Source organism: Citrobacter sp. Cpo100 (assembly GCF_030332595.1).
GTDB lineage: Bacteria > Pseudomonadota > Gammaproteobacteria > Enterobacterales > Enterobacteriaceae > Citrobacter > Citrobacter portucalensis.
The window spans coordinates 1,277,209-1,333,961 of record NZ_JAOWHM010000037.1 but is presented as its reverse complement, the minus strand read 5'-3'; the positions used below and the strand labels follow the sequence as shown (position 1 = coordinate 1,333,961).

The following is a 56,753-nucleotide window of genomic DNA, read 5'->3' as shown; positions in this document are numbered from 1 at the left end:
TTATCGTGAAAAAATCAAGCGCCTGCTGAAAGAGCGTGATGCCGTTATGGTCGCGCACTATTACACCGATCCTGAAATTCAGCAGTTGGCCGAAGAGACCGGTGGTTGTATTTCTGATTCTCTGGAGATGGCGCGTTTCGGCTCAAAACATTCTGCCTCTACGCTGTTAGTTGCAGGCGTGAGGTTTATGGGGGAAACCGCCAAAATCCTCAGCCCGGAAAAGACCATCCTGATGCCGACCCTACAGGCGGAATGCTCATTAGATCTGGGTTGTCCGATTGATGCGTTCAGCGCGTTTTGCGATGCGCACCCCGATCGTACCGTGGTGGTTTACGCCAATACCTCAGCCGCCGTTAAAGCACGTGCGGACTGGGTCGTCACATCCAGTATCGCGGTAGAACTTATTGAGCATCTTGATAGTTTAGGTGAAAAAATCATCTGGGCTCCGGACAGACATCTGGGCAACTACGTCAAAAAACAGACCGGTGCAGACGTTCTTTGTTGGCAGGGGGCCTGTATCGTCCACGACGAATTTAAAACTCAGGCTTTAACACGTATGAAGGGGCTTTACCCTGATGCCGCGGTGTTGGTGCACCCGGAGTCCCCTCAGTCTATCGTTGATATGGCCGATGCGGTTGGCTCAACCAGCCAGTTAATCAACGCAGCTAAATCGTTACCGCATCAACAGCTGATTGTGGCAACTGACCGGGGCATATTTTACAAAATGCAGCAGGCCGTTCCGGATAAAGAATTGCTTGAAGCGCCGACGGCTGGTGAGGGGGCAACCTGCCGCAGCTGTGCGCATTGTCCGTGGATGGCGATGAACGGCCTTAAGGCGATTGCTGAGGGCCTGGAACAAGGCGGAGCGGCTCATGAGATACATGTTGATGCTGCGCTGCGAGAAGGGGCGTTGTTGCCGTTAAACCGCATGTTGGAATTTGCGGCTACACTTCGAGCTTAATTAATTTTTTGGCTCTGGGGGAAAAGATGGACTTTTTTAGCACGCAGAACATTCTGGTACATATTCCGATTGGCGCTGGCGGTTACGATCTGTCGTGGATCGAAGCTGTGGGGACGATCGCCGGGTTGCTGTGTATTGGCCTGGCAAGCCTTGAGAAAATCAGCAATTACTTCTTCGGCCTGATAAACGTCACGCTGTTTGCGATTATCTTCTTTCAGATCCAGCTCTATGCAAGCCTGTTGCTGCAAGTTTTCTTCTTTGCCGCCAACATCTACGGCTGGTATGCCTGGTCCAGGCAAACCAACCAGCATGAAGCGGAACTGAAAATTCGCTGGTTGCCGTTACCAAAAGCGATCGGCTGGCTGGCGGCTTGCGTGGTGGCGATCGGCCTGATGTCGGTCTATATCGATCCGGTCTTTGCGTTCCTGACCCGCATTGCGGTGAACATTATGCAGGCATTAGGATTGCAGGTTGTTGTGCCTGAGTTGCAACCCGATGCATTCCCGTTCTGGGACTCCTGCATGATGGTGTTGTCGATTGCGGCAATGATCCTGATGACGCGTAAGTACGTTGAAAACTGGCTGCTGTGGGTGATCATTAACGTAATAAGCGTAGTGATTTTCGCCCTGCAAGGCGTATATGCCATGTCGCTGGAATATGTGATCCTGACGGTTATCGCACTGAACGGTAGCAGGATGTGGATTAACAGCGCGCGCGAGCGGGGTTCCCACGCGCTGTCCCATTAATGGTGATGGTGTGAATGGCCGGATACCCCCTGATACAGGTGGCAGTCCGGCCCATTACACGGCTGATACTCCATCTGGATCGTGGCGTGTTCAATCTGGTAGTGATGGATAAGGAAATGCTGAATACGCTCCAGCAGCGCGTCGTGATCGTGCGGCGGGACCACCTGCACATGCAGCGTCATTACCGGTTTTTCACCCACCATCCAGACATGGACATGGTGCACATTGCGGACTTCGGGGATATCCCGGCTGAGATGGCGCTGTAGTGCGGCGATATCCAGCGTCAGCGGGGCGCCTTCCAGTAATTCATTAACGCTATCCTTTAACAGTCGCCAGGCGCTACGCAGTACCAGCACGGAAACCAGAATCGAGAGAATCGGGTCCGCAGGCGTCCAGCCCGTCCAGATAATAATCAGCGCAGCGATGATCGCCCCGACCGAGCCGAGTAAATCGCCCATCACATGTAGTGCCGCGGCGCGGACGTTCAGGTTTTTCTCCTCACTGCCGCGGTGTAGAACCCAAAAAGCCAGCACGTTAGCCAGTAAACCCGCGACAGCTATAACCATCATCATGCCGCCAGCCACGGGGCGGGGCGTATGGAAGCGCTCAATGGCTTCCCAAACGATTAAAATGGTGATCACGACCAATGCGATGGCATTAACAAACGCGGCCAGTGTCGTGAGCCTCAGCCAGCCGAAGGTGTGTCGTATTGTGGGCGGGCGATGGGAAAACCGGACGGCCAACAGCGCAAAAAGGAGCGCTGCGGCATCAGTGAGCATATGCCCGGCATCGGCCAACAAGGCCAGTGAACCTGAAAGTATTCCACCCACCACTTCAACCAACATAAATCCGGCTGTAATGCAGAATGCAAACATCAAGCGGCGGGCATTATTGTCCTTGGGTTGCTCAGAAGAAGTATGAGTATGCGAGTGCGCCATTATGCCATCCCTTTGTTATTCTCATCTTTACTGTATGCCATGATACCGTTTTTGGGATGATAAAATTAAAAAGGAGAGCTATTGCTCTCCCATTATTAGCTTTATTTCCAGCGTTACTGCGTAGTGCCATCAGTTTTTGTCTCAGCATCATTGTTAATGCCGTTTCCGGTCTCAACTTTCTTATTCACATCAGGGCAGCGACCGTCCTTACACATGGTGTTTTTGTGCATCTCGTCTTTGGTCATCCCTTCATGGTTCATTGATGAACCGTTCGGGTGCAGCATTGTGCCACCCGAATTCACGTTACTGTTGTCGACATTATTTGGTGCCACGTTTTCGCGTGCGTCTGGGGCGACCTGACCGGCATCCGCCGAGGAATTTGCCTGGCCGTTATTGGACTGTGTATTGGTTTCAGCAGCCAGCGCCGCGCCGCTGGCGAGGCTGAGTGTAGCGGTAAGAAAGAGTGAAGCCAGCTTTGTCATATGCATAATATGCTCCTGTTATGGTCGATATGTCGGATAACGTCTTCCAACAGTGCATGTGCCAGTTACATCATCAATATGTGGTTAATAGTTTTGCCAGAGAAATTAAACCCAGCATAGAATCTTGAAATTTATGAAAATTAAAGCTGTTACAGTTATAAATTGTAGGTTGGATCTCGTTTTTCGCTACTTTATTGCGTTTTTTTGGCCAATTCCAGGATTAATCCGTCCAAAGTGTAAAACCCCGTTTACACTTTATGACTGAAGATATAGATTGGAGGGATTGCATTCATTTATATAAGTATGGCAACGCTGGAATAATCATGAATTATCAGAACGACGATTTACGCATTAAAGAGATCAACGAGTTATTACCGCCAGTCGCATTGTTGGAAAAATTCCCCGCTACTGAAAATGCCGCAAACACGGTGGCTCATGCCCGCAAGGCGATTCATAAAATCCTGAAAGGGAGTGACGATCGCCTGCTGGTAGTGATTGGGCCTTGCTCTATTCATGATCCGGCAGCCGCCAAAGAGTATGCCGCTCGCCTGCTGGCACTGCGTGAAGAGTTAAAAGGCGAGCTTGAAATCGTTATGCGCGTCTATTTTGAAAAACCGCGAACTACCGTCGGCTGGAAAGGGCTTATCAACGATCCGCACATGGACAACAGCTTCCAGATCAACGATGGGCTGCGCATTGCGCGTAAACTGCTGCTGGATATCAATGACAGCGGATTGCCTGCTGCGGGGGAATTCCTCGATATGATTACGCCGCAATACCTCGCCGACCTGATGAGCTGGGGCGCGATTGGGGCACGTACCACAGAATCTCAGGTGCACCGCGAATTGGCGTCTGGTCTGTCCTGCCCAGTTGGCTTTAAAAACGGTACTGATGGCACGATAAAAGTAGCGATTGATGCGATTAACGCCGCAGGAGCGCCGCACTGCTTCCTGTCTGTGACCAAATGGGGTCATTCGGCGATCGTAAATACCAGTGGTAATGGCGATTGCCATATTATTTTGCGCGGCGGCAAAGAGCCGAACTACAGCGCTCAGCACGTTGCCGACGTGAAAGAAGGTCTGATCAAAGCAGGGCTTTCAGCGCAGGTGATGATCGACTTTAGCCATGCCAACTCCAGCAAGCAGTTCAAAAAGCAGATGGATGTCGCGAAAGATGTTTGCGGACAAGTTGCTGGGGGCGAAAAAGCAATTATTGGCGTGATGATCGAAAGCCATCTGGTAGAAGGCAATCAAAACCCGGATAGCGGTGAGCCGCTGACCTACGGTAAGAGCATCACCGACGCCTGCATTGGCTGGGAAGATACCGATGCAGTATTGCGCCAGCTGGCGGATGCTGTAAAAGCGCGCCGCGGTTAAAAAATTCATCCGGGCTACGCTCGGTAGGCCGGATAAGGCAACGCCGTCATCCGGCAATAAAAAAGCGTGGAGCATTCCACGCTTTTCTCGTTTGATCCGGGATGAAAATTACTTCGCTTTACCCTGGTTCGCAACGGCTGCCGCTTTTGCTGCGATCTCGTCAGCATTACCCAGATAGTAATGTTTGATTGGTTTGAAGTTTTCGTCGAACTCATATACCAGCGGTACGCCGGTCGGGATGTTCAGTTCAAGGATCTCATCTTCGCCCATGTTATCCAGGTATTTAACCAGCGCACGCAGAGAGTTACCGTGAGCGGCGATAATTACGCGCTCACCGCTTTTCATGCGCGGCAGAATGGTTTCGTTCCAGTAGGGGATAACGCGATCGATGGTCAGCGCCAGGCTTTCGGTAACCGGTAACTCTTTGTCGGTCAATTTCGCATAACGCGGATCGTGACCCGGATAACGCTCGTCATCTTTGGTCAGTTCCGGTGGTGTTACCGCAAAGCCGCGACGCCATTGTTTAACCTGCTCGTCACCGTATTTTTCAGCGGTTTCAGCTTTGTTCAGACCCTGCAGCGCGCCGTAATGACGTTCGTTCAGTTTCCAGGATTTTTCAACCGGCAGCCAGGCCTGATCCAGTTCGTCCAGTACGTTCCACAGGGTGTGGATGGCACGTTTCAGCACAGAAGTATAAGCAAAATCGAAGCTGTAGCCTTCTTCTTTCAGCAGTTTACCTGCCGCTTTTGCTTCGCCCACGCCTTTCTCTGACAGATCAACGTCATACCAACCGGTAAAACGGTTTTCGTTGTTCCACTGACTTTCACCGTGACGTACCAGAACCAGCTTAGTTACAGCCATACACTCACTCCTATAAATCATATTGAATGATAATAATTCTCATTATATTGCCGTAAAGCGTCAGCGGCAATGCTTACGCATAACCATAGCGAAAATAGCGCCACAGTGTAAGGTTCTTGTGAATTCAAGGTTGCGATTTTGTCTTTGAGTGGTGGGGATTTGAGCGGTTCTACTGTGATAAACAAATAACAGGCCCGCTACGTTACGTCATCGGGCCTGTGAGGGGAAAGGATCAGACTGGAATAAACTGATATTCCGTCACGCTGGCATACTCTTCACCCGGGCGTAAGAAGCAGTCCGGCTGCTGCCACTCTGGATGGTTTGGGCTGTCCGGGAGAAACTCACTTTCCAGCGCCAGACCTTGCCAGTCTTCGTAGGCGTCTGGTCCGCGAGATGGTGTACCGCCGAGGAAGTTGCCGGAGTAAAACTGCAATGCCGGGGCGGAGGTGTATACCACCATCTGCAGTTTTTCATCCTGGGACCACAGTCGGGCGACCGGCGTACGCGCATTGCCCTGTGCCTGAAGCAGGAAGGCGTGATCGTAACCTTTCACCTTGCGCTGATCGTCATCGGCAAGAAATTCACTGCTGATGATTTTAGGCGTGCGGAAATCGAAAGTGCTACCAGCGACGGATTTCAGCCCGTCATGCGGGATGCCCATTTCATCAACCGGCAAGTACTCGTCCGCCATAATTTGCAGCTTATGCTGGCGCACATCCGTTTTGTCACCGTCGAGGTTAAAATAAACGTGATTCGTCAGATTCACCGGACAGGGCTTATCGACCGTGGCGCGGTAGGTTATCGAAATACGATTATCGTCAGTCAGGCGATACTGCGCGGTGGCGCATAGATGGCCAGGGAAACCCTGGTCGCCATCGTCAGATGTTAAGGCGAACAGCACCTGACGGTCATTCTGATTCACTATCTGCCAGCGACGTTTGTCGAAACCGTCTGGCCCGCCGTGCAGCTGGTTGTCGCCTTGACTTGGTACCAACTCAACGGTTTCGCCGGCAAAGGTATAGCGGCTGTTGGCGATACGGTTAGCGTAGCGACCAATTGAAGCGCCCAGAAACGCAGCCTGCTCCGGGTATTGTTCCGGACTGGCGCACCCGAGCAGGGCTTCGCGCACGCTACCATCGCTAAGCGGAATACGAGCAGAGAGCAGCGTCGCGCCCCAGTCCATGAGCGTGACGACCATCCCTGCGTCATTGCGCAGGGTGAGCAGGCGAAACGGCTGACCGTCCGGAGCCTGCACAGGGATTTCGCTTAACATTGTCCTGCTCCTTGTGAAGGTTTGCAGACGTAGAATGTTTCTTTGATACCGGTTTTTGCTTCGTATTGTTCCGCGACGGCCTGCTGTACGGCAGGTACCAAATCTTGCGGGATCAGCGCCACGATGCAGCCGCCGAAGCCGCCGCCGGTCATACGGACACCGCCTTTATCGCCGATGGTCGCTTTGACAATCTCGACCAGCGTATCAATTTGCGGCACGGTAATTTCAAAGTCATCGCGCATTGAGGCGTGAGATTCCGCCATCAGTTGGCCCATGCGCAGCAGGTCGCCTTTTTCCAGCGCCTGTGCGGCTTCAACGGTACGCGCATTTTCCGTGATCACGTGGCGAACGCGTTTGGCGACAATCGGATCCAGTTCGTGGGCGACGGCGTTAAACGCTTCAAGGCTGACATCACGCAGCGCTGGCTGCTGGAAGAAACGCGCGCCGGTTTCACACTGTTCGCGACGGGTATTGTATTCGCTACCGACCAATGTGCGTTTAAAGTTACTGTTGATGATCACCACCGCTACGCCCTCAGGCATGGAAACGGCTTTGGTGCCCAGCGTTCGGCAGTCGATCAGTAGCGCATGATCTTTCTTACCAAGTGCCGAGATCAGTTGATCCATAATGCCGCAGTTACAGCCGACAAACTGGTTTTCAGCTTCCTGGCCATTCAGGGCAATCTGCGCGCCGTCGAGCGGCAGATGATAGAGCTGCTGGAATACCGTACCCACAGCGACTTCCAGTGAGGCAGAAGAGCTTAAGCCCGCACCCTGCGGGACGTTACCGCTGATCACCAGATCAGCACCGCCAAAGGCGTTATTGCGCTTTTGCAGATGTTTCACTACGCCACGCACGTAGTTTGACCACTGCTGGCTGTCATGAGCGATAATTGGCGCATCAAGCGAGAACTCATCAACCTGATTGTCGTAATCAGCGGCGATCACACGGACTTTTCGATCGTCGCGTGCCGCACAGCTGATAACGGTTTGATAGTCGATAGCGCAGGGCAGAACGAAGCCGTCGTTATAATCGGTATGTTCACCGATCAGGTTCACACGACCCGGTGCCTGAATAGTATGGGTGGCAGGGTAGCCAAATGTTTCAGCAAACAGAGATTGTGTTTTTTCTTTCAGACTCATTATTTAAACTCCGGATTCGCGAAAATGGATGTCGCTGACCGCACGCAGTCGTTCAGCCGCTTGTTCTGCCGTCAGGTCGCGCTGGGTTTCTGCCAGCATTTCATAACCGACCATAAATTTACGCACAGTCGCGGAACGCAGCAGCGGCGGGTAAAAGTGTGCGTGCAACTGCCAGTGTTGGTTTTCTTCACCGTTAAATGGTGCGCCGTGCCAGCCCATAGAATAGGGGAATGAGCACTGGAACAGGTTGTCATAACGACTGGTCAGTTTTTTCAACGCCAGCGCCAGGTCAGCACGCTGTTCGTCGGTCAAATCGGTAATTCGCAACACGTGCGCTTTCGGCAGCAGCAGCGTTTCGAACGGCCACGCGGCCCAGTAAGGGACAACTGCCAGCCAGTGCTCGGTTTCAACGACCGTACGGCTGCCGTCCGCCAGCTCACGCTGGACGTAATCAACGAGCATCGGTGCGCCTTGTTCGGCGAAGTACGCTTTCTGCAGGCGATCTTCACGTTCGGCTTCGTTAGGCAAAAAGCTGTTGGCCCAAATTTGTCCGTGTGGATGCGGGTTCGAGCATCCCATCGCTGCGCCTTTATTCTCAAATACCTGCACCCAGGGATAGGTTTTGCTTAAGTCTTCAGTCTGTTCCTGCCACGTTTTCACAATTTCTGTTAGTGCAGGGACGCTGAGTTCCGGCAGCGTTTTGCTGTGATCGGGCGAGAAGCAAATTACACGGCTGGTACCGCGCGCGCTCTGGCATCGCATTAACGGATCGTGACTGTCCGGCGCGTCCGGGGTATCGGACATCAGCGCCGCAAAGTCATTGGTAAAGACATAGGTCCCGGTGTAATCCGGGTTTTTGTCGCCGGTAACGCGCGTATTGCCAGCGCACAGGAAGCAGTCCGGGTCATGTGCAGGCAGTACCTGCTTAGACGGAGTTTCCTGCGCCCCTTGCCACGGGCGTTTGGCGCGATGTGGTGATACGAGGATCCACTGCCCGGTGAGCGGGTTAAAACGGCGATGTGGATGATCGACAGGATTGAATTGCGTCATGATTGGTCCTTAATCCGAATATCCCTGCGGGTGGCGTGACTGCCAGTGCCAGGTATCTTGTGCCATTTCATCCAGTGTGCGGGTCACGCGCCAGTTGAGCTCGCGATCGGCTTTGCTGGCGTCAGCCCAGTAGGCCGGAAGATCGCCATCACGGCGCGGGGCGAAATGGTAATTCACCGGTTTACCGCAAGCTTTGCTGAAGGCGTTGACCACGTCCAGCACGCTGCTGCCGATGCCTGCACCGAGGTTGTAAATATGTACGCCCTGTTTGCCCGCCAGTTTTTCCATGGCAGCAACATGGCCGTCGGCGAGATCCATCACGTGGATGTAGTCGCGTACGCCGGTGCCATCTTCAGTAGGGTAGTCATTGCCAAATATGGCAAGAGATTCGCGACGGCCAACGGCAACCTGCGCGATGTAAGGCATCAGGTTGTTTGGAATACCTTGCGGATCTTCCCCCATATCTCCCGATGGATGAGCGCCAACCGGGTTAAAGTAGCGCAGCAGGGCAATGCTCCAGTCGGGCTGTGCTTTTTGCAGATCGGTCAGGATCTGTTCCACCATCAGCTTGCTTTTGCCGTACGGACTTTGCGGCGTGCCGGTGGGGAAGCTTTCAACGTAAGGAATTTGCGGCTGATCGCCATAGACGGTCGCGGAGGAGCTGAAAATGAAGTTTTTCACGTTGGCAGCGCGCATTGCATTCACCAGACGCAGAGTGCCGTTGACGTTGTTGTCATAGTACTCCAGCGGCTTGGCAACGGATTCTCCAACGGCTTTTAAACCGGCAAAATGGATGACCGTATCAATGGCATGATCGTGCAGAATTTCGGTTATCAGCGCTTCGTTACGGATGTCTCCTTCCACGAAGGTCGGATGCTTGCCGCCTAAACGCTCAATGACGGGCAGTACGCTACGCTTGCTGTTGCAGAGATTATCCAGGATCACCACTTCGTGACCGTTTTTCAGCAACTGCACGCAAGTGTGGCTTCCAATGTAACCGCTACCACCTGTAACCAATACTCTCATAATTCGCTCCGTTAAGCCTATGGTATGCAATAACCATAGCATAACAAAGATGCGAAAAGTGTGACACGGAATAAATTAGTGGAATCGTTTACACTCCGGTGTTTTCACTCGATGCTGCCAGTTACTTTATTATAAATCATTATGTTAGGTTGTTATTTCAGCACTTGTCTGAAAAAAAAGCAGAAAAAAGGGCGTGATAAACGCCCTGGCATGAAAATTAACGCAGAGAGGTTTGTCGATAGGCGTAGATATCACCCTCGGGTACAAACTCTAGCCGATGGGTAATGCAGGCCGGGGCATCTTCGGCGTGATGAGAGACAAACAAAAGCTGAGTTTCACCTTCACCGATCAGGACATCCACAAACCGACGGATCAGTTGACGGTTGAGCGGATCTAATCCTTGCAACGGTTCATCGAGGATCAGCAACGTAGGATGTTTCACCAGTGCACGAACAATCAATGCCAGCCGCTGCTGCCCCCAGGAAAGACTATGAAATGGCGCATCCGCGGTACGTTTATCGATGCCCAGAATATCCAGCCACTGTTGTACCAGCTTGTGCTGTCTGTCGGAGACGGCCTGATAAATGCCGATTGAATCGAAATAACCGGAGAGAATAACGTTGCGAACTGTCGTACTTACCCGGTAATCCAGATGCAGGCTGCTGCTGACATAGCCAATGTGTTTTTTGATATCCCAGATAGTTTCACCGCTGCCCCGGCGGCGGCCAAACAGGGTCAGGTCGTTGCTATATCCCTGGGGATGATCGCCAGTGATTAAACTGAGCAGGGTTGATTTCCCCGCACCGTTGGGGCCGATGATTTGCCAGTGTTCCCCCGGATTTACCCGCCAGCTCAGATGATGCAGGATAGGGCGATCGTTATACGAGACGGTGCCGTCGTTAAGCACAATGCGCGGCTCGTTATCTGACAACGTGTGGCGCACCGAAGGCTCATCCGGTTCGGGTAACTGGATGCCTTCCAGCCGTTCGCTATGTGCAAGCTGAGCGATTAATGCCTGTTGCAGAAGGTCGGGTTTTGCACCGGTTTCCGTCAGCGTGCAGTCGGCAAGTACGCCGGCAAACTGCACGAATTCGGGAATTTCATCAAAGCGATTAAGCACCAGTACCAACGTTAAACCGGCCTGGTGCAACTCAGCGAGCAACTCTGCTAACTGGTGACGGGACGCCACGTCCAGCCCGTCAAAGGGTTCATCAAGGATCAGCAAATCCGGTGTGGACATTAATGCCTGGCAGAGCAGAGTTTTGCGTGTTTCACCGGTGGAAAGGTATTTGAAACGCCTGTTAAGTAGGGATGAAATGCCAAACTGCTGCGCCAGTGCAGCGCAGCGGGCGGGGTCGTGAACTTCGTCCTGAATGATTTCTGCGGTAGTGCGCCCGGTGTCGTCTTCACCGGGACTAAGAAGATCGGTGTTGTTTCGCTGCCACTCGTCGCTGACCAGCTTTTGGAGCTGCTCAAAAGAGAGTCGGGTAATACGTGTGAACTGACAGTGACGTTCGCCTTTCAGAAGCGGTAACTCGCCCGCCAGCGTGCGGGCCAGCGCAGATTTCCCGCTGCCGTTAGAGCCAACAAACGCCCAGCTATCACCCGCGTTTAACGTCAACGCATCTAACTGGAGCGTTTTTGTGTCGCTAAGACGAAACGTGCCTTGCGAAATTTGCAACGATGACATTTTGTATCCCATTATTTGCAGCGATGAATAACAGGGATACGTGTTCTTCAGGCTGATGTCAATTAACTCAGCACAGTGTGGCGATAATCACCCTGTCCGCATTAAAATATGCTGTGACGTTAGCGCCTTCCGTTAATGTGTGGGTCTGCTCTATCGGCAAAGTCGCGCACAGCGTCTGGCCGTCTGGCAAGGTCATCAACACTTCGCACTGCTCCGCTCCGCGTTCGATATGGCTAATCGTGCCCTGCAACTGGTTATCGGCGGCCTGAGCGATGGCGTCGTCCTGAGTGATTCCTACCCAAGGCGCTTTCAACAGAATCAGTACTTCTTTGCCTTCCTCAAGCCCGAGACGCTCGCCGCTTTGTGCAGTGATTGCCACTTTCAGGCGCGTTTCGCCATCCGCCAGTAGCACGTCGACATGCTGTTGAACCTGATCGTGGTCGCGGGCGGTAATGGTGCCAAACCACTGGTTACGGGCGCTGGTTTGCAGCGAAAAGCGAGAGATCGCCGCCAGCAGGCTATTGAGCGGCAGTGCGTCGTCATCGCTCAAAACATCGAAGGCTTTCTGTTGGATTTGCGCTAATAAATCATACAGCTGGATTAAGCGTTGGCCGTAGCGCGTTAATACCGCGCCGCCACCGCCTTTGCCGCCAGTGGCGCGCTCAACCAGCGTCTGCTCGCTGAGCTGATTCATTTCGTTAATCGCATCCCAGGCGCTTTTATAGCTGATACCTGCATCCTTCGCGCCCTGACTGATGGAGCCGGAAAGCGCAATGTGCTTAAGCAGAGAAATGCGACGGGGATCGGCAAACAGTTTTTGCTGAAGTTTCAGCGTAAGAAGGATTTCGGCCTGCATCACAAGCTCCTGGCAAAAGGGGTATTGTGACGGAAAACCGCGCGCGCGCAAAGCCAACCGCACAAAAGGGGAGTGCTTTTCTGTGTTATGTGGTTAGAATACAACTAAGGACTATATCTGGAGTTGACCATGTTAGAGTTATTGAAAAGTCTGGTATTCGCCGTAATTATGGTTCCTGTGGTGATGGCTGTCATCCTGGGGCTGATTTACGGACTGGGTGAAGTGTTCAACATCTTCTCCTCTATCGGTCAGAAAGACCAGTCCAGACAGAATCATTGATTCCCCAAACGCCCGCTCAGTCGGGCGTTTATATTTTTTGCCTGCCAACTCGTTTTCTCAAGATCTTGCTTTCCCTGCCGATATTTTCTTTGTGTAACCTCTAATTGGTATCAATAACCACTGGGAAAATCCTGGTTTACTCGTTATATTTGCGCCTACATAACGAAACGCAAAGGAGTTACAGATGGCACGTACATGGTTACGCTTGTTTGCAGGGGCAACACTTTCTCTTACCGTTGCCGGGCATGCGCTGGCGGATGAAGGAAAGATTACCGTTTTTGCAGCGGCTTCGCTGACCAACGCGATGCAGGACATTGCAACGCAATATAAAAAAGAGAAGAACGTTGATGTTGTCTCCTCTTTTGCTTCTTCTTCCACGCTGGCGCGTCAGATTGAAGCAGGCGCACCGGCCGATCTGTTTATTTCTGCCGATCAGAAATGGATGGACTACGCGGTAGACAAGAAGTCGATTGATACCGCATCGCGTGAAACGCTGTTGGGTAACAGTCTGGTGGTGGTTGCGCCGAAAGCCAGCGCACAGAAAGACTTCACCATTGACAGTAAAACCAACTGGACCAGTCTGTTGAATGGTGGACGCCTGGCTGTTGGCGATCCAGAACATGTTCCGGCGGGCATTTATGCTAAAGAAGCGCTGCAAAAACTGGGTGCATGGGATACCCTGGCCCCGAAACTGGCTCCTGCTGAAGACGTGCGCGGTGCGCTGGCGCTGGTAGAGCGTAACGAAGCGCCGCTGGGGATCGTCTATGGTTCCGATGCTGTCGCCAGTAAGGGCGTAAAAGTTGTTGCGACTTTCCCGGAAGATTCGCACAAAAAAGTGGAATACCCTATCGCGATTGTTGATGGGCACAAAAACGCAACGGTTAGCGCGTTCTATGATTACCTGAAAGGACCGCAGGCTGCTGAAATCTTTAAACGTTATGGATTTACGACCAAGTAATGATACTGACCGATCCTGAATGGCAGGCCGTCATCCTGAGCCTGAAAGTTTCTTCCCTGGCTGTGTTGTTTAGTTTGCCGTTTGGGATCTTCTTTGCCTGGCTGCTTGTGCGATGCAAGTTCCCGGGCAAAGCGCTGCTCGACAGCGTTCTGCATTTGCCGCTGGTTCTGCCGCCGGTCGTGGTGGGCTATCTGCTGTTGGTCGCCATGGGGCGGCGCGGATTCATTGGCGAATGGTTGTACGACTGGTTTGGCATTACCTTTGCCTTTAGCTGGCGCGGTGCGGTACTGGCTGCGGCGGTGATGTCTTTTCCTCTGATGGTACGGGCAATTCGTCTGGCGCTGGAAGGTGTCGACGTCAAGCTGGAGCAGGCGGCCCGCACGCTGGGAGCCGGACGCTGGCGTGTATTCATGACCATTACGCTACCGCTGATGCTGCCCGGCATTATTGTCGGTACGGTGCTGGCGTTCGCGCGTTCCCTCGGGGAATTCGGCGCAACCATTACTTTTGTTTCCAACATTCCTGGCGAAACCCGCACCATTCCTTCGGCGATGTATACCCTGATCCAGACTCCCGGCGGCGAAAGCGCGGCGGCGAGGTTGTGTATCATTTCTATTGTTTTAGCGCTGATTTCGCTGCTGATTTCTGAATGGCTGGCGCGTATTAGCCGTGAGCGGACGGGGCGATAATTATGCTGGAACTCAATTTCTCCCAGACGCTGGGGACGCATTGCCTGACGCTCAACGAAACGCTGCCAGCCAGCGGCATCACTGCTATTTTTGGCGTTTCCGGCGCGGGCAAAACCTCACTGATTAACGCCATCAGCGGCCTGACGCAGCCGCAGTCCGGACGTATCGTGCTCAACGGTCGGGTCTTAAACGACGTCGAGAACGGTATCTGTTTAACGCCGGAAAAACGCCGGGTGGGCTATGTTTTCCAGGATGCGCGCCTGTTCCCGCACTATAAAGTGCGCGGCAACCTGCGTTACGGAATGGCGAAAAGCATGGCCGGACAATTTGATAAGCTGGTGGCGCTGTTGGGCATTGAACCGCTGCTTGACCGTCTGCCTGGCGGTCTTTCTGGCGGTGAAAAGCAGCGTGTTGCCATCGGTCGGGCGCTGCTGACCGCGCCTGAGTTATTGCTGCTTGATGAGCCGTTAGCCTCACTGGATATACCGCGTAAACGCGAACTGCTGCCTTACCTGCAACGCCTTGCACGTGAAATCAATATTCCGATGCTGTATGTCAGCCACTCGCTTGATGAGATTTTGCACCTGGCGGATAAAGTGATGGTGCTGGAGAACGGGCAGGTCAAAGCGTTTGGTTCGCTGGAAGATGTCTGGGGTAGCAGCGTGATGCACCCCTGGCTGCCTAAGGAACAGCAAAGCAGTATTCTGAAAGTCAGCGTGCTGGAACATCATCCACACTATGCGATGACCGCACTGGCGCTCGGCGATCAGCATCTGTGGGTCAATAAGCTGGAGCAACCGCTGCAAACCGCGCTGCGTATTCGTATTCAGGCATCTGATGTTTCACTGGTGCTCCAACCACCCCAGCAGACCAGTATTCGTAACGTTCTCCGGGCAAAAGTCGCGCAATGTTATGACGATAACGGTCAGGTGGAAGTTCAGCTTGAGGTGGGCGGTAAAACGCTGTGGGCAAGGATCAGCCCGTGGGCCAGGGATGAACTGGGTATCAAACCTGGCCTGTGGCTGTACGCGCAAATTAAGAGCGTATCGATTACCGCCTGATTACAGCAGGTGGGAGTAGATAAATTTCGCGATGCTGTCTGTAGTGTTGTCGCCAATCACGATGTTGGCGCGGGCTTTGACCGCGTCATCCGCGTTGCCCATCGCCACGCCGGTACCTGCGGCTTCCAGCATGCTGATGTCGTTAAAGTTATCGCCAAAGGCAATCACGTTTTCCATTGACCCGCCCTGTGCTTCAATCCACTGGGTAAGGCGTCGTCCTTTGCTGTTGCCTTTACGTGCAATGTCGACCTGATCATGCCAGGACCATTCACACTCCAGTCCCAGCTGTTGCTCAACGTACTGGCCAAACTGCTGCAGTTTCGGAATATCTTCGTCGGTCAGGGCAAATTTCCAGACGGCGTTGACGTCATGTGCGGCCTGCGCCAGCGAAGGAACCTGGGTGAAGGTCGGGCGCTGTTCCGGCGGCAGAGTTTGCGCCCAGTTAGCGGTACGCACCACATGCCCGGTTGGGCGCTCATACAGCATGGCCTCATCCACATACATCAGCCCGTGGATCTGATGTTCATCCAGCATTTCGATCAGCTGTAATGCCTGGTCTACCGGGAGGGGATCGGATTCCAGTACCTTTTTTGCCTGATAATCATACAAGTAGGTACCGTTACAGCAAATTGCAGGTGTATCCAGCGCCAGTGCCTGATAAAAAGGATGAATAGCAACGTGATGGCGACCTGTGACAATGATAAGTTGGTAGCCTGCTTCTCTGGCGCGCGAGAGCGCTTCAAGGGAGGATGGCAGCAAGGTTTTTTTCGGGGTCAACAGGGTACCGTCTAAATCCAGGGCAATCACGCGTGCGGTCATAGTTTTTTCCAGATTAAGGTTGAGAATTTTGTCTGCTGGAATGGTACACCGAGACGGGAGCCGGACAAAATTCTGAGCCTTAATTAAGCATTCACCGTTAAAAGCGTCTACCTTAGGCGTGTGTCAGGCAATTGCAGCCACCTGCCAAAAAGCAAAGGAGTATTCATGAAGCAAACCGTTTATACCGCCAGCCCTGAAAGTCAGCAAATCCACGTCTGGAGCCTGAATCACGATGGTTCTCTGACGCTGACGCAGGTGGTTGATGTACCGGGTCAGGTACAGCCGATGGTCGTCAGCCCGGATAAGCGTTACCTCTATGTTGGTGTGCGCCCGGAGTTTCGCGTGTTGGCTTATCGTATTGCGCCTGATGACGGAGCGCTGACCTTCGCGGCCGAGTCTGCGCTGCCGGGTAGCCCGACGCATATTTCTACCGATCATCAGGGACGTTTCGTGTTCGTTGGCTCTTATAACGCGGGTAGCGTGAGTGTCACGCGTCTGGAAGATGGCCTGCCGGTGGAACTGGTTGACGTGGTAGAAGGTCTGGATGGTTGCCACTCAGCCAACATCTCTCCGGATAACCGTACCCTGTGGGTTCCGGCGTTGAAACAGGATCGTATCTGCCTGTTTGACGTTAGCGATGATGGTCATCTGGTTGCGCAGGAACCGGCTGAAGTGACTACCGTTGAAGGCGCGGGCCCGCGTCATATGGCGTTCCATCCGAATAAGCAATATGCCTACTGCGTGAATGAGCTGAACAGCTCTGTTGATGTCTGGGAGCTGAAAGATCCGTACGGCAAGATTGAGTGTGTGCAGACACTGGATATGATGCCTGCTGATTTCGCGGATACCCGTTGGGCAGCAGATATTCACATCACACCGGATGGTCGTCATCTGTATGCCTGTGATCGCACCGCCAGCCTGATTACGGTCTTTAGCGTCTCTGAAGATGGCAGCGTGTTGAACAAAGAAGGTTTCCAACCTACCGAAACTCAGCCACGCGGTTTTAATATCGATAACAGAGGTAAATACCTGATTGCAGCCGGACAAAAATCGCACCATATCGCGGTATACGAGATTGCTGGCGAACAAGGACTGTTGACGGAGAAAGGTCGTTACGCGGTAGGACAAGGCCCGATGTGGGTGGTTGTTAACGCGTACTAATATTGCGTCTAATGCCGGATGAGTATCCGGCACATTGCCCGGCAGAGCATGAATCTGCCGGGTTTACATCAGAGAATGACGTTTACTGCTTAGGTTCAGCAACCACTTTGCTACCGATACCGCGGTTGTTGTATTCCCACATACGGTTGAAGTTGGTGTCGTTCAGGTTACGCTGGATTTCACCTTTGTCATCTTCCGCACCGGTATTACCGGCAAACGGGCGTTTTGCGATAACGCTGTCAGCCCATGGTTTTGCCATGTTAAAGCCTTCGTTAATCACGCTGTCACGAATCACGACCTGACCGTTAGTGTTGGAATCGACATCCAGCGAGCGGCCTAACTGCGCCACACCATCGCCACTTGCCGTGAAGCGGCTATTAATCGCCAGGAAACCGTAGTAGATGTTTGACAGGGTAGCCGGTGCGAACACATAGGCTTCCTGCTGGGTACGGGAGTTCACTACGCGGAAATCGGTGTTATCGAACACTACGGCACCGCGACCGGAAACGATATCCACATCGCCTTCAATGTAGCTGTTGGTAACCAGCGTACGCGGCTGACGATCGTTTTCCAGACGGTTTTGTACGCCGCTATTGGTCACGAAGAAGGTATTCTGGCGGCCCAGGATATTGACCTTGTTGATCTGCACTTTATCGCCATCGGTACGCAGTGCAACGGCCGGGTGGTTACCCGCATCAACGCTGTCACCCAGGTTGTTTTCGATGGTCAGGTTCTGCAATTGCAGACCGTTATTTTGCGACCAGACGACAGCAGAACACATCACGCCAATATTCGTGCCACGTTTGTTCTGGCAATTATCAAACATATACCACGCAGGTTTACCCGGCATGTATTTACCGGCTGGGTTCACCGTACGACGCCAGTCCGCGGTGCTCATGTCACCGTCAATGGCCTGGCCAATTTTCACATCAAGCGGTTTTTCGCCCATACCGTACAGCGTCAGGCTACCTGTTGCTGCCGGAATATATACCGTGCCCTGGTACTCGCCTGGCATAATCGCGATGTACTGACGTTTGTTAGTACGTTTGATGATTGCTGCATCAACAGCGGCTTGAATGCTGGTATGGGTGACGCCCTGAGTCCCTGCCGGGCCAACGACGAAGTCAGGCTGTGCAGGCAGAGAAATAGAAGAAGGGCTCCACGGCGCGGTGTTTGGCGTCAGTGCGGAAAAATAGTGCGCAGCAACGAAGTTTTTCGCTTCATTGGCCGACAGGATCGGGCGCGAAGAGGTGCCTGGCGCGGTCTGATCGGAAGGAATTTGATCGGGCGGCGTAGAGCTACAGGCGGTCAGCGTCACGCCAAAAGCCATAGCCAGCGCCAGACGGGAAACTGATGATATGTTCACAGGTTGCTCCGGGCTTTGAAAGTTATCCATTAAAGCCTGCTTTTTTATACTAAGTTGAGCGAAACGGGAAGGCGAAAAGGTAAAAAGTTGTTTTTTATCGCAGCAATGTCTGGCGCGGAGAGTCTTTATATCACAAATAGATAACAATTATGGTTCTTCAGGTTGACAACATCCCTATAATCAAAAATAAATGTCTATACAACCTATGACAAGTGGTGAGTCGAATGCAGCAATTCTTCCCTGATGATGTTATCTGGCGCAATGTTCGTCTGGCGACTATGGATCCTGAACGTGGTACCCCATATGGGCTGTTGGATGGTCACGCGCTGATCGTCCGCCAGGGCAAGATTCGCGATATCGTCCCGGAATCATCGTTATATCTCACGCATGACAATACTTTTGATATGCAGGGCAGGCTGATTACGCCTGGCCTGATTGATTGCCATACGCATCTGGTCTTTGGCGGAAACCGCGCAGGTGAGTGGGAGCAGCGGCTAAATGGTGTCTCCTACCAGCAGATAAGCGCTCAGGGTGGGGGGATCAATGCCACCGTATCGGCGACCCGCAGCGCCACGGATGAACAACTCTTACACGTAGCCCATCAGCGGATGGAACAACTGATCAAAGAAGGTGTTACGCTGCTGGAAATAAAATCCGGCTACGGCCTGGATTTGCCGACAGAAGAGAAAATATTGCGCGTGGTGGCAGCGCTGGCGGCAGAGAATATCGTTGAAATCAGTCCGACGCTGTTGGCTGCGCATGCAACTCCAGCGGAATACCGGGATGATCCTGACGGCTATATTACGCTGGTGTGTGAGACCATTATGCCGCAATTGTGGGAACAAGGGCTGTTTGAGACCGTCGATCTGTTCTGTGAAAGCGTTGGTTTTTCGTTGGCGCAGAGCGAGCGGGTGTTTCAGGCTGCACAGGCGCTGGGCGTCCCGATTAAAGGCCATGTCGAACAACTGTCATTGCTTGGCGGCGCACAGTTGGTAAGCCGCTACCAAGGGCTATCCGCCGATCATATTGAATACCTCGATGAAGCGGGCGTGGCGGCGATGAGCCAAAGCGGTACGGTCGGTGTGCTGCTGCCCGGCGCATTCTATTTCCTCAAAGAGCAGCAGCGCCCACCGGTAGCGTTGCTGCGTCAATATCAGGTACCGATGGCGGTAGCGACAGATTTTAACCCCGGTACCAGTCCGTTTATCAGCCTGCATTGGGCGATGAATATGGCCTGCGTTCAGTTTGGCCTAACGCCGGAAGAAGCATGGGCGGGCGTAACCCGTCATGCGGCCCGGGCGCTGGGGCGTCATGCCACCCACGGTCAATTGAAGGCCGGGTTTGTGGCCGATTTTGTGGTGTGGGATGCAACCCTCCCGGTCGAGATCCTGTATGAACCCGGGCGCAATCCGCTCTACCAACGCGTATTCAAAGGACAAATAGCATGACCAACTGGCAACCAGCCTCACCTGCGCTGTGGCAGGGACGTGATGACCGCGCCGAATCGCCGAATGCGCTGCGCCTGTTTCAGACTATCACGCAAAGCCCGACGTTTAGCCCAGAAATGTACCGCGAGCAGATAGCGTTACTCGGGTTTGCCTGCGACGAAGGCGTTAAACGTAATCAGGGGCGCACGGGCGCCGCCGGAGCACCCGATGTGCTGCGCAAGGCGCTGGCGAATTTAGCCAGTCACGATAGGCACAATCGACTGGTGGATCTGGGAAATATTGTGGCGCAGGCTCCCGATCTTGAGGGCGCGCAGCAGGCGTTACGCAATGCGGTACAGCGCTGTCAGCACGAGAACATGCGTACCTTTGTTTTGGGCGGAGGACATGAAACCGCCTTTGCACACGGCGCTGGCGTACTGGATGCGTTCCCGCAGGCGAAAGTGGGGATAGTCAACTTCGATGCGCATCTCGATTTGCGCAAAGCTGAACAAGCTACATCCGGTACGCCATTTCGCCAGCTGGCGCAGCTTTGCGATGAACAGCAGCGTGAATTTCACTATGCCTGTATCGGCGTCAGTCGGGCGGCAAACACCCAGGCGCTTTGGGATGAGGCCCAGCGGCTCGGTGTTACCGTGGTGGAGGATCTGCATTGCGATACGGCGCAGGCGCAGTTAGCGCAGTTCATTGCCAATCTGGATGTCATCTATCTGACAATCGACCTCGACGTGCTGCCGGTGTGGGAAATGCCCGGCGTGTCGGCCCCCGCCGCGCTTGGCGTACCCTTGGCGACGCTGCTGAGACTGATTGAGCCTCTGTGTCGTAGCGGTAAACTCCTGGCGGTGGATATGGTTGAATTTAATCCACGCTTTGACGATGATGGCAGAGCAGCACGCGTGGCGGCGCGATTAGGCTGGCAAATCGCCCACTGGTGGCACTGATATACATGATGGCGTTGCGCTTATCAGGTTCGGGTAATGCCTGTAAACTCTACCCACTCACATTTTCAGCTTAAGGAAGGCTCACGCATGCTCCCATCCCGTTCTGCTCCGGCGCCTTTTTACGAAAAGGTCAAACAGGAGATCAGCGAAAAAATTGCCAGCGGTATCTGGCAGCCTCACGATCGCATTCCGTCTGAGGCAGAGCTGGTGGCGCAATATGGTTTCAGCCGCATGACCATCAACCGGGCGCTGCGTGAGTTAACGGATGAAGGTTTACTGGTGCGTTTGCAGGGCGTGGGGACGTTTGTCGCCGAGCCCAAAGGCCAGTCCGCGCTGTTTGAAATCCGCAGCATAGCGGATGAAATCAACGCCCGTCAGCATCAGCACCGGTGCGAAGTGCTGACGCTGGAAAAAACCCAGGCCAACGCCCAGCAGGCTTTGGTGTTAAATGTCAAAGAAGGCACCTCCATTTTTCACTCTGTCATGGTGCACTACGAGAACGACCTGCCGGTACAGATAGAAGATCGCTGCGTGAATGCCGAAATTGTGCCGGAGTATCTGGCGCAGGATTACAGCCAGACCACGCCGCACGCATACCTGTCACTGATCGCCCCGCTGACGGAAGGTGAACATATTGTTGAAGCGGTACGTGCCAGCGCTGAAGAGTGCGCGCTGCTGAATATTAAAGAACACGATCCCTGCCTGCTGATTCGTCGTAAGACCTGGTCTGCGTCGTCCATAGTCTCTCATGCCCGCTTGCTGTTTCCAGGTTCTCGCTATCGCCTGCAAGGACGGTTTATGTCCTGATACAGGACATGAAAACCGTGATTGCTGACGCAATATAATAAAAATGTATCCTAATTGTTAAAATCACCCTTGCGATGACTTGTATAGACAAGTATATGTTGCTTATCTATCCGACGTTCGCGAGGAGTTTTCTGTCATGTCCCATAGCAAATATCGTCAGCAGGATATTCGTGCCCCACGCGGCACCACCTTAACGGCCAAAAGCTGGCTGACCGAAGCGCCGCTGCGCATGTTAATGAATAATCTGGATCCCGATGTGGCGGAAAATCCGCATGAGCTGGTGGTATACGGTGGGATTGGCCGCGCCGCGCGGGACTGGGAATGTTATGACGCCATCGTCAATGCGCTGACCAAACTGGAGACCGATGAAACTCTGCTGGTCCAGTCTGGTAAACCGGTAGGCGTATTCAAAACTCACGACAACGCACCGCGCGTGCTGATTGCCAACTCCAACCTGGTGCCACATTGGGCTACCTGGGAACACTTCAACGAACTGGACGCCAAAGGGCTGGCGATGTACGGCCAAATGACCGCCGGAAGCTGGATCTACATCGGCAGCCAGGGCATCGTGCAGGGGACTTATGAAACCTTCGTTGAGGCCGGACGTCAGCATTATCAGGGTAACCTCAGCGGACGCTGGGTGCTGACCGCCGGGCTGGGCGGCATGGGCGGAGCACAACCGCTAGCCGCTACACTTGCGGGTGCGTGTTCGCTGAACATTGAATGCCAGCAAAGCCGAATTGATTTCCGTCTGCGTACCCGTTATGTCGACGAGCAGGCGACATCGCTTGACGATGCGCTGGCGCGTATCGACAAATACACCCGCGAGGGTAAAGCCGTCTCCATTGCGCTGTGTGCTAATGCCGCCGACGTTGTGCCGGAACTGGTGAAGCGCGGTGTGCGCCCGGATATGGTCACCGACCAGACCAGCGCCCACGATCCGCTGCATGGTTATCTGCCGTGCGGCTGGAGTTGGGAAGAGTATCAGGCAAAAGCGGTGTCCGATCCCCAGGGCACGGTGCAGGCGGCGAAACGTTCAATGGCAACGCACGTTGAGGCGATGCTGGCGTTTAGCAAAATGGGCGTGCCGACGTTTGATTACGGCAACAACATTCGCCAGATGGCCAAAGAGATGGGCGTGGAAAATGCCTTTGATTTCCCGGGATTCGTACCTGCTTATATTCGCCCCCTGTTCTGTCGCGGCATAGGGCCATTCCGTTGGGTGGCGCTGTCGGGCGATCCGCAGGATATTTATAAGACAGATGCCAAAGTGAAAGAGATCGTGGCTGATGATAAGCACCTTCATCACTGGCTGGATATGGCGCGTGAGCGGATTAACTTCCAGGGCTTACCAGCGCGTATCTGCTGGGTCGGCCTGGAGTGGCGACAAAAGCTGGGGCTGGCGTTTAATGAAATGGTGCGCTGCGGTGAAGTATCCGCGCCGATTGTTATTGGCCGTGATCATCTGGACTCCGGTTCTGTTGCCAGCCCAAACCGCGAAACAGAAGCTATGCGCGACGGTTCAGACGCCGTATCCGACTGGCCGCTGTTGAACGCGCTGCTTAACACCGCCAGTGGAGCAACCTGGGTGTCATTGCACCACGGCGGCGGGGTTGGCATGGGCTTCTCTCAGCATGCCGGGATGGTCATTGTTTGCGATGGTACCGATGAAGCCGCGGCGCGCATCGCCCGGGTATTACATAACGATCCGGCTACCGGGGTGATGCGCCACGCCGACGCCGGGTATGACATTGCGGTGGAGTGCGCCGTTGAAGAAGGGCTGAATTTGCCAATGATTGCTGCGACGCAGGAGAAACACTGATATGAACACCATGACACTCACGCCGGGCCATCTGAGTTTTACCCAGCTACGTGAAATCTGGCAGCAGCCGGTCAAACTGAGCCTGGATGCCGGGGCGATTGATGCAATCAACGCCAGCGTCGCCTGCGTCAATAATATTGTCGCTGAAGGCCGTACGGCGTATGGCATTAATACCGGCTTTGGCCTGTTGGCTCAGACCCGTATCGCCACGGAAGATTTGCAGAATTTACAGCGTTCGCTGGTGCTTTCGCATGCGGCAGGCGTTGGCGAGGCGCTGGATGACGCAATGGTTCGCCTGATTATGGTGCTGAAAATCAACAGCCTGGCGCGTGGTTTTTCCGGCATTCGTTTGAGCGTGATTGAAGCGCTGATTGCGCTGGTGAATGCCGAGGTGTATCCACTGATCCCGGCGAAAGGGTCGGTGGGCGCATCGGGCGACCTGGCGCCGCTGGCACATATGTCGTTGACGCTACTGGGCGAAGGTAAAGCGCGCTGGCAGGGGGAATGGCTCCCGGCTACCGACGCGCTGAAAAAAGCCGGACTGGAGCCGATCACGCTGGAGGCGAAAGAGGGACTGGCTCTGCTCAACGGCACTCAGGCTTCCACCGCCTTTGCACTGCGCGGGTTAATTGAAGCTCAGGAACTGTTTGCGTCTGCGACGGTGTGCGGGGCGCTGACCACAGAAGCCGTGCTGGGCTCCCGTCGTCCGTTTGACGCCCGTATTCATGCCGCGCGAGGGCAGCGTGGGCAGATTGATGCCGCAACGCTATACCGTCATGTGTTGACCGACTCTAGCGCGCTTTCGCAGTCGCATCATAACTGTGAAAAGGTGCAGGACCCGTATTCTCTGCGCTGTCAGCCACAGGTGATGGGGGCGTGTCTGACACAAATGCGCCAGGTGATGGATGTTCTGCTGGTTGAAGCCAACGCGGTTTCCGACAACCCGCTGGTGTTTGCCGAAGAGGGCGATGTGATCTCCGGTGGGAATTTCCATGCTGAACCGGTGGCGATGGCGGCAGATAATCTGGCGCTGGCGATTGCGGAAATCGGCTCGTTGTCAGAGCGGCGAATTGCGCTGATGATGGACAAACATATGTCGCAGTTGCCGCCGTTCCTGGTGAAAAATGGCGGGGTTAACTCCGGCTTTATGATTGCTCAGGTAACCGCCGCCGCGCTGGCGAGCGAGAACAAAGCGCTGGCGCATCCGCACAGCGTGGACAGCTTGCCGACCTCCGCCAACCAGGAAGATCATGTTTCTATGGCTCCGGCGGCGGGGCGCAGACTGTGGGAGATGGCAGCAAATACGCGCGGCGTGATTGCCGTGGAGTGGCTGGCGGCGTGTCAGGGGATTGACCTGCGTGAAGGGTTAACCTCCAGTCCGTTGCTGGAGCAGGCGCGACAGGCGCTGCGCGAGCAGGTTGCCCACTACACGCAGGATCGCTTTTTTGCCCCGGATATTGAGTGCGCGACCGAGCTGTTAGCGCAAGGAACGCTGCTGCAATTGCTGCCTGAATTTCTGTAGAAAATTGCCTGATGTCGACGCTGACGCGTCTTATCAGGCCTACGGTCTGCTTTGTAGGCCGGATGAGGCGAAACCGACATCCGGCACAACACAGCTTAGCTAAACATCGCCGTAATCGAGGCGCTGGCGAGCGAGTGGAAATGGACGTTAAATCCAACCATCGCGCCGCTGGCACCTTCATCGACATCAATACGCTCCACATCCAGGGCGTGAACCGTAAAGATATAGCGGTGGGTTTCACCCTTCGGCGGCGCAGCGCCGCCATAACCGGCTTTACCAAAATCTGTACGGGTCTGAATCACCCCATCCGGCAGCGCAACCAGCCCGGAGCCGAATCCTTGCGGGAGTACGCGGGTATCAGCCGGCAGATTTACCACCACCCAATGCCACCAGCCGGAGCCGGTTGGCGCATCAGGATCAAAGCAGGTCACGACAAAGCTTTTGGTTCCTGCGGGTACGTCATCCCACGCCAGATGCGGGGAAATATTATCCCCGTCATACCCCATGCCGTTAAAGACGTGGCGATGCCCAAGCTTATCGCCATCGCGCAGATCGTTACTGATTAGTTTCATGCTGACTCCTCTCGTTAGCCAAAAAGTGTAGCCAGAAACCGTAGAGCTTACCGCTGATTAATCGCTAAAAAATGTTGCATTGCGCACAGCCTTGTTCACGGCCTGCGTCAGGCGACGTAACTGATCGGGCTGGATAATGTACGGCGGCATCAGGTAGATGAGCTTGCCAAACGGTCTTATCCACACGCCCTGTTCGACAAAGAACTTCTGTAACGCTGCCATATTCACCGGATGGGTGGTTTCGATGACGCCGATGGCGCCGAGCACGCGTACGTCCGCGACCCAGCAGGAATCTACCGCCGGGGCGAGTTCTGCCCGCAACTGCGCTTCAATGGCCGCTACCTGCGCGCGCCACTCGCCGGTTTCGATTAACGACAGGCTGGCGGAGGCGACGGCGCAGGCCAACGGATTGCCCATAAAGGTCGGGCCGTGCATGAAGCATCCGGCTTCACCGTTGCTGATGGTTTCCGCAACCTGGCGGGTGGTGAGGGTTGCAGAAAGGGTCATTGTTCCGCCGGTTAACGCTTTGCCCAGGCATAAAATGTCCGGAGTGATGTCGGCATGCTCGCAGGCAAAAAGCTTGCCTGTACGACCAAATCCGGTGGCGATTTCATCAGCAATCAGCAGGATCCCTTCACGGTCGCACATCTTACGGATGCGTTTTAACCATTCGGGATGATACATGCGCATACCGCCAGCGCCCTGTACGATTGGCTCTAGGATCACTGCCGCAATTTCGTGGCGATGCGCGGCCATCAGACGGGCAAAAGGCACCATATCCAGTTCGTCCCACTCGCCGCCCATGCGGCTTTGTGGGGCTGGGGCAAACAGGTTCTCCGGCAGGTATCCCTTCCACAGACTGTGCATTGAGTTGTCAGGATCGCAGACCGACATCGCGCCGAAGGTATCACCATGGTAACCATTACGAAATGTCAGGAAACGCTGGCGGGATTCGCCTTTAGCCTGCCAGTATTGCAGTGCCATTTTCATTGCAACTTCTACGGCGACCGACCCTGAATCTGCGAGAAAAACGCACTCCAGCGCCTCTGGCGTCATCGCCACCAACTGGCGGCACAGCGCAATGGCCGGGGCATGGGTAATGCCGCCAAACATCACATGCGACATGGCATCAATCTGCGTTTTCATCGCGGCGTTCAGCTGCGGGTGATTGTAACCGTGGATTGCCGCCCACCAGGATGACATGCCGTCAATCAGCTTCTCACCGCTGGCTAAGATCAGTTCGCAACCTTCGGCACGCGCCACCGGATAAACCGGCAACGGGGAGGTCATGGAGGTGTATGGGTGCCAGATATGGCGTTGGTCAAACGCAAGATCGTCCGTTGTCATAATCGACTTGTAAACCAAATTAAAAAGATTTAGGTTTACGAGTCTACACCAAACTAACAACGAAACGTATACCAATATGGCTCATTCTTCTCGCTGGACAATGTCGCAAGTCACCGAATTATTTGAAAAACCACTGTTGGATCTGCTGTTTGAAGCGCAGCAGGTTCATCGTCAGCATTTCGATCCGCAGCAGGTACAAGTTAGTACGCTGCTGTCGATTAAGACCGGTGCTTGCCCGGAAGATTGCAAATACTGCCCGCAAAGCTCCCGCTATAAAACCGGTCTGGAAACAGAACGGTTGATGGAGGTTGAACAGGTACTGGACTCGGCACGTAAGGCGAAGCAGGCCGGTTCAACGCGGTTTTGCATGGGCGCGGCGTGGAAGAACCCGCATGAGCGCGATATGCCGTACCTGGAACAAATGGTTCAGGGCGTGAAAGAACTGGGGCTGGAAGCCTGTATGACGCTGGGCACGCTGGACGAATCTCAGGCCCAGCGCCTGGCCAATGCGGGTCTGGACTACTACAACCACAACCTCGACACCTCGCCGGAATTTTACGGCAATATCATCACCACCCGCTCGTACCAGGAGCGCCTGGATACGCTGGATAAAGTGCGCGAGGCGGGCATTAAAGTTTGCTCCGGCGGGATTGTTGGGCTGGGCGAAACGGTGACCGACCGCGCGGGTCTGCTGCTGCAATTAGCGAATCTGCCGACGCCGCCGGAAAGTGTGCCGATCAACATGCTGGTGAAAGTGAAGGGCACGCCGCTTGCCGATAACGACGACGTAGATGCTTTTGATTTTATTCGTACTATCGCCGTGGCGCGTATCATGATGCCGACCTCATACGTGCGTCTTTCTGCCGGGCGCGAGCAGATGAACGAACAAACCCAGGCGATGTGCTTTATGGCCGGGGCCAACTCGATTTTCTACGGCTGCAAACTGCTGACCACCCCGAACCCGAACGAAGATAAGGATTTGCTGTTATTTCGCAAGCTGGGTCTTAACCCGCAGCAAACGGCGGTACTGGCGGGCGATAACGAACAGCAACAACGTCTGGAGCAGGCGCTGCGTACCCCGGATACCGACGATTACTACAACGCGGCAACCGTATGACCTGGCAGCAAAAAATTGACGATGCGCTAACAGCGCGTCGTCGTGCTGATGCCCTGCGTCAGCGCTATGCAGTGACGCAGGGTGCCGGGCGCTGGCTGCAGGCCGACGGTCGCCAGTATCTGAATTTCTCCAGCAACGACTACCTCGGCTTAAGCCACCATCCGCAGATTATCTGCGCGTGGCAGCAGGGCGCTGAGCGTTTTGGCGTCGGCAGCGGCGGCTCGGGCCATGTCAGCGGTTATTCCGTTGCTCATCAGGCTCTGGAAGAAGACCTGGCGCAGTGGCTCGGCTATTCCCGGGCGCTGTTGTTCATCTCTGGTTTTGCCGCCAATCAGGCGGTCATTGCCGCACTGATGGGAAAAGATGACAAGATTGTTGCCGACAGGCTCAGCCATGCCTCGCTGCTGGAGGCTGCCAGTCTTAGCCCTGCCGTGTTACGTCGCTTTACTCATAACGACTCGCAACATCTGGATCGTCTGCTGACAGCCCCCTGTCCGGGGCAGCAGCTGGTGGTCACCGAAGGCGTGTTCAGCATGGATGGCGACAGCGCGTCGCTGGCAGAAATCCACATGGTGGCGAAACGGCAGGGCGCGTGGCTGCTGGTGGATGATGCGCATGGGATTGGCGTAAGCGGTGAGGAAGGGCGTGGTTCGTGCTCCCGACAGCAGGTGAAACCTGAGCTGTTGGTGGTGACATTTGGCAAAGGGTTCGGCGTCAGCGGTGCGGCGATCCTGTGTTCTGATAGCGTGGCCGATTATCTGCTGCAGTTTGCCCGTCATCTGATCTACAGCACCAGCATGCCGCCAGCCCAGGCTCAGGCCTTGCGCGCCGCACTGGCGGTGATCCGCAGCCGCGAAGGCGATGAGCGCAGAGAAAAGCTGGCGATGCTGATCCAGCGTTTTCGCGCAGGGGTGAATACTACGGATTTGACGCTGGCACATTCAGACAGCGCTATTCAACCGCTGATCGTTGGCGACAATCATAAAGCCTTGCAACTGGCACAGACGTTACGGCAACAGGGGTGCTGGGTGACGGCGATTCGTCCACCGACGGTGCCGGTTGGGACGGCCAGGCTGCGGATTACGCTGACCCAGGCGCATGAAGTCCAGGATATCGACAACTTACTGGAGGTGCTGCATGGCGCAGGTCAATAAGCAGGCGATTGCCGCTGCGTTTGGTCGCGCGGCCACGCACTATGAGCAACATGCGGAGCTTCAGCGTCAGAGCGCCAATGCGTTACTGGCGCAACTCAATGGCCGGGCGTTCTCACGGGTTTTGGACGCGGGCTGTGGGCCTGGGCGTATGAGTCGTTACTGGCGGGAGCAGGGGAGCGAGGTCTGTGCGCTGGATCTGTCGGCGCAAATGCTTACGCAAGCGCAGCGTCACGATGTCGCCCATCACTATCTGCTGGCGGATATCGAAGCCATTCCGCAGGCCGCTGCCACTTTCGACCTGGCCTGGAGCAATCTGGCCGTGCAGTGGTGCAACGACCTGCGCGGCGCGTTAGGCGAGCTATACCGTGTGGTGTGTCCTGGCGGGACGGTGGCGTTTAGTACGCTGGCGCAAGGGTCGATGCCGGAACTTCGTCAGGCGTGGCGAGCAGTTGATGATCGGGAGCATGCCAACCGTTTTTTACCCGTGGAGCAACTGGAAAACGCTCTGTGCGGCTGGGACGTTGAATACCAGTCTCATGCCGTCACGCTGTGGTTTGACGATGCGCTGAGTGCCATGCGCTCGCTAAAGGGCATTGGCGCGACGCATTTGCATGATGGACGTGAGCAGCGTGTGCTGACCCGCTCGCAGTTGCGCCAGTTACAGCTCGCCTGGCCCTGTCAGCAGGGTAAATATCCGCTGACCTATCATCTTTTTTTGGGAGTAATTCAACGTGACTAACACATATTTTGTCACCGGGACGGACACCGAAGTAGGTAAAACTATCGCCAGCTGTGCGTTGCTTCAGGCGGCGGGACAGCTGGGGTTGCGAACGGTCGGCTATAAGCCGGTGGCGTCAGGCAGTGAAATGACGGCTGAAGGTCTGCGAAACAGCGATGCGCTGGCTCTACAGCGCAACAGCGTTGTGGCAGTGGATTATGCGGCCATCAATCCGTATACCTTCGCCGAACCTACCTCACCGCATATCATCAGTGCTGACGAAGGACGCCCCATTCAGGCTTCAGTGATGTCTGCGGGTTTACGCTTGCTTGAAGAACAAGCTGACTGGGTATTGGTGGAAGGCGCAGGCGGATGGTTTACGCCACTTTCGCCAACGCTGAGTTTTTCTGACTGGGTAAAAGCGGAACAACTGCCGGTGATTCTGGTGGTTGGCGTTAAGCTCGGTTGTATCAACCATGCCATTTTGACCGCCCAGGCGGTGCAGCAGGCCGGGCTGACGCTCGCCGGATGGGTTGCCAATGATGTGCTGCCACCTGGCAAGCGTCATGCTGAATATATGGCGACGCTAAAGCGTGCGCTTGCGGCTCCGCTACTGGGGGAAATACCCTGGCTGGCAGTAGAGCCGGAACGAGCATCGACAGGTCGTTATATCGATCTTAGCGCTTTGTCTCCGGCATCCACCAGTCGTTGATTAGCGGGTCGCTGAATTGTGTTATTTGCCCTTGAGCCACGTTGCGGCCACGATGTAACAAGCAATAGCAGTCGGCGACCCGACGAATGAACGGCAGGCTCTGCTCCGCGAGCATAATGGCGATGCCAAGCTCCTGGCTTAGCCTCACAATCAGATTCCCCAGTTTGTGGATATACGCCTGGCCACTTCCTCGCGTCGGCTCATCGAGGATCAGCAGGCGCGGGCGAGTGACCAGCGCACTGGCGAGTGCAAGCAGGTGCTGATTTTCCTCTGACAATGCCACCCCTTTGGCCTGACGCAGTACAAACAGCTGTGGAAACAGGCGGTAAATATCGCTGCTGTTCATCGCTTCGCTTTCCTCAACCGCCTGGCGCGCAATATGCAGATTTTCCTCTACCGTCAGCTGCGAAAAAATTCGCCGTTCCTGCGATACACAGTTAATACCCAGCGCAATGCGCTTTGCCGCCGGAATCTGAAGCAGATCGCAAGGTGGTGCGCCAGCCTGATGCCAGAACATGGTTCCGCTCTCAATTGGTAAATTGCCGATGATGCAATTGGCCAGCGTGGTTTTTCCCATCCCTGGAAGACCCAGCACGGCGGTACATTTACCGGGCAACAGGTCGAGATCGACATCCCAAAGCGAGTGTTGATTACCGTAATAGTGATTCACTGCACGAAGACTCAACATAGATTTCTCCCTCATGATGATATCCGCCTCGCGGGCTGATGGTCGGGAGAAAACTGCAAATCTCTTGCCAGAAGCGGAATTAGGGGAAAATACAGCAGAATAGCGTATTGAGCGGGTTGCGGTATCCGGCTTGTTGTGGATGAGAGCCGCAGTGTGCACATTGTCAGTGCCTGGTGGCGTTGTGATGGTGCAGGCAGGAAAATGATGAAAATGCGAGCAAGATCTCGGCTATCCCAGGTCGCTTCGTTAGCTGATAAATATCAAAAAATAGCGATAATTTTTTTTTATCCCACCAGAAAAGATCATCAGGACGTTTTTGCCAGGCTACAGTCCGTACGGGCTGGAGGCAGTTATCCACTATTCCTGTGGATAACCTTGTGTATTAGAGTTAGAAAACACAAGGTAAGCGAGAGAAGACGCGGCCTGCGACTAAATTGATGCGAAAGACGGCTTGAGATAATAGTCATTAAATTACAGTGTGTTAGATAAATGCAATGGCTGTCGCAGAAGTGTCATGTGTTGCCACAAAACTTTCATCGGGTAGCTTGACAAATGTTAAAAAAGTCATTGGTTTGGGGATAACACATTTTTGCTGGTGTTTTATCTCGCCTGCGGACAAATTTTAGCCTGTAGTCACGGCCATTTTGCTGGCGTAACAGAAATATTCTGGCGCGTTACTGTTTTTTCATCCAGTATATTTTACTGGCAAAATATACTGCTGCGAGTAAAATTACACACCTGCCCGCCCATTGCTTCAGGTAGCTGCTCATGAGTAAACCGTTCAAACTAAATTCCGCTTTTAAACCCTCTGGCGATCAGCCTGAGGCGATACGTCGCCTGGAAGAAGGTCTGGAGGATGGTCTGGCGCATCAGACGCTGCTGGGGGTGACGGGGTCGGGGAAAACATTCACCATCGCGAACGTGATTGCGGACCTACAGCGCCCTACCATGGTGCTGGCCCCCAATAAGACGCTTGCCGCGCAGTTGTACGGTGAGATGAAAGAGTTCTTCCCGGATAACGCGGTGGAGTATTTCGTCTCCTACTACGACTATTATCAGCCGGAAGCCTACGTGCCAAGTTCTGACACCTTCATCGAGAAGGATGCTTCGGTTAACGAACACATTGAGCAGATGCGTCTGTCAGCAACCAAAGCGTTGCTTGAGCGACGGGATGTCGTCGTCGTGGCGTCGGTTTCCGCGATTTATGGTCTGGGTGACCCGGATCTATACCTGAAAATGATGCTGCACCTGACAGTGGGGATGATTATCGACCAGCGCGCGATCCTGCGTCGTCTGGCGGAGCTGCAGTATACCCGCAACGATCAGGCATTCCAGCGCGGGACCTTCCGCGTGCGCGGTGAAGTGATCGACATATTCCCGGCGGAATCTGACGACATCGCGTTGCGCGTGGAACTGTTTGATGAAGAGGTCGAACGTTTGTCGCTGTTTGACCCGCTTACCGGGCAGGTCGAATCCACTATTTCGCGCTTTACCATCTACCCTAAAACGCACTACGTGACGCCGCGCGAACGTATTGTACAGGCGATGGAAGAAATTAAAGTTGAGCTGGCAGAGCGGCGAAAAGTCCTGTTGGCAAATAACAAACTGCTGGAAGAACAGCGCTTAAGTCAGCGTACCCAGTTCGATCTGGAAATGATGAACGAGCTGGGTTACTGCTCGGGGATTGAAAACTATTCCCGCTATCTGTCCGGGCGTGGTCCGGGCGAGCCGCCGCCGACGCTGTTTGATTACCTGCCTGCCGATGGCCTGCTGGTGGTGGATGAATCTCACGTGACTATCCCGCAAATTGGCGGCATGTATCGCGGTGACCGGGCGCGTAAAGAAACCCTGGTCGAATACGGATTCCGTCTGCCGTCTGCGCTGGATAACCGTCCGCTTAAATTTGAAGAGTTTGAAGCGCTGGCCCCGCAAACCATCTACGTTTCGGCGACGCCGGGCAACTATGAGCTGGAGAAATCTGGTGATGAAGTGGTCGATCAGGTAGTAAGACCGACCGGACTGCTGGATCCGGTCATTGAGGTGCGCCCGGTGGCGACGCAGGTTGACGATCTGCTATCTGAGATCCGCACCCGTGCGGCGATTAACGAACGTGTGCTGGTCACCACGCTCACCAAACGGATGGCGGAGGATCTCACCGAGTATCTTGAAGAGCACGGTGAACGGGTGCGTTATCTGCACTCTGACATCGATACCGTGGAACGTATGGAAATCATTCGTGACCTGCGTCTGGGCGAGTTTGACGTGCTGGTGGGTATCAACCTGCTACGTGAAGGTCTGGACATGCCTGAGGTCTCCCTGGTGGCGATTCTGGACGCAGACAAAGAAGGGTTCCTGCGTTCTGAGCGGTCACTTATTCAGACCATTGGTCGTGCGGCGCGTAACATCAACGGTAAGGCGATTCTCTACGGCGATAAAATTACCGCCTCTATGGCTAAAGCGATTGGTGAAACCGAACGTCGCCGTGAGAAGCAGCAGCTCTATAACGAAGAACACGGTATTACGCCGCAGGGGCTGAACAAGAAAGTGGTCGATATTCTGGCGCTGGGTCAGAATATTGCGAAGACCAAAGCGAAAGGCAAAGGGAAGTCACGCGCAGGCGCGAAGTCTGAGGTTGTCGAACTGGATATGACGCCAAAAGCGCTGCAGCAGAAGATTCACGAGCTGGAAGGGCAGATGATGCAACACGCGCAGAATCTCGAATTTGAAGAGGCCGCGACAATCCGTGACCAGTTGCATCAGTTGCGCGAGTTGTTTATTGCGGCATCGTAAGACGGTGTCGGATGCGGGGTAAACCCTTATCCGACCTACGGGGTAGATAGCGTACGTAGGCCGGATGGCGGAGCAAATCGTTTTGTAGGCCTGATAAGCGAAGCGCATCAGGCAAATCCGTTCAGCCCAGCGCCTGCACCGCTTTCTCCAGCGCACTATGCAATAGCTGGCGGTCATGGCGGTAGGGAATATCGCTGGCTTCCAACACTTCCTGGATCACAACGCGGTCGGTAACGGCGGAAGCATCCACTTTCGGCCCCACAACCACCGCATCAATCACTTTCTTCCCGACGTACTGTTCAATAATGGCCAGCTTATCGCTAAGCGTCAGGCTGGCTGCTGGCAGGCTTAATTCGCGCCCAAGATTGCCTATGTAGACCATCGGAGCCGGTGTGCGACGTAATGCCTGTGACATTTCATCGAGTAAAAGAATCGGCATCAGGCTGGTGTAAAAACTGCCGGGGCCTATCAAAATTAAATCCGCTTCAGCGATAGCCTCAACGGCCTCCCGTGTAGTCGGGACTTTTGGCGAAAGCATCAGTTCCTGAGGTGGGACGGTGAGCTGATCGATATTCACTTCGCCATAAACTTCGTGCCCCTGGTCATCAATGGCCATCAGATCCACCGGCAGCTCCGACATCGGAATTAAATGTGCGTCAACTTTCAGCAGGCTACGAATTAAATTGATAGCTTCCAGAGGCCGCACGCTGAGGTGATCGAGCGCCTTTAACATCAGATTTCCGAGGTTATGCCCGGAAAGTTCGCCATTACCGCCAAAACGATACTCAAACATAGCGGATGCAACGCTGGGTTGGGTAATTAACTGGTTCAGACAGTTACGCATGTCTCCCCAGGCAATCCCTCCTTCAGAGCGACGAATACGACCTGTCGACCCGCCGTTATCGGTGGTGGTGACGATACCCGTCAGGCGGGAACCTAATGGGGAAAGAGAGGAGAGAACGCGTCCTAATCCATGCCCTCCGCCGAGAGCGACAACGCGGTCCAAATCTGCCAGCGTGCGAGTGCGCATATATTTTCCTGATATCAATTGATCGGCGCTACAGTAACGTAAATAGCGTGTTTTCAGCAATTATCCAGTCGGCATCTGCCGTAATTTTTTTCTGCGATCTACTCCTTTCTGACGACACTCACCTGATGGCAAGATGATGTATATCAATGCAAAACTGTGATTTTTGCTTATTCTGTAGCGAAATTGCACGATCATGTCGCTATATACATATTTATACAGCGAAAGTGTACATGGCAAAAGCGCCATTTACACGCTAGTATCGGCATAACCACAAAGTACTCTTAAAAATTTGAGTTGCCGTAAGCCAACGCATCTGCAACTCGAAGTATGATGAGTATAAACACTCTAGCCTCTGCACCTGGGTCAAATGATACGGTGCTTTGGCCGTGACAAGACTTGAAAAAGTTTGTCACCAGGGCGCAGGAAGAAATGACTACGTCTCCCGTATTTGGAAAGGTGTACATGGGCTCTCAACTTACCGATGCTTTCGCACGTAAGTTTTACTACTTACGTTTGTCGATTACCGATGTGTGTAACTTTCGTTGCACCTACTGCCTGCCGGATGGCTATAAGCCCGGCGGGGTCACCAACAACGGCTTTTTAACCGTTGATGAAATTCGCCGTGTCACGCGTGCGTTCGCCAGTCTGGGAACGGAAAAAGTGCGTCTGACGGGGGGCGAACCTTCACTGCGTCGCGACTTCACTGACATTATCGCCGCCGTGCGCGAAAACGACGCCATTCGCCAGATTGCGGTAACCACCAATGGTTATCGTCTGGCGCGTGATGCCGCCGCCTGGCGCGATGCCGGACTGACCGCGCTCAACGTCAGCGTCGACAGCCTCGACGCCCGTCAGTTTCACGCCATTACCGGACAGGACAAGTTTCAGCAGGTGATGGCGGGCATTGATGCCGCCTTTGATGCCGGTTTTGAAAAAGTGAAAGTCAACACCGTGCTGATGCGCGACGTAAACCATCATCAACTGGACACCTTCCTGGCGTGGATCCAACCTCGACCAATCCAACTGCGTTTTATTGAACTGATGGAAACGGGCGAGGGCAGCTCTCTCTTCCGTAAACACCATATTTCCGGACAGGTACTGCGCGATGAGCTGCTGCGTCGCGGCTGGATCCACCAGATCCGACAGCGTAGCGACGGCCCGGCTCAGGTTTTCTGTCATCCTGATTATGTTGGCGAAATTGGTCTGATCATGCCTTATGAGAAAGACTTCTGCGCCACCTGTAATCGTCTGCGCGTTTCCTCTGTCGGCAAGCTTCATCTGTGTTTATTTGGTGAAGGCGGCGTAAGCCTGCGTGATTTGCTGGAAGACGATGCTCAGCAACCGGCGCTGGAAGAACGTATTTCAGCCGCGCTGCTGGAGAAAAAGCAGACCCATTTCCTGCATCAGAACAATACCGGTATTACGCAAAACTTATCTTACATTGGCGGCTGATCGCTAAAAGGAGTTTTTCATGAGTCAGGTAAGCGCTGAATTTATCCCGACACGCATTGCTATTCTTACTGTTTCTAACCGTCGCGGCGAAGAAGATGACACCTCCGGCCATTATCTGCGTGACTCGGCGCAAGAAGCGGGTCATCAGATTGTCGATAAGGCGATTGTCAAAGAGAACCGCTACGCCATCCGCGCCCAGGTTTCTGCCTGGATTGCCAGTGACGATGTACAGGTGGTGCTCATCACCGGTGGCACTGGCTTAACCGAAGGGGACCAGGCGCCGGAAGCGCTGCAACCGCTGTTCGACAGAGAAGTCGAAGGGTTTGGCGAAGTATTCCGTATGCTGTCGTTTGAAGAGATTGGCACCGCGACGCTGCAATCCCGCGCGATTGCCGGGGTGGCCAATAAAACGCTGATTTTTGCCATGCCGGGTTCGACCAAAGCGTGTCGTACTGCCTGGGAAAATATCATTGCGCCGCAGCTTGATGCCCGTACGCGTCCGTGTAATTTCCACCCACATTTGAAGAAATAAGTATGTCGCAACTGACTCATATTAACGCCGCTGGCGAAGCGCATATGGTGGATGTCTCCGCCAAAGCGGAAACCGTACGCGAGGCGCGTGCAGAAGCATTTGTAACCATGCGTAGCGAAACGCTGGCGATGATCATCGACGGCAGTCACCATAAGGGTGATGTTTTCGCCACGGCGCGTATTGCCGGTATTCAGGCTGCCAAACGGACCTGGGATCTTATCCCACTGTGTCACCCACTGATGTTGAGCAAGGTCGAAGTCAATTTGCACGCCGAGCCGGAGCACAATCGCGTACGTATTGAAACGCTGTGTCGCCTGACCGGTAAAACCGGCGTTGAAATGGAAGCGTTAACGGCAGCCTCCGTGGCGGCGTTGACCATCTACGATATGTGCAAAGCGGTGCAAAAGGATATGGTGATTGGTCCGGTGCGTTTGCTGGCAAAAAGCGGCGGCAAATCGGGTGATTTTAAGGTGGATGCGCATGATTAAGGTTCTTTTCTTTGCTCAGGTACGGGAACTGGTGAACACCGATGCGTTAGAAGTTGCCGCCGAGTTTGCAACGGTAGAAGCGCTGCGCAAGCATCTGGCGGCGCAAAGCGATCGCTGGGCGCTGGCGCTGGAAGACGGCAAGCTGCTGGCGGCGGTGAATCAGACGCTGGTCAGTTTTGACCATCCTCTTAACGCGGGTGATGAAGTCGCTTTCTTCCCGCCGGTAACCGGAGGCTAAAATGGCTGAAACGCGAATTGTTGTTGGTCATGCGCCGTTCAGCGTCGGGGATGAGTATCCCTGGCTGGCAGAGCGCGATGAAGACGGCGCGGTAGTCACTTTCACCGGTAAAGTGCGCAATCACAATCTCGGTGACAGCGTTAAGGCGTTAACGCTGGAACACTATCCGGGAATGACCGAAAAAGCGCTGGCGGAGATTGTCGACGAAGCGCGTTCGCGCTGGCCGCTGGGTCGGGTGACGGTGATCCATCGCATTGGCGAACTGTGGCCGGGTGACGAGATCGTTTTTGTTGGCGTGACCAGCGCGCATCGCAGCAGCGCGTTTGATGCCGGGCAGTTCATTATGGATTACCTGAAAACCCGCGCGCCGTTCTGGAAGCGCGAGGCCACGCCGGAAGGTGAGCGCTGGGTTGACGCCCGCGACAGTGATAAGCTAGCAGCAAAACGCTGGTAGAGTACAATTGTTGTAGGCTCATACTGATTCAGGAGATTGTCATGGACCGATTCCCACGATCCGATTCTATTGTACAGGCCCGTTCCGGCCTGCAAACGTATATGGCGCAGGTGTACGGCTGGATGACCTGCGGACTATTGCTGACGGCGTTTATCGCCTGGTATGCGGCAAATACGCCCGCGGTGATGATGTTTGTCTTCTCCAGCAAAATCACCTTCTTTGGCCTGATCATCGCTCAACTGGCGCTGGTGTTTGTTCTGTCCGGCATGGTGCAAAGGCTGAGCGCGGGTATGGCGACCACGCTGTTTATGCTCTATTCGGCATTAACCGGGTTGACGCTATCAAGCATCTTTATTGTCTATACCTACTCGTCTATCGCCAGCACCTTCGTGGTCACTGGCGGGATGTTCGGGATCATGAGTTTGTATGGCTACACCACCAAGCGCGATCTGAGCGGCTTCGGCAATATGCTGTTTATGGCGCTGATCGGTATTGTGCTGGCTTCGCTGGTTAACTTCTGGCTGAAGAGCGAAGCGCTGATGTGGGCGGTGACCTATATCGGGGTGATAGTGTTTGTCGGTCTGACCGCCTATGACACGCAGAAGCTGAAAAATATCGGTGAGCAGATCGACCTGCGCGACAGCTCCAATCTGCGTAAATACGCAATTCTTGGGGCCTTAACGCTGTATCTGGACTTCATCAACCTGTTCCTGATGCTGCTGCGTATTTTCGGCAATCGTCGTTAATTGTCTGTTGCCGGATGGCGCTGCGCTTATCCGGCCTACAGTTGTGTATCGAAAGTAGGCCGGATAAGGCGTTAAGCCGCATCCGGCACTATAAGCACCATCATTTCGCCATCGCCTTCTCGTTTTTTACCCGCAGCTTTTTCGCCCGACTCTCCAGCAGTAAATAACACATCAGCGCCAGCAGTAGCGGAATAAAATAGTACAGCACGCGATACGCGAGCAGGGCAGCAATGATCGTGCCCTGAGACGTATTCTCTCCCGCCAGCAGCGCCATAAAAACCGCCTCCAGCACGCCGATCCCTGCCGGAATATGCACAATAACCCCGGCAATACTGCTCACCAGCAGCACGCCAAGCACGAAGAAATAGTTAATATTCTGACCCAGCAACAACCAGATAATCGCCCCCATAACCATCCAGTTAGTCCCGGATATCGCCATCTGCGCGAGGGCAAATTTCCAGGAGGGGAGCACCAGCTTTTGGCCCTTGATGGTGATGTGACGATGTTTAGCGAAGGTGCAAAACCACAGATAAACAACAATAATAAGCAGCAGCGCTATGCCTAAAATGCGCAATGTGCCTTCATCGATATACCAGTGAGCGGGCAGTTCGACGACGCCGAAGGTAAATATAAAACCGCCCAGCAGAATATAGCCCAGCCAGTTAGTGGTAATACTCAGCGAAAAAATCCGCGTTATTGTGCCCCCCGGCAACCCGAGACGCGAGTAGAGCCGATATCGCATCCCAATACCGCCCACCCAGGTGCTTAACGTCAGGTTAAACGCGTAACAGATAAACGACACCAGCATGACCTGGCGTTTTGCCAGTTTGTGACCGCAGTAGTAGCGCCCGAGCAGATCATAACAACCGTAAAGTAAATAACTGACGATCACCAACCCCACGGCGCTGAGCAGGGCGATCCGGTTGTAATCGCGAATTACCGTCCACACTTCCTGCCAGTTGACTTTGCTGGCATAAACGACCAGCAACACGATCACCGCAATAAAAAATAACCATGTGAGGGTCTTTTTCGCTAACCGCCAGCGTCGGTGATTTTTTGCCATCAGGTTTTCCCTCCTGCATCCTCAGTTTGTATACGGTCCTGAGTTTCCAGAGCGGGCTGCGCGGGCGGCTCTACCTCGGCCAGATGCGGGGTATGCGCCGGAAGCCAGCCGACCAGCGCCGGGAAGTGGCGTAAAAAGTGGAAGGCCAACACGCTTTTAGTCAGGTTCCACCAGGTGCGTTTTGGCAGCATGGATTCATCTACCCGCTTGCAGTCCTGCGCAATAATAGGGTTCAGGTTGTCGCGCAGGGTCTGGTTAAACGTGCGGTCATGAATAATCAGATTCGCTTCCAGATTCAGTGACAGGCTCAGCGGATCAAGATTGCTGGAGCCCACCGTCGCCCAGTGATCGTCCATCAGCGCCACTTTGCCATGCAGAGGTTTACGGCGGTATTCGTAGACATGGACGCCACCTTTAACCAGATAGTTGTACAGCAGGCGGGCACCCACTTTCACAATCGGCATATCCGGTTCACCCTGCACAATGAGTTTTACCCGAACGCCGCGTCGTGCTGCTTTACGCAGGGCATGCAGCAGGCGATAACCGGGAAAGAAATAGGCATTGGCAATGATCACTTCCCGTCGGGCCTGGGTCAGCATTTTAAGATAATGGCGTTCAATATCATCGCGATGCTCTTCGTTATCGCGCCAGACAAACAGCGCCTGCGCTTCGCCGGGGCGATGATTGTCGATTGCCCGGTGATGACGTCGCCACCAGCGTCGTACGGCGCTTTGCCCGGGCAGGTTTTCCAGTACAAAGTTCAGAATGTCAGCAACGACTGGACCTTCAACGCGAACGGCGTAATCCTGCTTGGCCTCCGGGCCGTAATCCGACATATGTTCAGCGGAGTAATTGATGCCGCCGACAAAGGCAACACGGTCATCAATGACCACTATTTTTCGATGCATACGGCGAAAGAGATTGGTGCGCATTCCAAAAAGACGCGGACGCGGATCGTAGTAGCGGAAAACAACACCGGCTACGGTCAGCTCTTCAACAAAACTGTCGCTCAGATCCGGCGAGCCGTAGCCATCCAGCAGCACCTCTGCTTTGATTCCTCGTCGGGCGGCTTCGAGCAACGCGGCATGCAGCTGTTTTCCTACCGCATCTTCAAACCAGATAAAAGTCTCAAGGATAATTTTTTGCTGTGCCTGCTCAATGGCGTCAAAGACGGCGGGGTAGAATTGATCGCCGTTTTCCAGCAGTTGAATTTGATTGCCTTCACGCCAGCCATATTTCATAAATGAATCTCCGCACTCAGGGGGGCATGATCGGACAAATGTCGCCAGTGACGCAGCGCAAGCGTCGTTGGGGTACTGGCATTCGCGTTTTTCACATAGATCCTGTCCAGGCGCAGCAGGGGAAACTGCACTGGAAACGTTCGCGCCGGGCGACCGTGGGCGCGGGTAAAAATCTCGTCAAGACCAGCTTTGGCTTTCAACGGGCGATTGGCCGTTTGCCGCCAGTCGTTAAAATCTCCAGCAATCACCACGGGCTCCGCGTTGGGCAGGGCGTTAACCCAGTCTGCCAGCATTGAGAGCTGAGCCTGGCGGTGAGCTTCACGTAGGCCGAGATGCACACACATCACATGAATGGGGTGGGAGAGCATTGGCGGTACGATGCGGCAGTAAAGGACTCCGCGCTTTTCACTCGCACCGACTGACACATCACGATTTTCATAATGCTCAATGGGATACCGCGACAGCACTGCATTACCGTGATGTCCCTGCGGGTACACGGCGTTACGCCCGTAGGCGAAGTCGCTCCACATCGTGTCTGCCAGAAATTCGTAGTGGCTGGTATCCGGCCAGTTCTCAATGTGCAGCGAATGCGCTTCGTGCGCGCCCATGACTTCCTGCAGACACACAATGTCTGCGCCGACGGTTCTGACGGCTTCCCGTAGCTCAGGCAAAATAAAACGCCGGTTGAAGGCGGTAAACCCTTTGTGAGTATTAATGGTGAGCACATTGAATGAAAATTGAACTCTCGATCCGCTCATGGACCTCCCGTTGGCGTCACTTCCTAAATAAAATAGTGTAGTCGTCGTCACAAAAAGATGCGGTGTTACGGAATTTTCCGTAAAGTCCGGTACTCTGAACAATTAGTCGAAAATCCTTCAGGAGAATAGCCATGAGGTGGCAACAACGTGTTCGTGTCGCAACGGGTCTAAGTTGCTGGCAGATAGTGTTGCATTTACTGGTAGTGGCGTTGCTGGTAATGGGCTGGATGAGCGGCAGACTGGTGCATGTCGGCCTGGGATTGTGCGTCGTGTACGGCGTTACGGTTTTATTGATGCTTGCATTGCAACGTCACCACGAACAGCGCTGGCGCGACGTGGCTGATGTGCTGGAAGAGTTGACCACGACGTGGTATTTCGGTGCCGCCATGATCGTACTGTGGCTGCTGTCACGCGTGCTGCAAAACAACGTCTTGCTGGCACTGGCGGGGCTGGTCATCCTTGCCGGACCCGCCGTGGTCTCGCTGCTGGCGAAAGACAAAAAGCTACATCACCTTGCGTCTAAACATCGCATACGCCGCTGATCCGGTCGTGGCCGCTATCACTAGTAGCGGCCACAAGCTTCCCCAGACAATCTGCAGACTCGCATCTTTCAGGTAAATCTGTTTCGTGATGTCCGTAAAATGGCGGATCGGGTTTATCCACGTCAGATTCTGCAACCAGACCGGCATGTTTTCTACCGGTGAGACATAGCCCGAGAGTAAAATCGCCGGCATCATAAACACAAACACCCCGATAAACGCCTGCTGCTGGGTGGCGCACAGTGACGAAATCAGCAGACCAAAGCCGACCAGCGACAGCCCGTAAATTACCATCGTGAAATAAAACAGCCCCAATGAACCGGCAAACGGGATGTGATAAGCCCAGATGCCAATCGCCAGCACAATGGTGGCCTGAAAAGTTGCCACAATTAACGCAGGCACCGCTTTGCCGATGAAAATCTGCCAGGTGGTAAGCGGGGAAACCAGCAGTTGATCCAGCGTGCCTTGCTCGCGCTCGCGGGCAACCGAGAGCGAGGTGACGATCATTACGCCGATGGTGGTGATCATGGCGATCAGCGACGGAACCACAAACCATTTGTAATCCAGATTCGGGTTATACCAGTTACGCACCACCAGCTCGCTGTTGTTCGGTTTCGGCTTGCCGTCCATCAGCTCCTGCTGATACTCCTTAACGATTTGTTGCAGGTAATTCGCGGCAATTTGCGCGCTGTTGGAGTTACGTCCGTCGAGGATAATCTGCATGGGAGCCTGCTGGAAGGTATCCAGATTACGCGAAAAATTGGCCGGGAAACGCACCAGTAGCAGGGCTTTTTGCGTGTCGATGGTGGGCTGGATCTCCTGCGGACTTTTCAGCAGCAGAACATGCGTAAAGGCGCTGGCGCGGGCGAAGCGCTGGGTAAGCTCAACCGAATGTTTACCGTTGTCTTCGTTATAGATAGCGATAGTGGCGTTGGTGACTTCCAGCGTTGCCGCGAACGGGAACAGGATAACCTGAATCAGCACCGGTAAAATCAGAATGGCTCGCGTCTGCGGTTCGCGTAATAGCGATTGCAGCTCTTTGCGAATTAATGTCCATAAGCGATGAAACATGCCTGTCCTCTCAGTCCAGTTTGTAGGCCTGATAAGCTAAGCGCATCAGGCATAATGCCGGATGGCGACGTGAACGCCTTATCCGGCCTACGGCTACAATTATCCATACACGAATTTAATCCAGCCGACGTTTGGTTTTAAGCCACGTCAGGCCGATAAACATCACCGCCGAAGCGATTAAAAACAGCACGTTGATAATCAGCACCACCGGAATATTTCCTGCCAGAAACAGGCTTTGCAGGGTACTGACGAAATAACGTGCCGGAATAATGTAGGTTACCGCCCGGATGATCGCGGGCATGCTGTCTATCTGGAAGATAAAACCCGACAGCATAATCGAGGGCAGGAAGGCGGCATTCAGCGCAACCTGCGCGGCGTTAAACTGGTTGCGAGTGATGGTGGAAATAAGCAACCCCATGCCGAGCGTACTGAGCAGAAACAGGCTGGTAATGAAAAACAGGATCAGCAACGAGCCGCGGTAGGGCACGCCAAGAATAAACACCGACACCAGCATACACAGCAGCATCGCCAGCATGCCCAGAAAGTAATACGGGATCAGTTTGCACAGTAGGAGTTCGACGCGGGTGACTTCTGTCGACAGCAGCGCTTCCATGGTGCCGCGCTCCCATTCGCGCGCCACCACTAATGAGGTGAGGATGGCGCCAATCACCGTCATGATGATGGTTACCGCTCCGGGAATAATAAAGTGCTGGCTGATGGCCGCCGGGTTAAACCAGTAGCGGGTTTGCACGTCGATCAAAGGTTTGAACGATTCCCCGCGATCTTCTGCCCGCTGTTGCTGCCAGATTTGCCAGATGCCTTCGACATAACCCTGCACAAAGTTGGCGGTATTCGGTTCGCTGCCGTCGGTGATCACCTGGATCGGGGCGACATCGTTAGGTCGCGCCATCTGCTGGGCAAAATCCACTGGGATCACCACCAGACCGCGAATGCGCCCGGCCTGCATTTTCTCAATCAGTTCCTGACGATTATCGCTGATAGTGGCGTCAATATACGGCGAACCGGTCATGGTATGGGTAAAATCCAGCGCCTCTTCACTCTGCTGTTCGAGCAAAATCCCTACCCGCAGCTTGCTGGAGTCGAGGTTGATCCCGTAGCCGAAGATAAACAGTAGCAGCAGCGGGATCACCACCGCAATCAGCCAACTGCTGGGATCGCGGACGATCTGGCGCGTCTCTTTCACGCACAGCGCGCGGACGCGACGCCAGGAGAGAGCGGAGTTACTCATGCGTATGCTCCTTATCCCAGTCATTGATTAGCGTGATGAACGCCTGTTCCATGGTCGGGTCCGGCGTGTCGCTGTCGGCAGCCTGAGCCTTCAGGTCGTCTGGCGTACCGCTGGCTATCAGTTTGCCGCGATACACCAGCCCGATGCGATCGCAGTATTCTGCCTCATCCATAAAGTGGGTGGTCACCATCACCGTGACGCCTTTTTCCACCATACTGTTGATATGCAACCAGAACTCACGACGGGTGAGGGGATCGACCCCGGAAGTGGGTTCATCAAGGAACAGAATGTCGGGTTCATGCATCAGCGAGCAGGCCAGCGCCAGACGCTGCTTAAATCCCAGCGGCAGTTCATCGGTGGCATGGGAAGCGATACTCTTCAGGCCAAATGCTTCGCTCATACGATCGATTTTCTCTTTCTGCGCCCGACCGCGCAGGCCGTAGACGCCGGAGAAAAAGCGCAGATTCTGTTCAACCGTCAGGTTACCGTACAGGGAGAATTTCTGCGCCATATAGCCCAGATGCTGACGCGCTTTACCGGAGCTAACTTTCAGGTCCATATCCAGCACCAGCGCTTTGCCGGAAGTGGGGACCAGCAGGCCGCACATCATTTTAAAGGTGGTGGATTTGCCAGCGCCGTTGGGTCCTAACAGACCAAATATCTCGCCGCGCTGCACGGCAAAGTCTACGTGGTCGGTAGCGGCAAAATCGCCAAATTTCTTGGTCAGCGCTTTGGCTTCGATCACCGTTTCGCCAGGCGTGCCTTCCACGGTATGCAGGATAGCGCCCAGCGGGGATTCCGATGTTCCGGCTCCGCCGAGTAAATCGATAAAGGCATCTTCGAAGCGGGGTGCGGTTTCGTTGATGGTTATCTCCGGCATGCCGTCAGCGTTTTGGATCTGCTGAGCCGTAGCCTCTTTTTTCAGGATTAAACGGACGGATTTGCCCTGAATCATTCCGTCGCTGACCAGCGGCAGTTTTAACGCGCGTTGCAGCAGTCGGCGGTTGTTTTCCTGTGGACTGCTCATCAGGAAGCTGCGACCTGCCATGGTTTGCGTAAGCTGGGTGGGATCGCCCTGGTATAACAGTTCACCTTCGTTCATCAGCAGCACATCACGGCATTGCTCTGCTTCATCCAGATACGACGTACTCCAGAGGATCAGCATGCCGTCCCCGGCCAGCTCGTGGACCATTTGCCACAGTTCGCGACGGGAAATGGGGTCGACACCTACGCCTGGCTCATCCAGCAGCAACACTTTAGGTTCGCCAACCAGCGTACAGGCAAGCCCGAGCTTCTGCTTCATGCCGCCAGAAAGCTTGCCAGCCAGTCGTCCGGTAAATGGTCCCAGCGAGGTGAATTCCAGGAGTCGGGCAAAGGTTTTTTCTCGCGCTTCACCGGTGACGCTGCGTAAGTCGGCATAGAGATTGAGGTTCTCCATGACGGTTAAATCTTCGTACAGACCAAATTTCTGCGGCATATAGCCCAGCACCGCATGTAGTGCGCTGTCGTCTTTGATGGGGTCAAAACCAATCACTTCAGCACTTCCGGCATCAGGTTTTAATAATCCCGCCAGCATTCGCATCAACGTAGTTTTGCCCGCGCCGTCCGGCCCGACAAGCCCGGTCACGTAGCCTGCATGAACGGTACAGTCGAGCGGGGCGACGGCCGGTTTTTCCATTCCGGCAAAGTTTTTCGTCAGCCCTTTAAGCGTAATGACGGCGTCATTCATGCCGTGCCTCATCGCCAAACTTTATCGTTACCGGCATTCCCTGACGCAGCGCATCGTCCGCGTCGGTCACCACAATTCGCAGGCGATAAACCAGGTCGGTACGCAGGTCAGGAGTCTCGACCGTTTTCGGGGTAAATTCGGCGGTAGGAGAAACGAAGCCGATTTTGCCGTGATACGGTTTGTCCGGGCGGCCATCGGTATAGAGCAGGATCTCACGTCCTGGCTGCGCCTGGCTCAGATTTCGTTCGTCAACGTAAGCACGAACCCATACCGGACGCGTGAGCGACAGCGTCAGTACCGTGCCCCCTTCGTTCAGCATGCTGCCGGGTTCAACTGCACGGGTGAGAAGCGTGCCGTCAGACGGCGAGGTCAGCGTGGTGTCATGCAAATTAAGCTCTGCCTGTGCCAGCTCGGCCTGAGCTTGTTCGAGCGTGGCTTTTGCCTGCTCGATGTCCTGCACACGATTACCGCTGCGATACTGCGTGAGTTTATCCTGTGCGGATTTCAGCGAAGCTAACGCCTGATCGCGAGATGAACGGGCGTTTTCCAGATCGTTGGCTGAAATGGTGCGGCTTTTCCACAATCCGACCTGCCGATTGTAAAAGTTCTGCGCGTAATCATAGGCGGCCTGTGCCTGTTTGACTGCCGCCGCGGTTTGCGCGATCTCTTCTTCGCGATACCCTGCCAGCATCAGATCGTATTGTGCCTGTGCGGCGGCAACGTTGGCTTTTGCCTGCATCAATGCGTTTTCATACGGTGCGCGGTCCAGTTCACCCAGCACCTGACCGGCGGTAATCGCATCGCCTTCGTCAACCGCCAGCGAGGCCAGCCTGCCGCCGACACGAAAACTCAGGTTGACGCTACGGATATCGACATTGCCGTATAGCGTCAGGCCGTTATCTTGCCGACTCTGATGCCACCACGTTCCACCGGCAATCACGGCAACGAGGGCCGCGATAACCAGCCCGAGAACGACAGGTTTTTTCATGACTCCAGACTCCTTTGCGTTAAACCTTGCAGAATAAGATCGATGTGACAGGTGATCGTTTGGTCAATCAGCGCGGTTTTATCCTCATCAAATTGTGACCAGCCTGTACGCAACAGAATGGTTTCTTTCCCCAGACGAAAAGCCAGCACCTCGCCGAGTATGGCGTGGGTGTGCAGAATCATTTGGGTATCATTGGCATCGCCGCCCGTATAGGCGGCAATCAGGCGCGTCAGATGTGTATGCAGCGGATTGATAACCTGGTCGTGCACCAGTTGATAAGCCGCGGTGGGGGAAAGCTGTTCGCGCGAGATAAATTTGCTCAGGTTAACGGTGTCGTCCTGAGTTAACAGCATGATCATATTTTTGCAGGCGCGCAGGATCAGTTCGCGCATCGCGCCACGGTCCGGCTTAGGCTGGGCGAATAAACGCTCGGCCTCTTCAGCGTGCGGGCGAAACTGTGCACCGATAAAATCCGCAATCCACTGGGCGCAGGCGAGATATAAATCCTCTTTTGAGCCAAAATAGTAGGTGATAGCCGCAATGTTTTGCCCGGCCTGTGCAGCGATATCGCGCGTCGTGGCGTGCAGACCATACTCACCGAATTGCGCCAATGCGGCGGCAATGAGCTGGTTCTTCGCCTGTTCACCTTTGGTTGTCATGGTGGGTGTATTCATGGCACGACTCTGATCTTAATCAATCGATTGATTAAGATTATGACTGATGTGCAGCCTTGTCCAGTCCGGAGCGTTATTTTCCAGTGAAGGGATAATTTATGCGGCACATCACAAAAACTGCTACACTCCGCCCCTTCATGACATTGTGGTTTTTGTCATCTCTATTGTATGTATCTCCCTGAAAACGACACCGGTAACGGTCAGGGCGGTTCGGAGTTGTTATGTCTTTTGATTCCCTTGGTTTAAACCCTGAAATTTTACGTGCCGTTGCCGAGCAGGGTTACCGTGAACCTACCCCTATTCAGCAGCAGGCTATTCCTGCCGTGCTGGAAGGCCGCGATCTGATGGCCAGCGCCCAGACCGGTACGGGGAAAACGGCAGGTTTTACTCTGCCGCTGTTGCAGCACCTGATCACCAATCAGCCGCATGGTAAAAGCCGTCGTCCGGTTCGTGCGCTGATCCTCACGCCAACCCGCGAACTGGCGGCCCAGATTGGCGAAAACGTCCGTGATTACAGTAAGTATCTGAATATTCGCTCGCTGGTGGTCTTCGGCGGCGTCAGCATTAACCCGCAGATGATGAAGCTGCGTGGCGGCGTAGATGTGCTGATCGCTACTCCGGGTCGTTTGCTCGATCTGGAACACCAGAATGCGGTGAAACTTGATCAGGTTGAGATCCTGGTACTGGATGAAGCTGACCGCATGCTGGATATGGGCTTTATTCACGATATTCGTCGCGTTCTGGCAAAACTGCCGGCAAAACGTCAGAACCTGCTGTTCTCGGCAACGTTCTCTGATGACATTAAATCGCTGGCCGAAAAACTGTTGCACAACCCGCTGGAAATCGAAGTGGCGCGGCGTAATACCGCGTCAGAGCAGGTTACTCAGCACGTTCATTTCGTTGATAAAAAACGTAAACGCGAACTGCTGTCGCAGATGATTGGTCAGGGAAACTGGCAGCAGGTGCTGGTGTTTACCCGTACCAAACATGGCGCGAACCATCTGGCAGAGCAACTGAATAAAGACGGCATCCGCAGTGCGGCTATCCACGGTAATAAATCTCAGGGTGCGCGTACGCGTGCGCTGGCTGATTTTAAATCCGGTGATATTCGCGTGCTGGTAGCGACCGATATTGCCGCGCGAGGTCTGGACATTGAAGAGTTACCGCACGTGGTGAACTACGAGCTGCCAAACGTTCCGGAAGACTACGTGCACCGCATTGGTCGTACCGGTCGTGCGGCCGCTACCGGCGAAGCGTTGTCTCTGGTGTGCGTCGATGAACACAAGCTGTTGCGTGACATCGAGAAGTTGCTGAAAAAAGAGATCCCGCGTATTGCGACGCCAGGCTACGAGCCAGACCCGTCCATTAAAGCTGAGCCGATCCAGAACGGTCGTCAGCAGCGTGGCGGCGGCGGTGGTCGTGGGCAGGGCGGAGCAGGGCGTGGACAGCAGCCGCGTCGTCAGGATGGCGGAGCGCCAAAAGCGAAGCCGCGTAATGGCGAAGGCAAACCGGCAGGTGATAAACCTCGTCCACCGCGCCGTCCGCGCAAACCGTCTGCAGCGCAGTAATTGCGAGCCCGGCCGAAAGGTCGGGCTTTTCTTTTTGCGACACGGGATAGAAAGTGCCACAATAGTGGCTGTTTATACAGTATTTCAGGTTTTCTCATGGCACTTACCGCCGCGCTAAAAGCGCAAATCGCCGCCTGGTACAAGGCGCTTCAGGAACAGATCCCCGACTTTATCCCCCGTGCGCCGCAGCGGCAGATGATTGCTGACGTCGCGAAAACGCTCTCCGGGGAAGAAGGGCGGCATCTGGCGATTGAAGCACCGACCGGGGTGGGGAAAACCCTGTCGTATCTGATTCCCGGTATTGCCATCGCGCGTGAAGAACAAAAAACGCTGGTGGTCAGTACCGCCAACGTCGCTTTGCAGGACCAGATCTACAGCAAAGATTTACCGCTGCTGCGCAAAATTATCCCCGACCTGCGTTTTACCGCTGCGTTTGGTCGCGGACGCTATGTCTGCCCGCGTAACTTAGCGGCGCTGGCCAGCACTGAACCCAATCAGCAGGATCTGCTGGCTTTTCTCGACGATGACCTGACGCCCAACAACCAGGAAGAACAAAAGCGCTGTGCCAGGCTAAAAGGCGATCTCGACAGCTACAAGTGGGACGGGCTGCGCGACCACACCGATATCGCTATCGACGACGGACTCTGGCAGCGTCTGAGCACCGATAAAGCCAGCTGTCTGAATCGCAACTGTCACTACTATCGTGAATGCCCTTTTTTTGTCGCCCGCCGGGAGATTCAGGAAGCTGAAGTGGTCGTGGCTAATCATGCGCTGGTAATGGCGGCCATGGAAAGCGAAGCCGTTTTGCCGGAGCCGAAAAACCTACTGCTGGTACTTGATGAAGGCCACCATTTGCCGGATGTCGCGCGCGATGCGCTGGAGATGAGCGCAGAAATCAGCGCCCCCTGGTATCGACTGCAGTTGGATCTGTTTTGCAAATTAGTGGCTACCTGCCTGGAGCAGTTCCGCCCGAAGACCACGCCGCCGCTGGCGAATGCCGAGCGTCTGAACGGTCACTGTGAGGAATTGTATGAGCTGATTTCATCGCTCAATAACATTCTTAATCTGTATATGCCCGCTACCCAGGAGGCGGAGCACCGCTTTGCGATGGGTGAATTGCCTGCGGAAGTGATGGAGATTTGTCAGCGTCTGGCAAAGCTAACGGAAATGCTGCGCGGTCTGGCGGAACTGTTCCTCAACGATCTCAGCGAAAAAACCGGCACTCACGATATCGTGCGTCTGCATCGGGTTATTTTGCAGATGAACCGGGCGCTGGGCATGTTTGAGGCGCAAAGCAAACTGTGGCGGCTGGCATCGCTCGCGCAATCGTCAGGCGCGCCGGTGAGTAAATGGGCGACGCGCGAGGTGCGTGACGGGCAGATCCACGTCTGGTTCCACTGCGTGGGGATCCGTGTGAGCGATCAGCTCGAACGACTGCTGTGGCGTAGCGTCCCGCATATTATTGTCACTTCCGCAACGCTGCGCTCGCTCAACAGCTTCTCACGTTTGCAGGAGATGAGCGGTCTGAAAGAAAAAGCAGGGGACCGGTTTGTCGCGCTGGATTCACCGTTTAATCACGTTGAACAGGGCAAAATAGTCATTCCGCAGATGCGCTACGAACCGTTAATTGATAACGAAGAGCAGCATATCGCGGAAATGGCCGCCTATTTTCGCGAACAGCTGGAGAGTAAAAAGCATCAGGGCATGCTGGTACTCTTTGCCAGCGGTCGGGCGATGCAGCGTTTTCTTGAGCACGTTACCGATCTGCGCCTGCTGTTGTTGGTGCAGGGCGATCAGCCGCGCTACCGTCTGGTGGAGTTGCACCGCAAACGGGTGACCAACGGCGAGCGCAGTGTGCTGGTTGGGCTGCAATCTTTTGCTGAAGGTCTGGACTTGAAAGGCGACCTGCTGACTCAGGTGCATATTCACAAAATTGCTTTTCCGCCTATCGACAGCCCGGTGGTGATCACCGAGGGCGAGTGGTTGAAAAGTCTGAACCGCTACCCCTTCGAGGTGCAGAGTCTGCCTGCGGCGTCGTTCAATTTGATCCAGCAGGTTGGGCGACTCATCCGTAGCCATGGCTGCTGGGGAGAAGTGGTTATTTATGACAAGCGTTTATTGACCAAAAGCTATGGCAAGCGTTTACTGAACGCGTTACCCATATTTCCGATAGAGCAACCTGCTGTGCCAGACGTTATAGTAAAACCAAAAGAAAAAGCGAAACCCACGCGCCGCCGTCGGCGTTAACGATGCGAGCAACAGGCAAGGAGTTATCGATGGATTACCGCAAAATCATTAAAGAGATTGGGCGAGGAAAAAATCACGCGCGTGACCTGGATAAGGATACTGCTCGCGGACTGTATACCCATATGATGAACGGCGACGTACCTGACCTTGAGATGGGCGGGGTACTGATTGCGCTACGTATCAAGGGCGAAGGTGAAGCGGAGATGCTGGGCTTTTACGAAGCGATGCAAAACCACACCATTCGCCTGACTCCGCCGGTAACCAAACCCATGCCGATTGTCATTCCCAGCTACAATGGCGCGCGCAAGCAGGCGAATTTGACTCCGCTGCTGGCGATTTTACTGCATAAACTCGGTTTTCCGGTGGTGGTGCACGGCGTCAGCGAGGATCCAACCCGCGTACTGACTGAAACCATTTTCGAACTTATGGGGATTACGCCAACGCTGCATGCCGGGCAGGCGCAGGCAAAGCTGGATGGTCATGAGCCGGTGTTTATTCCGGTGAGCGCGCTGTGCCCTCCGCTGGAGAAACAGCTGGCGATGCGCTGGCGCATGGGTGTGCGTAACAGTGCACATACGCTGGCTAAATTAGCCACGCCATTTGCTGAAGATGCCGCGCTGCGTCTTTCCAGCGTGTCCCACCCGGAATATGTTTCTCGCGTGGCAAAGTTCTTCGGCGATATCGGTGGGCGCGGCCTGTTGATGCATGGTACCGAGGGCGAAGTGTATGCCAACCCGCAGCGCTGCCCGCAGATAAGCCTGATAGATTCATCCGGTGTGCGAGTGCTACAAGACCGACAGAGCGAGATGCCTGACGAGCCGGTACCGCTACCGGTAGCAAAAGATCCGGAAACCACCGCGCGCTGGATTGAGCGTTGTCTGGCTGGCAGTGAGCCTGTTCCGGCATCGTTGAAAATCCAGATGGCCTGCTGCCTGGTGGCAACCGGTGAGTCCGCCTCACTGGCTGAAGGACTTGCCCGCGTCGAGCAAAGTTTCTAAACCATTTGTTATCCCGACGGGCCTGTTGCCTGGCCCGTCGGTTCTCTCTTTTCGGCAATGTGAAATTTCTGCACGTTTATTGACCTCCAGCGCACCGTGGCGCAGCATAGTTTGTTGAAAAATAAGAAACACAACAAACACGTGACACAACAGGAGATAACAATGAACAGTGGACATCGCTTCCATGTGCCAACGCTGCACGCCTTTATCCAGGCCGTTTTTCATCAGATGGGAAGCAATGATCAGGAGGCGCGGCTGGTGGCCGACCATCTGATAGCCTCTAACCTCGCCGGTCACGACTCCCATGGCATCGGTATGATCCCAAGCTATATTCGTTCATTCTCGCAGGGGCATCTGCAGATCAACCGTCATGCCAAAGTGGTAAAAGATGCGGGGGCGGTGATTACGCTTGACGGCGACTGTGCGTTTGGTCAGGTGGCGGCGCACGAGGCAATCACGCTTGGAATCGAAAAAGCGCGTCAGTACGGAATCGCCGCCGTGGCATTACATAATTCGCACCATATCGGCCGTATTGGCTACTGGGCGGAGCAATGTGCGGCGGCAGGTTTTGTCTCGGTGCATTTTGTGAATGTGGTGGGGATCCCGATGGTCGCACCGTTTCATGGGCGCGATAGCCGTTTTGGCACCAATCCTTTCTGCGTCGTATTCCCGCGTAAAAATACCTTCCCACTGTTGCTGGACTATGCAACCAGCGCCATCGCGTTTGGCAAAACCCGTGTGGCATGGCATAAGGGCGAGCCGGTGGCTCCAGGATGCCTGATTGATGTGGCGGGTGTTCCCACTACCGATCCTGCGGTAATGCAGGTTTCTCCGCTGGGGTCGTTGCTGACCTTTGCCGAGCACAAGGGGTATGCGCTGGCGGCGATGTGCGAAATTATGGGCGGTGCGCTTTCTGGCGGTAAAACCACACATGAAGAGAGCCTGCAGACCAGCGCGGACGCCATCATTAACTGTATGACCACCATCATTATGAATCCACAACTGTTCGGCGCGCCGGACTGCGACAACCAGGTCGCGGCATTTGCTGAGTGGGTGAAAGCGTCCCCGCATGCTGAAGATGCCCCGATCCTGTTGCCTGGGGAGTGGGAGGTGAACACTCGCGAGGAACGGCTGGAACACGGTATTCCGCTGGATGCCGGAAGTTGGCAAGCGATTTGTGAGGCGGCACTGCAAATTGGGATGCCAGACGCCGTGTTGCAGGAATTCTGCCAACGGCTGAAACAATAGGCAAAAAAAAGCCCGTCCAGTGGCGGACGGGCAAACAAAGGGTAACAAACAGGGTCAATGAGGGTTGGAGCATTGGGTCGTACAGGTAATCTTTCGGTTATTTATAGATAACCGCGGTGCCGCTCATTTTGTCTTTGCCGATAGCGGAAGTGATGCTGTACCCAGTTGCGCCAGCAGCATTCGCTTTCTCAGCCAGTTTGGCTTCCAGGCCGTCCAGCGTAGTGGCGCCGTCAGCAGATACCACACCAATTTTGTTCATGTTTTGCGCCTGAGTAGAGGAAACCGGCTCGGCAGCGAAAACGCCAAATGACAGGGTGGACAGGGCGATGGCAGCAACAGCAAATTTGATATTTTTCATGATTAATCTCTCGCAGGGTTGTTCTGTTAGTCAGTGTTCTTTAAGAAGACGTTGTTCCGTCGATGTGATAAGTATCACGTTTTTTTTGGTGAGAGAAAATCGAATAGAATTGACGACATCAATCAAAAAAATTGAATGACAAATAACTTATTGAATATTAATAAATTCGAGTAAGGGATTTACAGTTCTTGTCATTGCGCTTTACAGAGAAGGCGACAACGGCACATTTTGCTACACAGGGTGCAAAAAAGCGTGCTCGTAAAGGAAATCGTATGCGCTGAAACTTTTGGTAAAGATAAGTCAACGTAGCTGGCTGTCTTTCGAACCCCTGCGATTATATCCTGAAAATGCTGCGCTATGTGAATCTTTATCCTGTTGGCAGGCGATGCACAAGCGTACACCAGGCACGGCCTCACGTCTGGCCTGAGGGATAGGATTGCCGCATTCTTCGCATTCATACAGACTTTCTCCCGTCGGTAACTCACCGCGAGCGCGGGCAACAGCATCTTCAATAGTATTGTTGATCTGTTCGTTAACCGCGTCGTCATTTGCCCATCCGGATGCCATGTGTACCTCCTGCTGATGTCTACAGACTAAGTATAGCGAAGGTGATGGCTGAAAAACGACCACGCGCCAGCAGTATCAGATTTCAGACCATTCACGCAGCAGGTTATGGTAGAGATTGAGTAATGACAGGATCTCGCTGCTCTCCCCATGGCGAGCCTTCAGGGATTGAATGTTTTTATCCAGTTCAAAAAGCATGGCGCGATTTTTGTCGTCACGGACCATCGACTGTATCCACATAAAAGACGCTACACGAACGCCATGGGTCACTGGCGTGACGCAATGTAGGCTGCTGGAAGGGTAAAGCACCAGATCGCCTGCCGGAAGCTTCACCGCATGCTGGCCGTAAGTATCATTGACCAGCAGTTCTCCCCCTTCATAATCATTCGGGTTACTCAGGAATAAAGTTGCGGAAAGGTCCGTGCGCATCCAGCCGTTTTGCGGATGGCTACGCACCGCACCGTCAACGTGAAAACCGTAGGTCTCGTTGTCCTGGTAGCGATTAAACAGCGGTGTGGAGAGCGTTTTCGGTAGTGCTGCGGCGAAGAAAAGCGCGCTGTTATTTACCGCAGTCTGTACCGCCTGTTGTAAAACGCCGTAGCGTTCACTTTGCGTATTCACCTGCTGGTTGTTTTTAACCTGCGCCCCCTGAGCGCCGGTGGTTGCGCGGCCATCAACCCAGTCGGCAGCGTCCAGTTGTTCGCGAAACCAGGCTACATCCTGCACCGACAGAACGCCGGGAATGTGGTACATCATCAGTGTTTCTCCTGAAAGTGGGGCTTACGCCCCACGCGATGGATTAGAAATGCATATTGGCGGTGAGCAGGAAAGTTCTTGGCTCGCCCGGATGATAGCGGTATCCACTCTTGTTTATGGAGGATACATAATCGGTGTCGAACAGGTTATAGACGTTTAGCTGGAAATCGAGATTGCGATTCACGCGATAGCCCAGTTTGGCGTCAGCGACCCAGTAACCTTCAGTGTAGGATGGCGTACCCACCGCACCGTCGGAACCGCGATGCATACTGCCCACGTAGCGAGCGCCTGCGCCAACGGAGATATCATCGGTAGCCTGATACTGGTTCCACAGCGTGAATGCATGTTCCGGTGTATATGGCAGGGAAGAGGATCCATCCTGAGCAACGTTTT

General features: G+C 54.3%; 56 protein-coding genes and 1 riboswitch (2 of these 57 only partly in view). Of the genes, 29 read left to right on the top strand and 27 right to left on the bottom strand.

Features of this window, described 5'->3' with window-relative positions; all coding sequences use genetic code 11:
* Window positions 1-961: the 3' portion of a quinolinate synthase NadA gene (gene nadA, locus OGX96_RS22140; protein WP_198801908.1), read on the top strand. It extends 83 nt beyond the left edge of the window; only the last 961 of its 1,044 coding nucleotides appear in the window; its start codon lies off the left edge, out of view; it ends in the stop codon at window positions 959-961.
* Window positions 962-987: 26 nt separating this feature from the next.
* The gene (gene pnuC, locus OGX96_RS22135; protein ID WP_003831446.1) at window positions 988-1,707 is read left to right on the top strand and encodes a nicotinamide riboside transporter PnuC; all 720 of its coding nucleotides are present in this window, start codon (window positions 988-990) and stop codon (window positions 1,705-1,707) included.
* Here pnuC and zitB read toward each other — a convergent pair.
* Entirely contained in the window at window positions 1,704-2,645 is a 942-nt protein-coding gene (zitB, locus tag OGX96_RS22130) for a CDF family zinc transporter ZitB (protein ID WP_032942740.1), read from the bottom strand. The two genes, pnuC and zitB, sit on opposite strands and share 4 nt — an antisense overlap.
* A gap of 113 nt (window positions 2,646-2,758) precedes the next feature.
* The gene (locus OGX96_RS22125) at window positions 2,759-3,133 is read right to left on the bottom strand and encodes a YbgS-like family protein (protein ID WP_003022994.1); all 375 of its coding nucleotides are present in this window, start codon (window positions 3,131-3,133) and stop codon (window positions 2,759-2,761) included.
* A gap of 317 nt (window positions 3,134-3,450) precedes the next feature.
* Here OGX96_RS22125 and aroG point away from each other — a divergent pair, with 317 nt between their 5' ends.
* Window positions 3,451-4,503, top strand: a complete 1,053-nt coding sequence (gene aroG, locus OGX96_RS22120; protein WP_003831449.1) for a 3-deoxy-7-phosphoheptulonate synthase AroG — start codon at window positions 3,451-3,453, stop codon at window positions 4,501-4,503.
* A gap of 108 nt (window positions 4,504-4,611) precedes the next feature.
* Here the strand turns inward: aroG and gpmA are convergent, their stop codons facing one another.
* The 7 genes from gpmA to modE all read right to left on the bottom strand — a co-directional run bounded on the left by gpmA (window position 4,612) and on the right by modE (window position 12,401).
* Entirely contained in the window at window positions 4,612-5,364 is a 753-nt protein-coding gene (gene gpmA / locus OGX96_RS22115; protein WP_003022999.1) for a 2,3-diphosphoglycerate-dependent phosphoglycerate mutase, read from the bottom strand.
* A 232-nt stretch (window positions 5,365-5,596) separates the two neighbouring features.
* Window positions 5,597-6,637 carry a galactose-1-epimerase gene (gene galM / locus OGX96_RS22110; protein ID WP_198801909.1) on the bottom strand — a complete coding sequence of 347 codons (1,041 nt, stop codon included), beginning with the start codon at window positions 6,635-6,637 and terminating at the stop codon, window positions 5,597-5,599.
* Window positions 6,631-7,779 (bottom strand): galactokinase, encoded by a 1,149-nt coding sequence (gene galK / locus OGX96_RS22105; protein ID WP_032942744.1) that lies wholly within the window; start codon window positions 7,777-7,779, stop codon window positions 6,631-6,633. Before galK ends, galM begins: the two co-directional genes overlap by 7 nt.
* Before the next feature lie 3 nt (window positions 7,780-7,782).
* Complete coding sequence (gene galT / locus OGX96_RS22100) at window positions 7,783-8,829, bottom strand: galactose-1-phosphate uridylyltransferase (RefSeq protein WP_198801910.1); 1,047 nt, start codon at window positions 8,827-8,829, stop codon at window positions 7,783-7,785.
* A 9-nt stretch (window positions 8,830-8,838) separates the two neighbouring features.
* Complete coding sequence (galE, locus tag OGX96_RS22095; protein WP_003831462.1) at window positions 8,839-9,855, bottom strand: UDP-glucose 4-epimerase GalE; 1,017 nt, start codon at window positions 9,853-9,855, stop codon at window positions 8,839-8,841.
* 217 nt (window positions 9,856-10,072) lie between these two features.
* Window positions 10,073-11,545 (bottom strand): molybdate ABC transporter ATP-binding protein ModF, encoded by a 1,473-nt coding sequence (modF, locus tag OGX96_RS22090; RefSeq protein WP_198801911.1) that lies wholly within the window; start codon window positions 11,543-11,545, stop codon window positions 10,073-10,075.
* Between the two features lie 67 nt (window positions 11,546-11,612).
* Entirely contained in the window at window positions 11,613-12,401 is a 789-nt protein-coding gene (modE, locus tag OGX96_RS22085) for a molybdenum-dependent transcriptional regulator (protein ID WP_003831465.1), read from the bottom strand.
* A 129-nt stretch (window positions 12,402-12,530) separates the two neighbouring features.
* Between modE and OGX96_RS22080 the strand changes: the two genes are divergently transcribed.
* The 4 genes from OGX96_RS22080 to modC all read left to right on the top strand — a co-directional run bounded on the left by OGX96_RS22080 (window position 12,531) and on the right by modC (window position 15,388).
* Window positions 12,531-12,680 carry an AcrZ family multidrug efflux pump-associated protein gene (locus OGX96_RS22080; RefSeq protein ID WP_020996536.1) on the top strand — a complete coding sequence of 50 codons (150 nt, stop codon included), beginning with the start codon at window positions 12,531-12,533 and terminating at the stop codon, window positions 12,678-12,680.
* Window positions 12,681-12,864: 184 nt separating this feature from the next.
* The gene (gene modA / locus OGX96_RS22075) at window positions 12,865-13,638 is read left to right on the top strand and encodes a molybdate ABC transporter substrate-binding protein (RefSeq protein WP_003831470.1); all 774 of its coding nucleotides are present in this window, start codon (window positions 12,865-12,867) and stop codon (window positions 13,636-13,638) included.
* Window positions 13,638-14,327 carry a molybdate ABC transporter permease subunit gene (gene modB, locus OGX96_RS22070; protein ID WP_008784169.1) on the top strand — a complete coding sequence of 230 codons (690 nt, stop codon included), beginning with the start codon at window positions 13,638-13,640 and terminating at the stop codon, window positions 14,325-14,327. Before modA ends, modB begins: the two co-directional genes overlap by 1 nt.
* 2 nt (window positions 14,328-14,329) lie before the next feature.
* Entirely contained in the window at window positions 14,330-15,388 is a 1,059-nt protein-coding gene (gene modC, locus OGX96_RS22065; protein WP_003831474.1) for a molybdenum ABC transporter ATP-binding protein ModC, read from the top strand.
* Here modC and OGX96_RS22060 read toward each other — a convergent pair whose 3' ends face one another.
* Complete coding sequence (locus OGX96_RS22060; RefSeq protein WP_003831476.1) at window positions 15,389-16,207, bottom strand: pyridoxal phosphatase; 819 nt, start codon at window positions 16,205-16,207, stop codon at window positions 15,389-15,391.
* 165 nt (window positions 16,208-16,372) lie between these two features.
* On the opposite strand from OGX96_RS22060, the gene pgl reads away from it, so the two are divergent.
* Window positions 16,373-17,368 (top strand): 6-phosphogluconolactonase, encoded by a 996-nt coding sequence (pgl, locus tag OGX96_RS22055; RefSeq protein WP_048235821.1) that lies wholly within the window; start codon window positions 16,373-16,375, stop codon window positions 17,366-17,368.
* Window positions 17,369-17,450: 82 nt separating this feature from the next.
* Here pgl and OGX96_RS22050 read toward each other — a convergent pair whose 3' ends face one another.
* Window positions 17,451-18,734: a putative acyl-CoA thioester hydrolase gene (locus tag OGX96_RS22050; protein WP_128611652.1), complete on the bottom strand. Its 1,284-nt coding sequence runs from the start codon at window positions 18,732-18,734 to the stop codon at window positions 17,451-17,453.
* Between the two features lie 224 nt (window positions 18,735-18,958).
* Between OGX96_RS22050 and hutI the strand changes: the two genes are divergently transcribed.
* The 5 genes from hutI to hutH all read left to right on the top strand — a co-directional run bounded on the left by hutI (window position 18,959) and on the right by hutH (window position 25,271).
* A complete protein-coding gene (gene hutI, locus OGX96_RS22045; protein ID WP_198801912.1) occupies window positions 18,959-20,182 on the top strand; it encodes an imidazolonepropionase in 1,224 nt (407 codons plus the stop codon).
* Entirely contained in the window at window positions 20,179-21,120 is a 942-nt protein-coding gene (hutG, locus tag OGX96_RS22040) for a formimidoylglutamase (protein WP_198801913.1), read from the top strand. Before hutI ends, hutG begins: the two co-directional genes overlap by 4 nt.
* 87 nt (window positions 21,121-21,207) lie before the next feature.
* A complete protein-coding gene (locus OGX96_RS22035) occupies window positions 21,208-21,927 on the top strand; it encodes a histidine utilization repressor (RefSeq protein ID WP_003831502.1) in 720 nt (239 codons plus the stop codon).
* A gap of 136 nt (window positions 21,928-22,063) precedes the next feature.
* Window positions 22,064-23,749, top strand: coding sequence for a urocanate hydratase (gene hutU, locus OGX96_RS22030; RefSeq protein WP_174770541.1), 1,686 nt, complete (start codon window positions 22,064-22,066; stop codon window positions 23,747-23,749).
* A gap of 1 nt (window position 23,750) precedes the next feature.
* Window positions 23,751-25,271, top strand: a complete 1,521-nt coding sequence (gene hutH / locus OGX96_RS22025) for a histidine ammonia-lyase (RefSeq protein WP_032942757.1) — start codon at window positions 23,751-23,753, stop codon at window positions 25,269-25,271.
* A 95-nt stretch (window positions 25,272-25,366) separates the two neighbouring features.
* Here the strand turns inward: hutH and OGX96_RS22020 are convergent, their stop codons facing one another.
* Window positions 25,367-25,843, bottom strand: coding sequence for a kinase inhibitor (locus OGX96_RS22020; protein ID WP_008784178.1), 477 nt, complete (start codon window positions 25,841-25,843; stop codon window positions 25,367-25,369).
* Window positions 25,844-25,900: 57 nt separating this feature from the next.
* A complete protein-coding gene (gene bioA, locus OGX96_RS22015) occupies window positions 25,901-27,190 on the bottom strand; it encodes an adenosylmethionine--8-amino-7-oxononanoate transaminase (protein ID WP_286584209.1) in 1,290 nt (429 codons plus the stop codon).
* A gap of 76 nt (window positions 27,191-27,266) precedes the next feature.
* Between bioA and bioB the strand changes: the two genes are divergently transcribed.
* From bioB to bioD, 4 genes are read left to right on the top strand one after another with little or no spacing between them, the layout of a single operon-like run.
* Entirely contained in the window at window positions 27,267-28,307 is a 1,041-nt protein-coding gene (bioB, locus tag OGX96_RS22010; RefSeq protein ID WP_008784180.1) for a biotin synthase BioB, read from the top strand.
* Window positions 28,304-29,461, top strand: coding sequence for an 8-amino-7-oxononanoate synthase (gene bioF, locus OGX96_RS22005; protein WP_286584208.1), 1,158 nt, complete (start codon window positions 28,304-28,306; stop codon window positions 29,459-29,461). The genes bioB and bioF overlap by 4 nt, the downstream gene beginning before the upstream one ends.
* Window positions 29,445-30,200 carry a malonyl-ACP O-methyltransferase BioC gene (bioC, locus tag OGX96_RS22000; RefSeq protein ID WP_286584207.1) on the top strand — a complete coding sequence of 252 codons (756 nt, stop codon included), beginning with the start codon at window positions 29,445-29,447 and terminating at the stop codon, window positions 30,198-30,200. The genes bioF and bioC overlap by 17 nt, the downstream gene beginning before the upstream one ends.
* Window positions 30,193-30,891, top strand: coding sequence for a dethiobiotin synthase (bioD, locus tag OGX96_RS21995; RefSeq protein ID WP_286584206.1), 699 nt, complete (start codon window positions 30,193-30,195; stop codon window positions 30,889-30,891). Before bioC ends, bioD begins: the two co-directional genes overlap by 8 nt.
* On the opposite strand, the gene OGX96_RS21990 is transcribed toward bioD, so the two are convergent.
* Entirely contained in the window at window positions 30,857-31,579 is a 723-nt protein-coding gene (locus OGX96_RS21990; RefSeq protein ID WP_103284918.1) for an ABC transporter ATP-binding protein, read from the bottom strand. The two genes, bioD and OGX96_RS21990, sit on opposite strands and share 35 nt — an antisense overlap.
* 768 nt (window positions 31,580-32,347) lie before the next feature.
* On the opposite strand from OGX96_RS21990, the gene uvrB reads away from it, so the two are divergent.
* Window positions 32,348-34,369, top strand: coding sequence for an excinuclease ABC subunit UvrB (gene uvrB, locus OGX96_RS21985; RefSeq protein ID WP_003831523.1), 2,022 nt, complete (start codon window positions 32,348-32,350; stop codon window positions 34,367-34,369).
* Window positions 34,370-34,490: 121 nt separating this feature from the next.
* Here the strand turns inward: uvrB and yvcK are convergent, their stop codons facing one another.
* Window positions 34,491-35,399, bottom strand: a complete 909-nt coding sequence (gene yvcK / locus OGX96_RS21980; protein ID WP_003831525.1) for a uridine diphosphate-N-acetylglucosamine-binding protein YvcK — start codon at window positions 35,397-35,399, stop codon at window positions 34,491-34,493.
* A gap of 329 nt (window positions 35,400-35,728) precedes the next feature.
* A riboswitch (molybdenum cofactor riboswitch) is annotated at window positions 35,729-35,874 on the top strand.
* Between yvcK and moaA the strand changes: the two genes are divergently transcribed.
* The 6 genes from moaA (at window position 35,862) to OGX96_RS21950 (ending at window position 39,309) form a co-directional block, all read left to right on the top strand.
* Window positions 35,862-36,851 (top strand): GTP 3',8-cyclase MoaA, encoded by a 990-nt coding sequence (gene moaA / locus OGX96_RS21975; RefSeq protein WP_032934386.1) that lies wholly within the window; start codon window positions 35,862-35,864, stop codon window positions 36,849-36,851. (Overlaps the previous riboswitch by 13 nt.)
* A gap of 19 nt (window positions 36,852-36,870) precedes the next feature.
* Window positions 36,871-37,383, top strand: a complete 513-nt coding sequence (moaB, locus tag OGX96_RS21970) for a molybdenum cofactor biosynthesis protein B (RefSeq protein WP_003035187.1) — start codon at window positions 36,871-36,873, stop codon at window positions 37,381-37,383.
* 2 nt (window positions 37,384-37,385) lie between these two features.
* Window positions 37,386-37,871, top strand: coding sequence for a cyclic pyranopterin monophosphate synthase MoaC (moaC, locus tag OGX96_RS21965; RefSeq protein WP_003035188.1), 486 nt, complete (start codon window positions 37,386-37,388; stop codon window positions 37,869-37,871).
* Window positions 37,864-38,109: a molybdopterin synthase sulfur carrier subunit gene (gene moaD / locus OGX96_RS21960; protein ID WP_003831530.1), complete on the top strand. Its 246-nt coding sequence runs from the start codon at window positions 37,864-37,866 to the stop codon at window positions 38,107-38,109. Before moaC ends, moaD begins: the two co-directional genes overlap by 8 nt.
* A 1-nt stretch (window position 38,110) precedes the next feature.
* The gene (gene moaE, locus OGX96_RS21955) at window positions 38,111-38,563 is read left to right on the top strand and encodes a molybdopterin synthase catalytic subunit MoaE (protein ID WP_008784190.1); all 453 of its coding nucleotides are present in this window, start codon (window positions 38,111-38,113) and stop codon (window positions 38,561-38,563) included.
* 41 nt (window positions 38,564-38,604) lie between these two features.
* Window positions 38,605-39,309 (top strand): Bax inhibitor-1/YccA family protein, encoded by a 705-nt coding sequence (locus OGX96_RS21950; protein WP_003831536.1) that lies wholly within the window; start codon window positions 38,605-38,607, stop codon window positions 39,307-39,309.
* Between the two features lie 100 nt (window positions 39,310-39,409).
* Here OGX96_RS21950 and OGX96_RS21945 read toward each other — a convergent pair whose 3' ends face one another.
* The 3 genes from OGX96_RS21945 to OGX96_RS21935 are packed head-to-tail and all read right to left on the bottom strand — an operon-like array spanning window position 39,410 to window position 42,371.
* Complete coding sequence (locus OGX96_RS21945; protein ID WP_234095993.1) at window positions 39,410-40,372, bottom strand: lysylphosphatidylglycerol synthase domain-containing protein; 963 nt, start codon at window positions 40,370-40,372, stop codon at window positions 39,410-39,412.
* Complete coding sequence (clsB, locus tag OGX96_RS21940) at window positions 40,372-41,613, bottom strand: cardiolipin synthase ClsB (RefSeq protein ID WP_032942766.1); 1,242 nt, start codon at window positions 41,611-41,613, stop codon at window positions 40,372-40,374. Before clsB ends, OGX96_RS21945 begins: the two co-directional genes overlap by 1 nt.
* Window positions 41,610-42,371 carry an endonuclease/exonuclease/phosphatase family protein gene (locus OGX96_RS21935; protein WP_060682509.1) on the bottom strand — a complete coding sequence of 254 codons (762 nt, stop codon included), beginning with the start codon at window positions 42,369-42,371 and terminating at the stop codon, window positions 41,610-41,612. The genes clsB and OGX96_RS21935 overlap by 4 nt, the downstream gene beginning before the upstream one ends.
* Before the next feature lie 131 nt (window positions 42,372-42,502).
* On the opposite strand from OGX96_RS21935, the gene OGX96_RS21930 reads away from it, so the two are divergent.
* Window positions 42,503-42,913: a YbhQ family protein gene (locus tag OGX96_RS21930; RefSeq protein ID WP_003831542.1), complete on the top strand. Its 411-nt coding sequence runs from the start codon at window positions 42,503-42,505 to the stop codon at window positions 42,911-42,913.
* Here the strand turns inward: OGX96_RS21930 and OGX96_RS21925 are convergent.
* From OGX96_RS21925 to cecR, 5 genes are all read right to left on the bottom strand, one after another.
* Window positions 42,875-43,981: an ABC transporter permease gene (locus tag OGX96_RS21925; RefSeq protein ID WP_008784194.1), complete on the bottom strand. Its 1,107-nt coding sequence runs from the start codon at window positions 43,979-43,981 to the stop codon at window positions 42,875-42,877. The genes OGX96_RS21930 and OGX96_RS21925 overlap by 39 nt on opposite strands.
* Window positions 43,982-44,096: 115 nt before the next feature.
* Window positions 44,097-45,230, bottom strand: a complete 1,134-nt coding sequence (locus OGX96_RS21920; RefSeq protein ID WP_003831545.1) for an ABC transporter permease — start codon at window positions 45,228-45,230, stop codon at window positions 44,097-44,099.
* The gene (locus tag OGX96_RS21915) at window positions 45,223-46,959 is read right to left on the bottom strand and encodes an ATP-binding cassette domain-containing protein (protein WP_060682507.1); all 1,737 of its coding nucleotides are present in this window, start codon (window positions 46,957-46,959) and stop codon (window positions 45,223-45,225) included. The genes OGX96_RS21920 and OGX96_RS21915 overlap by 8 nt, the downstream gene beginning before the upstream one ends.
* A complete protein-coding gene (gene hlyD / locus OGX96_RS21910) occupies window positions 46,952-47,947 on the bottom strand; it encodes a secretion protein HlyD (protein ID WP_286584205.1) in 996 nt (331 codons plus the stop codon). Before hlyD ends, OGX96_RS21915 begins: the two co-directional genes overlap by 8 nt.
* On the bottom strand, window positions 47,944-48,621 hold the full coding sequence (gene cecR, locus OGX96_RS21905) for a transcriptional regulator CecR (protein WP_048235794.1): 678 nt from the start codon (window positions 48,619-48,621) through the stop codon (window positions 47,944-47,946). Before cecR ends, hlyD begins: the two co-directional genes overlap by 4 nt.
* Before the next feature lie 221 nt (window positions 48,622-48,842).
* Between cecR and rhlE the strand changes: the two genes are divergently transcribed.
* From rhlE to OGX96_RS21885, 4 genes are all read left to right on the top strand, one after another.
* Window positions 48,843-50,189 carry an ATP-dependent RNA helicase RhlE gene (rhlE, locus tag OGX96_RS21900; RefSeq protein WP_060682506.1) on the top strand — a complete coding sequence of 449 codons (1,347 nt, stop codon included), beginning with the start codon at window positions 48,843-48,845 and terminating at the stop codon, window positions 50,187-50,189.
* Between the two features lie 96 nt (window positions 50,190-50,285).
* Window positions 50,286-52,436 (top strand): ATP-dependent DNA helicase DinG, encoded by a 2,151-nt coding sequence (gene dinG, locus OGX96_RS21895; protein WP_032942770.1) that lies wholly within the window; start codon window positions 50,286-50,288, stop codon window positions 52,434-52,436.
* A gap of 29 nt (window positions 52,437-52,465) precedes the next feature.
* On the top strand, window positions 52,466-53,434 hold the full coding sequence (gene ybiB / locus OGX96_RS21890) for a DNA-binding protein YbiB (RefSeq protein WP_048214626.1): 969 nt from the start codon (window positions 52,466-52,468) through the stop codon (window positions 53,432-53,434).
* 162 nt (window positions 53,435-53,596) lie between these two features.
* A complete protein-coding gene (locus OGX96_RS21885) occupies window positions 53,597-54,682 on the top strand; it encodes a malate/lactate/ureidoglycolate dehydrogenase (RefSeq protein ID WP_048226018.1) in 1,086 nt (361 codons plus the stop codon).
* 97 nt (window positions 54,683-54,779) lie between these two features.
* Here OGX96_RS21885 and ybiJ read toward each other — a convergent pair whose 3' ends face one another.
* From ybiJ to OGX96_RS21865, 4 genes are all read right to left on the bottom strand, one after another.
* Window positions 54,780-55,040: a DUF1471 family protein YbiJ gene (gene ybiJ, locus OGX96_RS21880; RefSeq protein WP_003831561.1), complete on the bottom strand. Its 261-nt coding sequence runs from the start codon at window positions 55,038-55,040 to the stop codon at window positions 54,780-54,782.
* 300 nt (window positions 55,041-55,340) lie between these two features.
* Window positions 55,341-55,607, bottom strand: coding sequence for a DksA/TraR family C4-type zinc finger protein (locus OGX96_RS21875; RefSeq protein WP_072055778.1), 267 nt, complete (start codon window positions 55,605-55,607; stop codon window positions 55,341-55,343).
* A 75-nt stretch (window positions 55,608-55,682) separates the two neighbouring features.
* A complete protein-coding gene (gene ybiX, locus OGX96_RS21870) occupies window positions 55,683-56,360 on the bottom strand; it encodes a PKHD-type hydroxylase YbiX (RefSeq protein WP_234095992.1) in 678 nt (225 codons plus the stop codon).
* Between the two features lie 43 nt (window positions 56,361-56,403).
* A protein-coding gene (locus tag OGX96_RS21865) for a catecholate siderophore receptor Fiu (RefSeq protein ID WP_286584204.1) crosses the window boundary here: on the bottom strand, window positions 56,404-56,753 show its 3' end. The gene runs 1,936 nt beyond the window's last position; only the last 350 of its 2,286 coding nucleotides appear in the window; the start codon falls outside the window, past its right edge — the gene reads right to left on this strand; the stop codon is at window positions 56,404-56,406.

Bases quoted from the DNA above. Each gene is read 5' to 3' on its own strand.
- pnuC (WP_003831446.1), top strand. From the start codon at position 988: ATGGACTTTTTTAGCACGCAGAACATTCTGGTACATATTCCGATTGGC.
- zitB (WP_032942740.1), bottom strand. From the start codon at position 2,645: ATGGCGCACTCGCATACTCATACTTCTTCTGAGCAACCCAAGGACAAT.
- OGX96_RS22125 (WP_003022994.1), bottom strand. From the start codon at position 3,133: ATGCATATGACAAAGCTGGCTTCACTCTTTCTTACCGCTACACTCAGC.
- aroG (WP_003831449.1), top strand. From the start codon at position 3,451: ATGAATTATCAGAACGACGATTTACGCATTAAAGAGATCAACGAGTTA.
- gpmA (WP_003022999.1), bottom strand. From the start codon at position 5,364: ATGGCTGTAACTAAGCTGGTTCTGGTACGTCACGGTGAAAGTCAGTGG.
- galM (WP_198801909.1), bottom strand. From the start codon at position 6,637: ATGTTAAGCGAAATCCCTGTGCAGGCTCCGGACGGTCAGCCGTTTCGC.
- galK (WP_032942744.1), bottom strand. From the start codon at position 7,779: ATGAGTCTGAAAGAAAAAACACAATCTCTGTTTGCTGAAACATTTGGC.
- galT (WP_198801910.1), bottom strand. From the start codon at position 8,829: ATGACGCAATTCAATCCTGTCGATCATCCACATCGCCGTTTTAACCCG.
- galE (WP_003831462.1), bottom strand. From the start codon at position 9,855: ATGAGAGTATTGGTTACAGGTGGTAGCGGTTACATTGGAAGCCACACT.
- modF (WP_198801911.1), bottom strand. From the start codon at position 11,545: ATGTCATCGTTGCAAATTTCGCAAGGCACGTTTCGTCTTAGCGACACA.
- modE (WP_003831465.1), bottom strand. From the start codon at position 12,401: ATGCAGGCCGAAATCCTTCTTACGCTGAAACTTCAGCAAAAACTGTTT.
- OGX96_RS22080 (WP_020996536.1), top strand. From the start codon at position 12,531: ATGTTAGAGTTATTGAAAAGTCTGGTATTCGCCGTAATTATGGTTCCT.
- modA (WP_003831470.1), top strand. From the start codon at position 12,865: ATGGCACGTACATGGTTACGCTTGTTTGCAGGGGCAACACTTTCTCTT.
- modB (WP_008784169.1), top strand. From the start codon at position 13,638: ATGATACTGACCGATCCTGAATGGCAGGCCGTCATCCTGAGCCTGAAA.
- modC (WP_003831474.1), top strand. From the start codon at position 14,330: ATGCTGGAACTCAATTTCTCCCAGACGCTGGGGACGCATTGCCTGACG.
- OGX96_RS22060 (WP_003831476.1), bottom strand. From the start codon at position 16,207: ATGACCGCACGCGTGATTGCCCTGGATTTAGACGGTACCCTGTTGACC.
- pgl (WP_048235821.1), top strand. From the start codon at position 16,373: ATGAAGCAAACCGTTTATACCGCCAGCCCTGAAAGTCAGCAAATCCAC.
- hutI (WP_198801912.1), top strand. From the start codon at position 18,959: ATGCAGCAATTCTTCCCTGATGATGTTATCTGGCGCAATGTTCGTCTG.
- hutG (WP_198801913.1), top strand. From the start codon at position 20,179: ATGACCAACTGGCAACCAGCCTCACCTGCGCTGTGGCAGGGACGTGAT.
- OGX96_RS22035 (WP_003831502.1), top strand. From the start codon at position 21,208: ATGCTCCCATCCCGTTCTGCTCCGGCGCCTTTTTACGAAAAGGTCAAA.
- hutU (WP_174770541.1), top strand. From the start codon at position 22,064: ATGTCCCATAGCAAATATCGTCAGCAGGATATTCGTGCCCCACGCGGC.
- hutH (WP_032942757.1), top strand. From the start codon at position 23,751: ATGAACACCATGACACTCACGCCGGGCCATCTGAGTTTTACCCAGCTA.
- OGX96_RS22020 (WP_008784178.1), bottom strand. From the start codon at position 25,843: ATGAAACTAATCAGTAACGATCTGCGCGATGGCGATAAGCTTGGGCAT.
- bioA (WP_286584209.1), bottom strand. From the start codon at position 27,190: ATGACAACGGACGATCTTGCGTTTGACCAACGCCATATCTGGCACCCA.
- bioB (WP_008784180.1), top strand. From the start codon at position 27,267: ATGGCTCATTCTTCTCGCTGGACAATGTCGCAAGTCACCGAATTATTT.
- bioF (WP_286584208.1), top strand. From the start codon at position 28,304: ATGACCTGGCAGCAAAAAATTGACGATGCGCTAACAGCGCGTCGTCGT.
- bioC (WP_286584207.1), top strand. From the start codon at position 29,445: ATGGCGCAGGTCAATAAGCAGGCGATTGCCGCTGCGTTTGGTCGCGCG.
- OGX96_RS21990 (WP_103284918.1), bottom strand. From the start codon at position 31,579: ATGTTGAGTCTTCGTGCAGTGAATCACTATTACGGTAATCAACACTCG.
- uvrB (WP_003831523.1), top strand. From the start codon at position 32,348: ATGAGTAAACCGTTCAAACTAAATTCCGCTTTTAAACCCTCTGGCGAT.
- yvcK (WP_003831525.1), bottom strand. From the start codon at position 35,399: ATGCGCACTCGCACGCTGGCAGATTTGGACCGCGTTGTCGCTCTCGGC.
- moaA (WP_032934386.1), top strand. From the start codon at position 35,862: ATGGGCTCTCAACTTACCGATGCTTTCGCACGTAAGTTTTACTACTTA.
- moaB (WP_003035187.1), top strand. From the start codon at position 36,871: ATGAGTCAGGTAAGCGCTGAATTTATCCCGACACGCATTGCTATTCTT.
- moaC (WP_003035188.1), top strand. From the start codon at position 37,386: ATGTCGCAACTGACTCATATTAACGCCGCTGGCGAAGCGCATATGGTG.
- moaD (WP_003831530.1), top strand. From the start codon at position 37,864: ATGATTAAGGTTCTTTTCTTTGCTCAGGTACGGGAACTGGTGAACACC.
- moaE (WP_008784190.1), top strand. From the start codon at position 38,111: ATGGCTGAAACGCGAATTGTTGTTGGTCATGCGCCGTTCAGCGTCGGG.
- OGX96_RS21950 (WP_003831536.1), top strand. From the start codon at position 38,605: ATGGACCGATTCCCACGATCCGATTCTATTGTACAGGCCCGTTCCGGC.
- OGX96_RS21945 (WP_234095993.1), bottom strand. From the start codon at position 40,372: ATGGCAAAAAATCACCGACGCTGGCGGTTAGCGAAAAAGACCCTCACA.
- clsB (WP_032942766.1), bottom strand. From the start codon at position 41,613: ATGAAATATGGCTGGCGTGAAGGCAATCAAATTCAACTGCTGGAAAAC.
- OGX96_RS21935 (WP_060682509.1), bottom strand. From the start codon at position 42,371: ATGAGCGGATCGAGAGTTCAATTTTCATTCAATGTGCTCACCATTAAT.
- OGX96_RS21930 (WP_003831542.1), top strand. From the start codon at position 42,503: ATGAGGTGGCAACAACGTGTTCGTGTCGCAACGGGTCTAAGTTGCTGG.
- OGX96_RS21925 (WP_008784194.1), bottom strand. From the start codon at position 43,981: ATGTTTCATCGCTTATGGACATTAATTCGCAAAGAGCTGCAATCGCTA.
- OGX96_RS21920 (WP_003831545.1), bottom strand. From the start codon at position 45,230: ATGAGTAACTCCGCTCTCTCCTGGCGTCGCGTCCGCGCGCTGTGCGTG.
- OGX96_RS21915 (WP_060682507.1), bottom strand. From the start codon at position 46,959: ATGAATGACGCCGTCATTACGCTTAAAGGGCTGACGAAAAACTTTGCC.
- hlyD (WP_286584205.1), bottom strand. From the start codon at position 47,947: ATGAAAAAACCTGTCGTTCTCGGGCTGGTTATCGCGGCCCTCGTTGCC.
- cecR (WP_048235794.1), bottom strand. From the start codon at position 48,621: ATGAATACACCCACCATGACAACCAAAGGTGAACAGGCGAAGAACCAG.
- rhlE (WP_060682506.1), top strand. From the start codon at position 48,843: ATGTCTTTTGATTCCCTTGGTTTAAACCCTGAAATTTTACGTGCCGTT.
- dinG (WP_032942770.1), top strand. From the start codon at position 50,286: ATGGCACTTACCGCCGCGCTAAAAGCGCAAATCGCCGCCTGGTACAAG.
- ybiB (WP_048214626.1), top strand. From the start codon at position 52,466: ATGGATTACCGCAAAATCATTAAAGAGATTGGGCGAGGAAAAAATCAC.
- OGX96_RS21885 (WP_048226018.1), top strand. From the start codon at position 53,597: ATGAACAGTGGACATCGCTTCCATGTGCCAACGCTGCACGCCTTTATC.
- ybiJ (WP_003831561.1), bottom strand. From the start codon at position 55,040: ATGAAAAATATCAAATTTGCTGTTGCTGCCATCGCCCTGTCCACCCTG.
- OGX96_RS21875 (WP_072055778.1), bottom strand. From the start codon at position 55,607: ATGGCATCCGGATGGGCAAATGACGACGCGGTTAACGAACAGATCAAC.
- ybiX (WP_234095992.1), bottom strand. From the start codon at position 56,360: ATGATGTACCACATTCCCGGCGTTCTGTCGGTGCAGGATGTAGCCTGG.